The sequence below is a fragment of the Aeromonas sp. 5HA1 genome, from assembly GCF_029237245.1.
GTDB lineage: Bacteria > Pseudomonadota > Gammaproteobacteria > Enterobacterales > Aeromonadaceae > Aeromonas > Aeromonas salmonicida.
In genome coordinates this window covers 402,555-458,751 of the sequence record NZ_JAACFW010000001.1, presented here as the reverse complement: position 1 = coordinate 458,751, position 56,197 = coordinate 402,555, and the positions used below count along the sequence as shown (strand labels likewise).

At 59.7% G+C, this 56,197-nt stretch carries 50 protein-coding genes and 5 tRNA genes (2 of these 55 only partly in view); 31 read left to right on the top strand and 24 right to left on the bottom strand.

Annotated features, from left to right (window positions below):
• On the bottom strand, positions 1 to 2,073 hold the 5' portion of the coding sequence (locus tag GWQ27_RS02045) for a methyl-accepting chemotaxis protein (RefSeq protein ID WP_275906554.1). The gene continues 30 nt to the left of window position 1, outside the view; the window shows 2,073 of its 2,103 coding nt (coding positions 1-2,073); the start codon lies at positions 2,071 to 2,073; its stop codon lies off the left edge, out of view.
• Positions 2,074 to 2,347: 274 nt separating this feature from the next.
• On the opposite strand from GWQ27_RS02045, the gene gltX reads away from it, so the two are divergent.
• The 6 genes from gltX to GWQ27_RS02015 all read left to right on the top strand — a co-directional run bounded on the left by gltX (position 2,348) and on the right by GWQ27_RS02015 (position 4,602).
• The gene (gltX, locus tag GWQ27_RS02040; protein ID WP_125607077.1) at positions 2,348 to 3,763 is read left to right on the top strand and encodes a glutamate--tRNA ligase; all 1,416 of its coding nucleotides are present in this window, start codon (positions 2,348 to 2,350) and stop codon (positions 3,761 to 3,763) included.
• Between the two features lie 271 nt (positions 3,764 to 4,034).
• Positions 4,035 to 4,110 (top strand) — tRNA-Ala (locus GWQ27_RS02035).
• Positions 4,111 to 4,138: 28 nt separating this feature from the next.
• Positions 4,139 to 4,214, top strand: a tRNA-Ala gene (locus GWQ27_RS02030).
• Between the two features lie 64 nt (positions 4,215 to 4,278).
• Positions 4,279 to 4,354: transfer RNA gene (locus tag GWQ27_RS02025), tRNA-Ala, on the top strand.
• A 48-nt stretch (positions 4,355 to 4,402) separates the two neighbouring features.
• A tRNA-Ala gene (locus GWQ27_RS02020) sits at positions 4,403 to 4,478 on the top strand.
• 48 nt (positions 4,479 to 4,526) lie between these two features.
• A tRNA-Ala gene (locus GWQ27_RS02015) sits at positions 4,527 to 4,602 on the top strand.
• A 78-nt stretch (positions 4,603 to 4,680) separates the two neighbouring features.
• Here GWQ27_RS02015 and GWQ27_RS02010 read toward each other — a convergent pair.
• Positions 4,681 to 5,430 (bottom strand): polyphosphate--glucose phosphotransferase, encoded by a 750-nt coding sequence (locus GWQ27_RS02010; protein ID WP_005311650.1) that lies wholly within the window; start codon positions 5,428 to 5,430, stop codon positions 4,681 to 4,683.
• Between the two features lie 92 nt (positions 5,431 to 5,522).
• Positions 5,523 to 6,677 carry a tRNA epoxyqueuosine(34) reductase QueG gene (gene queG, locus GWQ27_RS02005; protein ID WP_275906553.1) on the bottom strand — a complete coding sequence of 385 codons (1,155 nt, stop codon included), beginning with the start codon at positions 6,675 to 6,677 and terminating at the stop codon, positions 5,523 to 5,525.
• Between the two features lie 191 nt (positions 6,678 to 6,868).
• Here queG and GWQ27_RS02000 point away from each other — a divergent pair, with 191 nt between their 5' ends.
• The 10 genes from GWQ27_RS02000 to GWQ27_RS01955 all read left to right on the top strand — a co-directional run bounded on the left by GWQ27_RS02000 (position 6,869) and on the right by GWQ27_RS01955 (position 17,656).
• Entirely contained in the window at positions 6,869 to 8,380 is a 1,512-nt protein-coding gene (locus GWQ27_RS02000; protein WP_275906552.1) for an NAD(P)H-hydrate dehydratase, read from the top strand.
• 8 nt (positions 8,381 to 8,388) lie between these two features.
• Positions 8,389 to 8,862, top strand: coding sequence for a tRNA (adenosine(37)-N6)-threonylcarbamoyltransferase complex ATPase subunit type 1 TsaE (tsaE, locus tag GWQ27_RS01995; protein ID WP_005311656.1), 474 nt, complete (start codon positions 8,389 to 8,391; stop codon positions 8,860 to 8,862).
• Positions 8,853 to 10,577: an N-acetylmuramoyl-L-alanine amidase gene (locus tag GWQ27_RS01990; RefSeq protein WP_219593450.1), complete on the top strand. Its 1,725-nt coding sequence runs from the start codon at positions 8,853 to 8,855 to the stop codon at positions 10,575 to 10,577. Before tsaE ends, GWQ27_RS01990 begins: the two co-directional genes overlap by 10 nt.
• A 72-nt stretch (positions 10,578 to 10,649) precedes the next feature.
• The gene (gene mutL / locus GWQ27_RS01985) at positions 10,650 to 12,533 is read left to right on the top strand and encodes a DNA mismatch repair endonuclease MutL (RefSeq protein ID WP_275906551.1); all 1,884 of its coding nucleotides are present in this window, start codon (positions 10,650 to 10,652) and stop codon (positions 12,531 to 12,533) included.
• A 98-nt stretch (positions 12,534 to 12,631) separates the two neighbouring features.
• Positions 12,632 to 13,549: a tRNA (adenosine(37)-N6)-dimethylallyltransferase MiaA gene (miaA, locus tag GWQ27_RS01980; protein ID WP_080697378.1), complete on the top strand. Its 918-nt coding sequence runs from the start codon at positions 12,632 to 12,634 to the stop codon at positions 13,547 to 13,549.
• Between the two features lie 70 nt (positions 13,550 to 13,619).
• Positions 13,620 to 13,883: an RNA chaperone Hfq gene (hfq, locus tag GWQ27_RS01975; protein WP_005311664.1), complete on the top strand. Its 264-nt coding sequence runs from the start codon at positions 13,620 to 13,622 to the stop codon at positions 13,881 to 13,883.
• Positions 13,884 to 13,946: 63 nt separating this feature from the next.
• Positions 13,947 to 15,233 carry a ribosome rescue GTPase HflX gene (gene hflX / locus GWQ27_RS01970; RefSeq protein WP_111589258.1) on the top strand — a complete coding sequence of 429 codons (1,287 nt, stop codon included), beginning with the start codon at positions 13,947 to 13,949 and terminating at the stop codon, positions 15,231 to 15,233.
• Between the two features lie 92 nt (positions 15,234 to 15,325).
• Positions 15,326 to 16,477 (top strand): FtsH protease activity modulator HflK, encoded by a 1,152-nt coding sequence (hflK, locus tag GWQ27_RS01965; RefSeq protein ID WP_021138372.1) that lies wholly within the window; start codon positions 15,326 to 15,328, stop codon positions 16,475 to 16,477.
• A gap of 3 nt (positions 16,478 to 16,480) precedes the next feature.
• Positions 16,481 to 17,365: a protease modulator HflC gene (gene hflC, locus GWQ27_RS01960; RefSeq protein WP_021138371.1), complete on the top strand. Its 885-nt coding sequence runs from the start codon at positions 16,481 to 16,483 to the stop codon at positions 17,363 to 17,365.
• A gap of 102 nt (positions 17,366 to 17,467) precedes the next feature.
• On the top strand, positions 17,468 to 17,656 hold the full coding sequence (locus tag GWQ27_RS01955; protein WP_005311672.1) for a DUF2065 family protein: 189 nt from the start codon (positions 17,468 to 17,470) through the stop codon (positions 17,654 to 17,656).
• Between the two features lie 92 nt (positions 17,657 to 17,748).
• On the opposite strand, the gene ispB is transcribed toward GWQ27_RS01955, so the two are convergent.
• The gene (gene ispB, locus GWQ27_RS01950; protein ID WP_005311674.1) at positions 17,749 to 18,720 is read right to left on the bottom strand and encodes an octaprenyl diphosphate synthase; all 972 of its coding nucleotides are present in this window, start codon (positions 18,718 to 18,720) and stop codon (positions 17,749 to 17,751) included.
• Positions 18,721 to 18,962: 242 nt separating this feature from the next.
• Between ispB and rplU the strand changes: the two genes are divergently transcribed.
• From rplU to GWQ27_RS01925, 5 genes are all read left to right on the top strand, one after another.
• A complete protein-coding gene (gene rplU / locus GWQ27_RS01945) occupies positions 18,963 to 19,274 on the top strand; it encodes a 50S ribosomal protein L21 (RefSeq protein WP_005304210.1) in 312 nt (103 codons plus the stop codon).
• A gap of 17 nt (positions 19,275 to 19,291) precedes the next feature.
• Positions 19,292 to 19,549, top strand: coding sequence for a 50S ribosomal protein L27 (gene rpmA, locus GWQ27_RS01940; RefSeq protein ID WP_005311678.1), 258 nt, complete (start codon positions 19,292 to 19,294; stop codon positions 19,547 to 19,549).
• 192 nt (positions 19,550 to 19,741) lie between these two features.
• Positions 19,742 to 20,944, top strand: a complete 1,203-nt coding sequence (gene cgtA / locus GWQ27_RS01935; RefSeq protein WP_005311680.1) for an Obg family GTPase CgtA — start codon at positions 19,742 to 19,744, stop codon at positions 20,942 to 20,944.
• A 408-nt stretch (positions 20,945 to 21,352) separates the two neighbouring features.
• Entirely contained in the window at positions 21,353 to 22,723 is a 1,371-nt protein-coding gene (locus tag GWQ27_RS01930; protein ID WP_275906550.1) for a YjiH family protein, read from the top strand.
• A gap of 173 nt (positions 22,724 to 22,896) precedes the next feature.
• Positions 22,897 to 24,591, top strand: a complete 1,695-nt coding sequence (locus tag GWQ27_RS01925) for an AMP-binding protein (RefSeq protein WP_275906549.1) — start codon at positions 22,897 to 22,899, stop codon at positions 24,589 to 24,591.
• A gap of 63 nt (positions 24,592 to 24,654) precedes the next feature.
• Here GWQ27_RS01925 and GWQ27_RS01920 read toward each other — a convergent pair whose 3' ends face one another.
• The 3 genes from GWQ27_RS01920 to GWQ27_RS01910 all read right to left on the bottom strand — a co-directional run bounded on the left by GWQ27_RS01920 (position 24,655) and on the right by GWQ27_RS01910 (position 28,610).
• Positions 24,655 to 25,005, bottom strand: coding sequence for a hypothetical protein (locus tag GWQ27_RS01920; RefSeq protein ID WP_059113530.1), 351 nt, complete (start codon positions 25,003 to 25,005; stop codon positions 24,655 to 24,657).
• 132 nt (positions 25,006 to 25,137) lie between these two features.
• Complete coding sequence (locus tag GWQ27_RS01915) at positions 25,138 to 28,026, bottom strand: HD domain-containing phosphohydrolase (RefSeq protein ID WP_275906548.1); 2,889 nt, start codon at positions 28,024 to 28,026, stop codon at positions 25,138 to 25,140.
• A 143-nt stretch (positions 28,027 to 28,169) separates the two neighbouring features.
• Positions 28,170 to 28,610, bottom strand: a complete 441-nt coding sequence (locus GWQ27_RS01910) for a DUF1842 domain-containing protein (protein WP_275906547.1) — start codon at positions 28,608 to 28,610, stop codon at positions 28,170 to 28,172.
• 311 nt (positions 28,611 to 28,921) lie between these two features.
• Between GWQ27_RS01910 and GWQ27_RS01905 the strand changes: the two genes are divergently transcribed.
• The 3 genes from GWQ27_RS01905 to GWQ27_RS01895 all read left to right on the top strand — a co-directional run bounded on the left by GWQ27_RS01905 (position 28,922) and on the right by GWQ27_RS01895 (position 30,964).
• Positions 28,922 to 29,911: a luciferase-like monooxygenase gene (locus GWQ27_RS01905; protein ID WP_275906546.1), complete on the top strand. Its 990-nt coding sequence runs from the start codon at positions 28,922 to 28,924 to the stop codon at positions 29,909 to 29,911.
• Positions 29,912 to 29,914: 3 nt separating this feature from the next.
• Positions 29,915 to 30,340: a VOC family protein gene (locus GWQ27_RS01900; RefSeq protein WP_275906545.1), complete on the top strand. Its 426-nt coding sequence runs from the start codon at positions 29,915 to 29,917 to the stop codon at positions 30,338 to 30,340.
• Between the two features lie 123 nt (positions 30,341 to 30,463).
• Entirely contained in the window at positions 30,464 to 30,964 is a 501-nt protein-coding gene (locus GWQ27_RS01895; RefSeq protein WP_021138360.1) for a 2TM domain-containing protein, read from the top strand.
• A 188-nt stretch (positions 30,965 to 31,152) separates the two neighbouring features.
• On the opposite strand, the gene GWQ27_RS01890 is transcribed toward GWQ27_RS01895, so the two are convergent.
• Genes GWQ27_RS01890 through lptD form a run of 6 tightly spaced genes read right to left on the bottom strand, consistent with a single transcriptional unit; the run spans position 31,153 to position 37,921 of the window.
• Positions 31,153 to 31,974, bottom strand: a complete 822-nt coding sequence (locus GWQ27_RS01890; RefSeq protein WP_099991687.1) for a symmetrical bis(5'-nucleosyl)-tetraphosphatase — start codon at positions 31,972 to 31,974, stop codon at positions 31,153 to 31,155.
• 6 nt (positions 31,975 to 31,980) lie between these two features.
• The gene (gene apaG, locus GWQ27_RS01885) at positions 31,981 to 32,343 is read right to left on the bottom strand and encodes a Co2+/Mg2+ efflux protein ApaG (RefSeq protein WP_275906544.1); all 363 of its coding nucleotides are present in this window, start codon (positions 32,341 to 32,343) and stop codon (positions 31,981 to 31,983) included.
• Positions 32,344 to 32,347: 4 nt separating this feature from the next.
• Complete coding sequence (gene rsmA, locus GWQ27_RS01880; RefSeq protein ID WP_011899041.1) at positions 32,348 to 33,175, bottom strand: 16S rRNA (adenine(1518)-N(6)/adenine(1519)-N(6))-dimethyltransferase RsmA; 828 nt, start codon at positions 33,173 to 33,175, stop codon at positions 32,348 to 32,350.
• Positions 33,165 to 34,160, bottom strand: coding sequence for a 4-hydroxythreonine-4-phosphate dehydrogenase PdxA (pdxA, locus tag GWQ27_RS01875; RefSeq protein WP_275906543.1), 996 nt, complete (start codon positions 34,158 to 34,160; stop codon positions 33,165 to 33,167). The genes rsmA and pdxA overlap by 11 nt, the downstream gene beginning before the upstream one ends.
• On the bottom strand, positions 34,160 to 35,458 hold the full coding sequence (gene surA, locus GWQ27_RS01870; RefSeq protein WP_058393609.1) for a peptidylprolyl isomerase SurA: 1,299 nt from the start codon (positions 35,456 to 35,458) through the stop codon (positions 34,160 to 34,162). Before surA ends, pdxA begins: the two co-directional genes overlap by 1 nt.
• A gap of 30 nt (positions 35,459 to 35,488) precedes the next feature.
• Positions 35,489 to 37,921 carry an LPS assembly protein LptD gene (gene lptD, locus GWQ27_RS01865; RefSeq protein ID WP_275906542.1) on the bottom strand — a complete coding sequence of 811 codons (2,433 nt, stop codon included), beginning with the start codon at positions 37,919 to 37,921 and terminating at the stop codon, positions 35,489 to 35,491.
• Between the two features lie 174 nt (positions 37,922 to 38,095).
• On the opposite strand from lptD, the gene GWQ27_RS01860 reads away from it, so the two are divergent.
• The 3 genes from GWQ27_RS01860 to djlA are packed head-to-tail and all read left to right on the top strand — an operon-like array spanning position 38,096 to position 40,630.
• Positions 38,096 to 39,109 carry a phosphotransferase gene (locus tag GWQ27_RS01860; RefSeq protein ID WP_005311710.1) on the top strand — a complete coding sequence of 338 codons (1,014 nt, stop codon included), beginning with the start codon at positions 38,096 to 38,098 and terminating at the stop codon, positions 39,107 to 39,109.
• Positions 39,106 to 39,774 (top strand): N-acetylmuramate alpha-1-phosphate uridylyltransferase MurU, encoded by a 669-nt coding sequence (gene murU / locus GWQ27_RS01855; protein ID WP_275906541.1) that lies wholly within the window; start codon positions 39,106 to 39,108, stop codon positions 39,772 to 39,774. The genes GWQ27_RS01860 and murU overlap by 4 nt, the downstream gene beginning before the upstream one ends.
• Before the next feature lie 19 nt (positions 39,775 to 39,793).
• A complete protein-coding gene (gene djlA / locus GWQ27_RS01850; protein WP_058393605.1) occupies positions 39,794 to 40,630 on the top strand; it encodes a co-chaperone DjlA in 837 nt (278 codons plus the stop codon).
• Between the two features lie 68 nt (positions 40,631 to 40,698).
• Here djlA and GWQ27_RS01845 read toward each other — a convergent pair whose 3' ends face one another.
• The 5 genes from GWQ27_RS01845 to GWQ27_RS01825 form a co-directional block, all read right to left on the bottom strand.
• Complete coding sequence (locus GWQ27_RS01845; RefSeq protein ID WP_021138351.1) at positions 40,699 to 42,042, bottom strand: NCS2 family permease; 1,344 nt, start codon at positions 42,040 to 42,042, stop codon at positions 40,699 to 40,701.
• A 268-nt stretch (positions 42,043 to 42,310) separates the two neighbouring features.
• On the bottom strand, positions 42,311 to 42,646 hold the full coding sequence (locus GWQ27_RS01840) for a hypothetical protein (RefSeq protein WP_059168486.1): 336 nt from the start codon (positions 42,644 to 42,646) through the stop codon (positions 42,311 to 42,313).
• Between the two features lie 93 nt (positions 42,647 to 42,739).
• The gene (ettA, locus tag GWQ27_RS01835; RefSeq protein WP_017412471.1) at positions 42,740 to 44,407 is read right to left on the bottom strand and encodes an energy-dependent translational throttle protein EttA; all 1,668 of its coding nucleotides are present in this window, start codon (positions 44,405 to 44,407) and stop codon (positions 42,740 to 42,742) included.
• Between the two features lie 392 nt (positions 44,408 to 44,799).
• Complete coding sequence (locus tag GWQ27_RS01830; protein WP_111589247.1) at positions 44,800 to 45,657, bottom strand: lytic transglycosylase domain-containing protein; 858 nt, start codon at positions 45,655 to 45,657, stop codon at positions 44,800 to 44,802.
• Positions 45,658 to 45,933: 276 nt separating this feature from the next.
• On the bottom strand, positions 45,934 to 46,944 hold the full coding sequence (locus GWQ27_RS01825) for an NAD-dependent epimerase (RefSeq protein ID WP_275906540.1): 1,011 nt from the start codon (positions 46,942 to 46,944) through the stop codon (positions 45,934 to 45,936).
• A gap of 332 nt (positions 46,945 to 47,276) precedes the next feature.
• Between GWQ27_RS01825 and GWQ27_RS01820 the strand changes: the two genes are divergently transcribed.
• Entirely contained in the window at positions 47,277 to 47,903 is a 627-nt protein-coding gene (locus GWQ27_RS01820) for a YitT family protein (protein WP_219598437.1), read from the top strand.
• A gap of 154 nt (positions 47,904 to 48,057) precedes the next feature.
• On the opposite strand, the gene GWQ27_RS01815 is transcribed toward GWQ27_RS01820, so the two are convergent.
• The 3 genes from GWQ27_RS01815 to GWQ27_RS01805 are packed head-to-tail and all read right to left on the bottom strand — an operon-like array spanning position 48,058 to position 50,728.
• Positions 48,058 to 48,846: a heme ABC transporter ATP-binding protein gene (locus tag GWQ27_RS01815; protein WP_275906539.1), complete on the bottom strand. Its 789-nt coding sequence runs from the start codon at positions 48,844 to 48,846 to the stop codon at positions 48,058 to 48,060.
• Between the two features lie 14 nt (positions 48,847 to 48,860).
• The gene (locus GWQ27_RS01810) at positions 48,861 to 49,892 is read right to left on the bottom strand and encodes an iron ABC transporter permease (protein WP_275906538.1); all 1,032 of its coding nucleotides are present in this window, start codon (positions 49,890 to 49,892) and stop codon (positions 48,861 to 48,863) included.
• Positions 49,889 to 50,728 carry an ABC transporter substrate-binding protein gene (locus GWQ27_RS01805; protein WP_265453137.1) on the bottom strand — a complete coding sequence of 280 codons (840 nt, stop codon included), beginning with the start codon at positions 50,726 to 50,728 and terminating at the stop codon, positions 49,889 to 49,891. The genes GWQ27_RS01810 and GWQ27_RS01805 overlap by 4 nt, the downstream gene beginning before the upstream one ends.
• A gap of 168 nt (positions 50,729 to 50,896) precedes the next feature.
• On the opposite strand from GWQ27_RS01805, the gene hutX reads away from it, so the two are divergent.
• Positions 50,897 to 51,409 (top strand): heme utilization cystosolic carrier protein HutX, encoded by a 513-nt coding sequence (hutX, locus tag GWQ27_RS01800; protein ID WP_021138344.1) that lies wholly within the window; start codon positions 50,897 to 50,899, stop codon positions 51,407 to 51,409.
• The gene (gene hutZ / locus GWQ27_RS01795; RefSeq protein WP_005311733.1) at positions 51,406 to 51,963 is read left to right on the top strand and encodes a heme utilization protein HutZ; all 558 of its coding nucleotides are present in this window, start codon (positions 51,406 to 51,408) and stop codon (positions 51,961 to 51,963) included. Before hutX ends, hutZ begins: the two co-directional genes overlap by 4 nt.
• Before the next feature lie 71 nt (positions 51,964 to 52,034).
• Here the strand turns inward: hutZ and GWQ27_RS01790 are convergent, their stop codons facing one another.
• Genes GWQ27_RS01790 through GWQ27_RS01780 form a run of 3 tightly spaced genes read right to left on the bottom strand, consistent with a single transcriptional unit; the run spans position 52,035 to position 54,034 of the window.
• A complete protein-coding gene (locus GWQ27_RS01790; protein ID WP_005311736.1) occupies positions 52,035 to 52,439 on the bottom strand; it encodes a hypothetical protein in 405 nt (134 codons plus the stop codon).
• Positions 52,440 to 52,478: 39 nt separating this feature from the next.
• Positions 52,479 to 53,030 (bottom strand): cysteine hydrolase family protein, encoded by a 552-nt coding sequence (locus GWQ27_RS01785; RefSeq protein WP_265453136.1) that lies wholly within the window; start codon positions 53,028 to 53,030, stop codon positions 52,479 to 52,481.
• A gap of 20 nt (positions 53,031 to 53,050) precedes the next feature.
• Entirely contained in the window at positions 53,051 to 54,034 is a 984-nt protein-coding gene (locus GWQ27_RS01780) for a ChaN family lipoprotein (RefSeq protein WP_265453135.1), read from the bottom strand.
• A gap of 187 nt (positions 54,035 to 54,221) precedes the next feature.
• On the opposite strand from GWQ27_RS01780, the gene GWQ27_RS01775 reads away from it, so the two are divergent.
• Positions 54,222 to 56,197, top strand: the 5' portion of a protein-coding gene (locus GWQ27_RS01775) for a TonB-dependent hemoglobin/transferrin/lactoferrin family receptor (RefSeq protein WP_275906537.1). The gene runs 118 nt beyond the window's last position; 1,976 of the gene's 2,094 nt are visible here — the first part of the coding sequence; it begins with the start codon at positions 54,222 to 54,224; the stop codon falls past the right edge of the window.

Here is a 56,197-nt window from a genome sequence, read left to right as displayed (position 1 = left end):
CTGCAAACGCTCGGCTGCCTGACGCAATGCCTGGCTGGCTTTGGCCGTTTCGGTTGCATCCTGAGCGATGTCGTTGGCCAGTGCGTTGGTTTTTGACAGATTGCCGGACACCGTCTCGGAGACGGAGCTCTGCTCCTCGGCGGCGGAGGCGATCTGATAGGTCATGTCGTTGATGGTAGAGATGGCCTGATAGATGCTGGCGAGCGCCTCTTCCGCCAGATCCGCCTCGCCCACCGCCTGATGGGTCAGCTGCTGGCTCTGATTGATGGCGCTGACTGCATTGGCCGAGCTGAGACGGATTTTCTCGAGCAGCTCCTGGGTGTTCTGCACCGCCTGCTGGGTGTTGCCCGCCAGCTTGCGCACCTCGTCGGCCACCACCGCAAAACCTCGGCCCTGTTCGCCGGCCCGTGCTGCCTCTATGGCGGCGTTGAGCGCCAGCAGGTTGGTCTGATCGGCAATGCCCTGGATCACAGTGAGTATGTTGGTGATCTGCTCGCTGTCGTGAGCCAGCCCCTCGACCACTTCGGCGCCTTTGCCTGCTTCGGCCGCCACCTTGTGCATTGACTGGATCACCTGCTGGAAGCGTACCTTGCCCTGATCCGCCGCGCCCTGGGCCTGCTTGGCCGAGTCGGCGGTGTTGTTGGCGTGGGTGGCCACTTCCTGGCTGACATAGGACATCTCCTGCACCGCAGTCAGCATCTGCTCCATCTCCGCCTGGTGATGCTGCAAGTTGGTGTCGGTCTGGCCTGCAATGCGGTCGGTATCACCGGCGTGGCGGTTCACTTCGCTGGCGGTTTTCAGCACATCCCCCAGCAGCACCTGCAACTTGTCGATGAAGCGGTTGATGCCCTTGGCGAGATCCCCCAGCTCGTCGACGGAGCGGGTGGTGAGGCGCTTGGTGAGATCCCCCTCGCCATCGGCAATGTCATCTACCAAGCTGACCATCTGGCGGATGGGGCCCGTGATACTGCGCGCTATCATCAGCATGGTGGCCAGTGCCAGCACCAGTACGACAAGGGCACCCACCAGTTGCTGGGTCATGGCAGCCCGACTCATGTCGCTTAGCTGGCTTTCCAGCTGATCGGCGCCCGCCAGTACCACCTTGTAGGGCAGGGTGACTATGATGGCCCAGTTGCGGCTCATGCCTGGTACCATGATGGGCACAGAGATACGAAACGACTCGTCCAGCTCCTGACGCTGCACTTCCGGTTTCAGATATTGCTGCCACTGGTTGCCTAGCAGCTTGTCGGCCCGGCTGCCAAGCAGGCTGGCGTCACCGCTGGTGCCCGTGATGACGCCGGCGGCGCTGACGATCAGGGTCTCGCCCTTGCCGTCATAGATGTTGTTGTTGAGGGACTGGGCCTGACGGCTGATGGAGTCCACCGCCAGATCCAGCGCGGCGATCCCCTTGAACTTGCCTGCCACCATGATGGGGGTGGTGATGGTGCTCACCAGCACCTGCTGGCCGTTGATATCCACCTTGAAGGGGTCGATGAGGCAGGAGCGTCCCTCCCGTTTTGGGCAGGAGTAGTAGTCGTTGGCCGGGTTGCCGAATTCATCCGGATCGGTCTTTTCGATGGACAGCAGCAGGTCTGTGCCTATCTGGTCCTTGTCACGATAGAAGTAGGGCACGAAGCGGCCTTGGCTGTCGCTACCCAGCGCGCTTTGACCGGCGAAGGCGGCGTCCTGGCCGTCGAAGCCGTTCGGCTCGAAGCCAGCGAAGGCGCCATATAATTGTGGTTCGAGCGCGAGCTGCGCCTTGAGTAGATCCGTGGCCTGCTGGCGATCCAGCGGTAGCTTGCCCTCTTGTTGCAAGGCGAGGGCACTGGCCATCTGCTGGGTATAGGAGAGCCCCTTTTGCAGCAACTGTGTGATGGTGGCGGCCTCGGCCCGTGCGTTGGCACTCACCTTTTGCCAGGCTTCTTGCTGCAGGGCGGCGCGACTGGAGCTGATGGTCAGCTGTTGGGTCTGTTGACCGGAATACTGGTTGAGCAGGATCAGTATGACCAGGGCTGCGGTCATGGCGATCCCGGCCATCACCAGAATTCGATTCTGGATAGAACGGAACTGCATCGTCTCTTCCTTGTGTCGTGAGAAGTAGTGTGAGAGTTGTTTGGATATCGGCCGGAGGAGGCAGCTCTCCAACACTTCCCATAGCAAATCGGAAATGCCGCTTCGGTTTTGCGATCCCCCTCAAATATCAGGCTGCAGGCGGCCGGGCAGCAAATTTAACCCCCTACTTTAGCCCGCAACGGCCTCATGGTTTTCCCATCCGGGATTCTGAGTGCTAAAATGCGACGGTTTTTTCTAACGAATTGGCCCAAGGCCCTCTACACAAGGCTTAAAGATGAAAGTCAAAACCCGTTTTGCTCCCAGCCCGACCGGCTTTTTGCATGTCGGCGGTGCCCGTACCGCACTCTATTCCTGGTTGTTTGCAAAGAGCCAGGGCGGTGAGTTCGTGCTGCGTATTGAGGATACCGACCTGGAACGTTCCACTCAGGAGGCGATCGACGCCATCATTGAGGGCATGGAATGGCTGGAGCTGAACTGGGATGAGGGCCCCTACTACCAGACCAAGCGTTTCGACCGCTACAACGGCATCATCGACGAGATGCTGACCGATGGCCGTGCCTACAAGTGCTACTGCTCCCGTGAGCGCCTGGACGCGCTGCGCGAAGGTCAGATGGCCAACGGCGAGAAGCCCCGCTATGACGGCAAGTGCCGTGATGCGGCCCACGATCACCCGGCCGATGCGCCGCACGTTATTCGCTTCCGCAACCCGACCGAAGGTTCAGTCGTATTCGATGACCACGTCCGTGGCCGCATCGAGTTCGCCAACACCGAGCTCGACGATCTCATCATCCGCCGTACCGATGGCGCCCCGACCTACAACTTCTGCGTGGTGGTCGATGACTGGGACATGGAGATCACCCACGTGGTGCGTGGCGAAGACCACATCAACAACACCCCGCGCCAGATCAACATCTACAAGGCGCTGAACGCGCCCGTGCCGGAGTTTGCCCACGTCTCCATGATCCTGGGCGACGACGGTGCCAAGCTCTCCAAGCGCCACGGCGCCGTCTCCGTGATGCAGTACCGCGACGACGGCTACCTGCCGGAAGCGCTGCTGAACTATCTGGTGCGTCTGGGCTGGTCCCACGGCGATCAGGAGATCTTCACGCTGGACGAGATGATCAAGCTGTTCAGCCTGGATGCCATCTCCAAGTCCGCCTCCGCATTCAACACCGACAAGCTGTTGTGGCTGAACAACCACTACATGCGCAGCCTGGATCCGGCCTATGTGGCCAAGCATCTGGCCTGGCACATGGAAAACCAGAAGATTGACACCAGCAAGGGCCCATCACTGCCAGAAGTTGTCACTCTGCTGGCCGAGCGCTGCAACACTCTGGTAGAGATGGCCGCCCAGAGCCGCTATCTGTTCGAAGAGTACGAAGCGATCGACGAAGCGGCTGCCAAGAAGCACCTGCGCGGCGTCGCTGCCGAGCCGCTGACCCTGGCCAAGGCCAAGCTGGCTGCGCTGGACACCTGGACCACCGAAGCGCTGCACGAGCTGATTGAAGCCACTGCCGCCGAGCTGGGTCAGGGCATGGGCAAGGTCGGCATGCCGCTGCGCGTGGCCGTGACCGGTCTGGGTCAGTCCCCGGGTATCGACGCCGTGATGGCACTGGTGGGCAAGGAGCGGGTGCTGGCTCGCATCGACCGCGCTTTGGCGTATATCGAAGCGCGCATGGCCGCCGAGTAAGTCGCCTGCTGCCGCGACTGGTGGCAGCCGGATACATTGCCTTCCACTGACAATAAAGGGCTCCCGCGAGGAGCCCTTTGTTTTTGTCAGCTAACCAGATTTGTGACATAAAACAGCGAGATAGCGGCAGTGTTGTCGGTAAAAACAGCTAACTGATTGAATTTTGACTAAACGCGCCAGTCGGCGTTATTTTTGGGTTGACAGCAAAGCGGGTGATGCCTATCATGCGCCTCCGTTGCCGGAGATAACTTCGTCAGCGCCGAGGTGGGTTGGGGTTATAGCTCAGCTGGGAGAGCGCTTGCATGGCATGCAAGAGGTCCGCGGTTCGATCCCGCGTAGCTCCACCAAATTCTCCTCGAACAATCTGGAATCAAAGGGGTTATAGCTCAGCTGGGAGAGCGCTTGCATGGCATGCAAGAGGTCCGCGGTTCGATCCCGCGTAGCTCCACCAGATTCCAAATTGGCAATGCAGTACCCAGGGCAGTGCGGTGTGTATCACCCAGGCCGACCTTTGTGGGGTTATAGCTCAGCTGGGAGAGCGCTTGCATGGCATGCAAGAGGTCCGCGGTTCGATCCCGCGTAGCTCCACCACTATTTACGGCAAATGGCCGCCAGAACCATTTGTTGAGTACGAAATTTGGGGTTATAGCTCAGCTGGGAGAGCGCTTGCATGGCATGCAAGAGGTCCGCGGTTCGATCCCGCGTAGCTCCACCACTATTTACGACAAATGGCCGCCAGAACCATTTGTTGAGTCCGAAATTTGGGGTTATAGCTCAGCTGGGAGAGCGCTTGCATGGCATGCAAGAGGTCCGCGGTTCGATCCCGCGTAGCTCCACCACATTCTTGTGACAAGAAGCCAAAAGGCCACCGTTATCGCGGTGGCCTTTTTGTGTTGGCCCAAAGTGGGAATGCCGCCTTACTGCTGTTCGGCGCTGCGTTCGGCCGCATGAAGGGCAGCCCCTATGATGCCAGCCTGATTGAGACTGGCGGCTGCCACCAGCGGCGCCCGGGTCTCGATACGATCGATGAATTTGTCGAGCTTGGCTGAGCTGCCGCCCCCCAGGATAAAGAGGTCGGGGGAGAACAGAAACTCCAGTCTGGCCAAATACTTGTTGAAGCGTTTTCCCCAGCGGCTCCAGGAGAGATCCTCCCGCTTGCGCACCGCATCCGAGCAGTAGTGCTCGGCTACCATGCCTTCCAGCATCAGGTGACCCAGCTCGGTGTTGGGCAGCAGCTGGCCGTTGACGAACACGGCTGTACCTATGCCAGTACCGACAGTGATGAGGATGATGATCCCCTTGCGATCCTTGCCGGCACCAAAGCGCATCTCGGCCAGACCCGCCGCATCGGCATCGTTGAGCACATGGCAGGGCAGGCCGGTCACATCCGAAAACAGGTGTGCTGCATCGGTCTCGATCCAGCTCTTGTCGATGTTGGCTGCGCTCTTGGCAATGCCGTTGTGGATGGTGGCGGGAAAGCCGCAACCCACAGGGCCCTTCCATTGGAAGTGTTCTACCAGTGCCTTGAGGGTATGTGCCACGGCAGCCGGGGTAGCCGGTTGCGGTGTTGCCAGACGGTGGCGTTCGCCAATCAGCTCGCCTGTTTCGGTATCGACCAGGCATCCCTTGATCCCTGAGCCACCGATATCCACTCCCAACATCTGCATCAGATTGTTCCTTTTATAGTGCTTATGGTGCCGACGGTTAACCGCCGACAGAGCATGAAAAAATGGTGTGCATCCGGCAAGGGGCAGATCGCTTATGCGTGATCCGGCAGACCTTTTTCGATGCAACGGATCAGCAAGCGTGTCTTTTTGTTGTCATCCTGCTGGCGTTTGGCCAGGGTCGTCAGTGCCCACTCTATGTGTTCGGCCACCATGGGCTCGGCGCTGGTGAGCGCCAGTTGCAGGGCGGCGATCACCTCTGGTGTAGCCGGGCCGTTGCCAAGCGCCACCGCCAGGTTGCGGCGCCAGCGTTGATAGCCGATGCGCCGGATCGGGCTCCCCTCAGTGTGCTTGAGAAATTCGCTCTCGGCCCAGCGCCACAGCTCCAGCAGGGGCGGGCGGTGCAGGTTGGGGCGCGCTTTGAAGTCGGGTTCCGGGCTTGCATCTGCATAGCGATTCCAGGGGCAGATGAGCTGGCAGTCGTCACAACCATAGATGCGATTGCCCATGAGCGGCCTGAACTCTTCCGGGATGGGACCGTCGTTCTCTATGGTGAGGTAGGAGATGCAGCGGCGCCCATCCACCACATAGGGCGCGACTATGGCACCGGTCGGGCAAATATTGATGCAGGCCACGCACTTGCCGCACTGCTCTTTTTCCACCGGGGCATCGATGGGCAGGGGCAGGGCGAGCAGCAGCTCCCCCAGAAAAAAGAAAGAACCGGCCGATTCGTTGAGCAGTAGCGAATGCTTGCCGACCCAGCCCAGTCCCGCCTTGGCGGCCAGCGGCCGCTCCAGTATGGGTGCCGAGTCGACGAAGGGGCGCCACTCTCCCATTGTGTCCTGGGTGGTTTGAAACAGCGCCTGACAACGCTGTTCGATCCGCTCCCCCAGTTGCTTGAGGCGGTTGCGCAGCACCTTGTGGTAGTCGCGGCCGAGAGCGTAGCGGCTGATGTACCCGAGGGTCGGATCGCGCAGGGTGACGGCAAAACCCGCCTCGAAGGGGAGGTAGTTCATGCGCACCGACACTACCCGCAGTGTGCCCGGCAGCAGCTCATGGGGGCGGGCCCGCATCATGCCGTGTCGGGCCATGTAGTCCATGCTGCCGTGATGGCCTGCATCCAGCCAGGCCTGCAGCCTGGGCTCCTCGAGGGTAAGATCCGTGTCCGTGATACCGGCCTGGTCAAATCCTAGCTCGCCTGCCCATAGCTTGATATCGTGAGCCAACTGCTGAAAATCAGGCGTAGTCATGCGGCATCGAGCCCCACAGGCTTGATGTCCAGAGTCAATCGACGGTGAAAATCAGGTATGGTCATGCTGCATCTGGTCCGAAAGGCTTGATGTCCTGGGTCAACCGGCAGTGAAAAGTCAGATGTGGTCATGTCGCATCGCGTGCCCGAAGCGTCTCAGCCAGGGCTAATGGATGAAAGTCAGGAGCCGTCATGGTAAAGGTCATCGGGGATGCTATCAGCGGGAAAGAGGTGCGCAGTTTACCACAATCACTGTGGCGGACTGAACAGATCCGCGCGCTGGAGCAGCGCTGGGCCGAGCGAGAAGGGCAGGAACGCTACGCCCTGATGGAGCGTGCCGGTGCGGCGCTGCGTACCTATGCCACCCATCATTGGCCGCAGAGCCGCCGCTGGTGGATCTTTGTCGGCCCGGGCAACAACGGCGGAGATGGCTATGTGCTGGCGCGTCTCGCCAGACAGATAGGCCTTGAACCCAGGGTGATCGCCGCCAGGGCGCCTGCCGAGCTGAAAGGGGATGCCAGGCGAGCCGCCGATGACTGGCTGGCGCTGGGGGAGACTGTGCTGATGGCAGGCGCCAGCGAGCTGGACTCACTGCCGCCGCCGGACCTGGTGATAGATGCACTGCTTGGCACGGGTGTCCATACCCACCTATCGCCGCTTCTGACAAAGATCGTCGCAACAATCAATCGCTTGGGCGCGCCTGTGTTGGCGGTGGATCTGCCCTCCGGCCTCAATGCCGATACCGGCTGCGCCATGGGGGCGCTGGTGCGTGCCACTCGCACCCTCACCTTCATCGGCATCAAGCAGGGCATGCTTACCAGCGATGGTGTGGATGGGGTGGGCCAACTCGACTGCGATCCCCTCGGGGTTATGCCAGAGGAGACGCTGCAAGCGGCGGCGGAGCGGATCGATTATCCCGGCCTCAAACACCTGCTTACCCCGCGCCAGCGCTCGGCTCACAAGGGCTCCCACGGCAAGGTGCTGCTGGCAGGGGGCAATGTGGGCATGCAGGGAGCCATAGTACTGGCGGGTCTTGCCTGCCTGCGGGCGGGAGCGGGTCTGGTACGGGTGTGCCAGCATCCGAGTCATGGGCCCGTCAGCCTCTATCAAGCCGAGTTGATGAACTCAGTGGTTGATACGAATGAGTACTGGGCTTCGGTGCGGCTGGTGGGACCGGGACTCGGTCAGGACGAATGGGGTCGGCGCCATTTTGAATTATTGGTCAATGACAGCTTGCCGCTGGTATTGGACGCCGATGGATTGAATTGGCTGGCGCTATGTCCCCGTCATCAGGATAATTGGGTGCTCACGCCTCACCCGGGTGAGGCGGCACGCCTGCTGGGCTGCTCCATTGCCGACATTGCAGCGGATCGCTTTGCCGCTGTGCGGCGCCTGCAGCAACGCTTTGGCGGCGTAGTGCTGCTCAAGGGCGCGGGGTCGCTCATTGATGACGGCAAGCAAATCGCGCTCTGTAATGAGGGCAATCCCGGCATGGCCAGTGGCGGCATGGGCGATCTCTTGTCTGGTATAATCGCCGCCCTGTTGGCTCAGGGCTGGTCTGCCGTCGAGGCAACCAGGCTGGCAGCCGTGATCCACGGGGAAGCGGCCGATCTGGCCGCCGCAGACGGAGAGAGAGGTATGCTGGCATCAGACCTGCTGCCCTTTATCCGTCGACTGGTTAATCCCGACTCCATAACAAGTTAAAGAAGAACATGGCAAAACAGTTGATGATGACACTGCCGGATGAGGCAGCAACAGTGGCACTGGGTGGCCGTCTGGCACATGCCTGCCTGCAGGCTACCACGGTATTCTTGCACGGCTCCCTAGGGGCCGGAAAAACCACCCTGACCCGTGGCTGGGTGCAAGGGCTGGGGCATCAGGGCAAGGTCAAGAGCCCGACCTATACCCTGGTTGAACCCTATGAACTGGCCGATTGGCAGGTTTATCACTTCGATCTCTATCGTCTGGCTGATCCGGAAGAGCTGGAGTTCATGGGGATCCGGGACTACTTTGCTGCCAATACCCTCTGCCTGGTGGAGTGGCCGGAGAAGGGGGAAGGCTGGCTGCCGGCGCCCGATCTGGACATTACCCTGACTTATGTAAACGAGCAGCGTGAGGCTCTGATAGAAGCCCGCACTGCTATTGGCGAAGCCATTCTGGAACGGTTGTCATCTACGTGCGCTTGATCCTTGTTATTGCCCTCTCTCTGATGGCCTTACCCTCCTGGGCGAATCAGCTCAAGAGTGTGCGGGTATGGCCATCGCCGGATAACACCCGGGTGGTGCTCGACATGAGCAGTGCTCCCAATTACAACTACTTCACCCTGACCGGCCCGGATCGACTGGTGATCGACCTCAAAGGGGCGAACAACGTCGCCAATCTGGCCAGTATCGGGAACAACAGCGAGCTGGTGCGCAAGATCCGCGAGAGCTCGCCGTTGGAGAAGGGTGGACTGCGGCTGGTGCTGGATCTCAGTTCCACCATCAAACCCGTGGTATTTCCGCTGGCGCCGGCAGGCCCCTATGGCCACCGGTTGGTGATAGACCTGCCTTATGAAGAGAAACGCTCTGCCGCCGCCGTGCAAGCCACTCCTGTGGGGGGCAAGGGCAAGGGGGTGGTGATCGCCATCGATCCGGGCCACGGCGGGGAAGATCCGGGCTCCATCGGCCCCCGTCGCACCTATGAGAAGCGAGTTACCCTGGCGGTATCCCAGAAGCTGGCGGCACTCATTGACAGGGAACCCGGCATGCGCGCCGTGCTGACTCGCCGCGGGGACTACTTCGTGGATCTGAACAAGCGCTCCGAAATTGCCCGCAAGGCCAAGGCGGATCTGCTGGTCTCCGTCCACGCGGACAGCTTCCACAACTCGACGCCGCGCGGCGCTTCTGTCTGGGTGCTGTCTACCAACCGTGCCAACCGCGAGATGGGCAGCTGGCTGGAGAAGCAGGAGAAACAGGGGGAACTGCTGGGCGGGGTAGGCAAGGTATTGGCCGAATCCGACCCGAATCCCTATCTGGCACAGACCTTCCTCGATCTCTCCATGGACAAGTCCCGTGCCGAGGGCTATGACGTCAGCCGCCAGATCCTGCGCTCCATGGGCAAGGTGGCCAGATTGCACAAAAAGGCGCCGGAGCATGCCAGTCTGGCCGTGCTGAAAGCCCCGGACATTCCCTCCGTGCTGGTAGAGACAGGTTTTATCTCCAACCATGCGGAAGAGAAGCTGCTGGCTACTCCTGCCTATCAAGACAAGCTGGCCCGTGCCATCTTCGAGGGGATCCGCAATTACTACCGCGCTCATCCGACCAAGGGCGCCATGCTGACTGGCAAGGGACAGGCCAGTCGGCCGGCAGCTACCACTCGCCCTGCGCCTGTGGCCCAGCAGTCGGTGAGCCAGCCCAGGCAAGTACAGTCGCAGCCGGTCGTGACCAACAAGATGCCAGCCACTGCCCGCGACGGTGGTGCTGCGACCAGCTCCGGAGCCGGGGTGATCAAGCCTTACTCGGCGGCAGCGCAAGAGACAGGTGCGCCGGTCAGTAATGTGGGCGACTATGACAAATCGCGGATGCTCCGCCATGTGGTCAAACGGGGCGAGAGCCTCTCCCGCCTTGCCGAGAGGCATGGAGTGAGTCAGTCCACATTGGTTGAAATCAACCAGCTGCGCAGCCGGGATATTCAGATTGGCCAGACAATCTATATCCCCCTGCAGGGACAGAGCCGCAGTGCCGCCCCCGTTCGCAGTGACGACAAGTCGCAGATGATCCGCCATGTGGTCAAGCGGGGCGAGAGTCTCTCCCGCCTTGCCGAGAAGAATGGGGTGAGTCAGGCGCGGCTGGTGGAGATAAACAAGCTCAAGTCGCGGGATATCCAGGTAGGGCAGGTGCTCTACATTCCCCAAAACTGACGCGCGGGAGCTGGCGATGCCGCACCCCGTGTTGGCGTATACCATCGCAAGATTGAAATTCAGGAGTAAGTGATGCCGATCCGTATATTACCCCCTATCCTGGCCAACCAGATTGCAGCCGGAGAGGTGGTGGAGCGGCCCTCTTCTGTGGTGAAAGAGCTGGTGGAAAACAGCCTGGACGCGGGCGCCGACCGGGTCGAGATCGACATCGACAAGGGCGGTGCCAAGCTGATCCGCATCCGTGACAACGGCTGCGGCGTCGCCAAAGACGAGCTGGTGCTGGCACTGTCGCGCCACGCCACCTCTAAGGTGGCGACCCTGGATGATCTGGAAGGGATCTGCAGCCTGGGCTTTCGCGGCGAGGCGCTTGCTTCCATCAGCTCTGTCTCTCGTCTCACATTTACCTCCCGCACCCAGGAGCAGTCCGAAGCCTGGCAGGCACAGGCGGAAGGGCGAGAGATGGACGTCACCGTCAAACCGGCGGCCCACCCGGTGGGCACCACAGTGGAAGTGGTGGATCTCTTCTTCAATACCCCGGCGCGGCGCAAGTTCATGCGCAGTGAAAAGACCGAATTTGCCCATATCGATGAGCTGGTACGCCGCATTGCGCTTTCCCGTTTCGATGTCACCCTGATCCTGCGTCACAACGGCAAGGTAATGCGCCAGTACAAGGCCGCCAATACGGTGCCGGAGCAGGAGCGCCGGCTCGCCGCCGTTTGTGGCACCCCCTTCATGCACCATGCGCTGGCGGTAGAGAGCGAACATAGCGACGTACGTCTGTGGGGGTGGCTGGCGCTGCCTGAGGGGGCCAGACCGCAGAACGATCTGCAATACACCTATGTCAACGGTCGCATGATGCGCGACAAGCTCATCAATCATGCCATCCGCCAGGCCTATGACGAGCTGCTGCCCACCGACCGCTTCGCCGCCTATGTGCTCTATATCGAGCTGGATCCCCACCAGGTGGATGTGAACGTCCATCCTGCCAAGCACGAGGTGCGCTTTCATCAGGCGCGGCTGATCCACGACTTTATCTTTCAGGCGCTGTTTACTGCGCTGCGCCGCGAAGGGGTCAGCGCCGCTCATCAGGAAGAGCCGCTGGCCGAAACCCTGGTCGAGCTGCCTGTCAGCGGGCAGATTGAATACCCAGGGCAGGCGCCTCGTCCCGAGTGGTATGGTGCCGAGCACAGCTATCGGGCTCCTGCCTCGACAAATGAAGTGCGAGAAGGGGGCGCGGCGCGTGCCGGCAACTACCAACCGCCGGAGCCACCCAGCCGGGAGGCGATGCGGGGCATGGGCGCACTGCTCACCGCCTTGCCCGGTGCCGGGCCCGCGTCCGCTGCATCCGCTACCGCTGCAATGGTGCCCAAGGCCGCAGCTCAGACAGCGCCTGGAGTCTGGCAGGCACTCACTCTGGTGGAGCAGGCCTATCTGTTGCTGGTGCGAGATGGCCAGCTGGCGCTGCTCTCCCTGGTGCGGGCCGAACGCCTGCTGCTGCGCAACTGGTTGCTGGAAGCCTGGGGCCAGGGGCTCGCTGCGCAACCCCTGTTGCTGCCAGTTTTGTTCAAGCTGCCGAAAAACCTGAGAGCGCTGGTTGAAGAGCAGGAACGTTTGCTCAAACGGATGGGGCTGGAGTTGAAAAGCGGGGGGCGTGACACCATGATCCTGACTCGGGTGCCAGCCTTGCTGCGCCAGACCGATCTGGTGCGGCTATTACCCGAATTGTTGCAAATTATCGAGAGCGGATCTGACAGTGATGCGAGCCAGCTGGCTGAAGTATTATGCCAATGGCTGGTTGAGCAGGGGATAAGCCACGAAAAAATATACGATTTTTCAACAGCCAATCGCTTGCTGACGGAACTTGTGGCCGATTTCAGTGACCAATTGGCAGATATTCGCATGGTGCGCCCCGTGTCGCTGACGACAGTACTGGAGGCGTTTGCAGATGGTGGCTGAGTTGCCGAGTGCTTGTTCCAACACACAGTCTGGCAATAAGCCCGTGATGTGCTCGCTGTCGCTGCTAAATCTGATCGAGGAATTTGAACGTGGCTGACTTGCCGAATGCAATTTTTTTGATGGGGCCAACGGCCTCCGGCAAGACGGATCTCGCCATCGCCCTGTGCCAAACCCTGCCTTGCGACATCATCAGCGTGGACTCTGCGCTTATCTATCGCGGCATGGATATAGGGACTGCCAAGCCAACGGCGCAAGAGTTGGCTCTGGCTCCCCACAAGTTGATCGATATTATCGATCCTGCCCTGAGCTATTCGGCCGCCGACTTTTGCCGCGATGCCCTGCGGGAGATGAACGATATTGTCGCCCGTGGCCGCATTCCGCTGCTGGTGGGGGGCACAATGCTCTATTTCAAGGCATTGCTGGAGGGACTTTCTCCGCTGCCATCCGCCGATCCGGCCATTCGCGCCGAGCTGGAAGAGGAGGCAGCACGCCTCGGCTGGCAGGCGCTGCACGATGAGCTGGTGCGGATCGATCCGGTCGCCGGCGCGCGCATTCATCCCAATGATCCGCAGCGTCTTAGCCGGGCCTTGGAGGTGTATCGCATCAGTGGCAAGACCCTGACCGAGCTGACCCAGGTGCAGGGGGAAGGGTTGCCATATCGGGTGCACCAGTTTGCCATTGCCCCGAGTGATCGCGCCCTGTTGCACAAGCGCATCGAACAGCGCTTTGACAAGATGTTGCAAAGCGGCTTCGAGCAAGAGGTGCGTGCGCTTTATGAACGAGGCGATCTCACCCCCGACCTGCCAGCTATTCGCTGCGTTGGCTACCGCCAAATGTGGGACTACCTGGCAGGGGAAGTGGAGTATGATGAGATGCGCTATCGCGGTATTGTTGCCACCCGCCAGTTGGCCAAGCGTCAAATGACCTGGTTGCGCGGTTGGCCTGAAGTCACCTGGCTGGAATCTGGTGAGTCTGGCAATCTGGCAAGGGTCGTTGCCCGTGCCGGAGTGGCTTGACACTCCTGTATAATCAGGTTGTTATATTGATATCCGGTGTTTAAAAACAACAAACTATAAGGAAAAGAAGATGGCTAAGGGGCAATCTCTCCAAGACCCGTTTTTGAATGCGCTGCGCCGTGAGCGGATTCCTGTTTCTATTTATTTGGTGAACGGCATCAAACTGCAGGGTCAGATCGAATCGTTTGACCAGTTTGTCATTTTGCTGAAGAACACCGTGAGCCAGATGGTCTACAAGCACGCCATTTCCACCGTGGTGCCGGCCCGCGCCGTCAACCATCACCAGCACGTCCCTGGCGCAGCTGGCGAAGAACAGGGTGAAGCTGAAGCGTGATATCTCGAGGCGAGACGACTCGCCAATTCAGATTCGTCATGATTCCTGTCAAGGAGCAAGCGCTTGTTTGACCGTTATGAAGCCGGCGAACAGGCCGTTCTGGTGCACGTCAACTTCAGTGATGAGGGTGAGCGGGAGGATCTGGAAGAGCTCAAGATGTTGGTGAGCTCGGCTGGCGTCAATGCATTGGGGGTGGTGACCACCAACCGCAGTGCACCCAGCGCCAAACTCTTTGTCGGCAGCGGCAAGGCTGAAGAGATCGCGTCCCAGGTGCAGATGTTGGGCGCAGACGTGGTGATCTTCAACCATGCCCTGACCCCTGCCCAGGAACGCAATCTGGAACGCCTGTTCCAGTGTCGTGTCGTGGACAGAACCGGCCTGATCCTGGATATCTTTGCCCAGCGCGCCCGAACCCACGAAGGCAAGTTGCAAGTCGAACTTGCCCAGTTACGCCATCTTTCTACTCGCCTGGTGCGAGGCTGGACCCACCTTGAACGTCAGAAGGGCGGGATCGGTCTGCGCGGCCCGGGTGAAACCCAGCTGGAAACCGACCGTCGCCTGTTGCGTGAGCGCATCAAGGCGATTTTGCGTCGGCTCGACAAAGTGGCCAAACAGCGGGAACAGGGCCGTCGTGCCCGTAACCGCAATGAGGTGCCGACCGTATCACTGGTTGGTTACACCAACGCCGGAAAGTCCACTTTGTTCAACCAACTTACAGCTGCCAGCGTGTATGCTGCCGACCAATTGTTCGCAACACTGGATCCCACCTTGCGTAAATTGGTGATCCGGGATGTGGGTGATGTGATTTTGGCGGATACAGTTGGATTTATTCGACACTTGCCCCATGATCTGGTCGCGGCCTTCAAAGCGACGCTGCAGGAGACCCGCGAAGCGGACTTGTTGCTGCACGTGGTGGACTGTGCCGACGAACAGATGCAAGAAAATATCGAGTCGGTACAGCAAGTGTTGGCCGAAATTGAGGCCGATGACCGACCCCAGTTGATGATCTGTAACAAGATAGACAAGCTGGCGGATCGTCCGGCAGGTCTGGAGCGGGATGATGAGGGGCGCCCGGTGCGGCTCTGGTTGTCTGCCCAGAGCGGTGAAGGTTGTGAATACCTGTTTACGGCCCTGACCGAGTTGCTGGCCGGATCCATGGTGCATCACACCTTGCAGTTGCCCCCTTCGGCCGCCAGATTGCGAAGTGCGCTCTATCGTCTCAAAGGCATTGAGCAGGAAGGTTTCAGCGAGGAGGGGGATTTTGTGTTGCAAGTTCGGCTGCAATTGGCCGACTGGAACCGCCTCGTGAAACAGGAAGGCGAGAATTTACAACGCTTTATCAGGCATTGAGTCGTGGATGAAGATGAATGCTTACAGGCTTCATCAACGATTGATGATCAGATAGAGGTGATATCCATCCGCTTGTATTAATGGAGATGCTGATGGCTTGGAATGAGCCTGGAAACAACGGCAAAGACCGTGACCCTTGGGGGAACAACGGCAAGAATCAGGGACCCCCTGATCTGGACGAAATGTTGCGCAAGGTAAGCCGCCGTTTTGGTGGTTTGCTGGGTGGTGGCAAGTCAGGTGGCGAGATGGGCCGTTTCGGTCTCTCTATCGCCTTGGTGATCGCTGTGGTGGTGTGGGTCGTCAGCGGCTTCTACACCATTCGCGAAGCTGAACGAGGGGTTATTCTGCGTTTTGGCGAGTACTCTCACAACGTAGAGCCCGGCTTGCGCTGGAAGCCGACCTTCATCGATCGGGTGATCCCGGTGGATGTGGAGTCAGTGCGTTCTCTGCCTGCTTCAGGCTTTATGCTGACTCAGGATGAAAACGTGGTGCGGGTCGAGATGGACGTGCAGTACCGAGTCGTCGATCCCGAACAGTATCTGTTCAGCGTGACCAATGCTGAAGAGAGTCTGGGCCAGGCTACCGACAGTTCACTGCGCTATGTCGTCGGCCATACCCGTATGGATGATATTTTGACCACAGGGCGTGAGCAAGTTCGTCGTGAAACCTGGGATGGCATCGAAAAGATAGTCACGCCTTATCAGATGGGTTTGCAGATTGTCGACGTCAACTTCTTGCCGGCTCGTCCGCCAGAAGAGGTTAAAGACGCCTTCGATGATGCCATCTCCGCCCAGGAAGATGAGCAGCGCTTCATTCGTGAAGCGGAAGCCTATGCCCGTGAAGTCGAGCCAAAAGCACGTGGTACTGTCAAGCGGCTGGAACAGGAAGCCGAAGGTTACAAGTCCCAGATTGTGCTGAAGGCTAAGGGTGAAGTTGCCCGTTTCAACGAGCTGTTGCCCCAGTACCAGGCCGCGCCTGACTTGACTCGTGAGCGTATCTACCTGGAAACCATGGAAGAGCTCTATCAACAGGCCAACAAGGTGCTGGTCGACATGCCTGATGGTAACAACAGCATGATCTATCTGCCTCTCGACAAGCTGTCTGGTCAAGCCAATGCCGTCTCGCCTGCGCGATCTGCCAGTGCAGTGACTGCCGCCGATGCGGCACCGGTCACCAATGACGGTGCAAACTCCACTCCGACTCCGCTGCGTAGCGGTGATCGCTTCAGCTCAGGGAGAAACTAATAGATGAAAAAAATAGCTATTGGTGTCATCGCTGTGGCTGCCATGGTCTGCTTCTCCTCCATCTTTGTTGTTGATGAAGGGCAGAAAGGGATAGTGGTGCAGTTTGGCAAGGTGAAGCGGGTTGAATCCGGTGAAGCTCGGCTCTATGAGCCGGGCCTGCACTTCAAGGTGCCCTTCATCGATCAGGTTCGCAAGATGGATGCTCGCATCCAGACTATCGACAGCCAGGCTGACCGTTTCGTGACCTCCGAGAAGAAAGATCTCATCATCGACTCCTACGTGAAGTGGAAGATCGAGGATTTCTCCCGGTACTACCTGGCAACGGGTGGTGGCAACAAGATCCAGGCTGAAGACCTGCTCAAGCGCAAGATCAACAACGGTCTGCGTTCCGAGATCGGTAACCGCACCATCAAGGACATCGTCTCCGGTGAGCGCAGTACCGTGATGGAAGATGCCCTGATGAAGATGGCGCGCTCCTCCGAGCTCGGCATCAGAGTGGTAGACGTGCGGATCAAGCAGATCAACCTGCCGGTCGAGGTCTCCAACTCCATCTATCAGCGGATGCGTGCCGAACGTAATGCGGTAGCCCGTGAGCATCGCTCCCAGGGTCGCGAGCAGGCTGAAATCCTGCGAGCTGACATCGACCGCAAAGTGACCGTCATGATCGCCGATGCCGAGAGTAATGCGCGTCAGCTGCGTGGTGAAGGTGATGCCGAAGCCGCCAAAATCTATGCCGACAGCTACAAGAAAGACCCCGAGTTTTTCAGCTTCGTGCGTAGCATGGAGGCCTATCGCAAGAGTTTTGCCGGTGGTAACGACCTGATGGTGCTCAAACCAGACAGCGAGTTCTTCCGCTACCTCAAATCTCCTCACGGCGCCAAGCAGTAAGAGACAAGCATAAGACCAAAGGGCCTGATGATTCAGGCCCTTTTGCTTTATGGCATGAGACCAACCGCCGATACGGGCGGCTTTTTTGTGCAAGGAGAGGGGATGCTGACATCCATTTTAATGGGATTGGGGCTGCTATTGCTGTTTGAAGGACTTGGCCCCTTGCTGATGCCTAAAGCCTGGCAACAAATGTTGCGGCTGCTGAGCGAACAGCCACCGGAACAACTGCGCCGTATCGGTGGATCTCTGGTGGTGGCGGGCGCCGTCATCCTCTGGATGCTCGGTCACTGAATCATGTGGCTGGCTCTGAGTTCCATTGCAACGCAGACAATAAAAAAGAGGCCCGAGGCCTCTTTTTTATTCAGCAAGCAGGAGTCGTTGACTCAGGCGCTGCGTTGTACCGCCATCTGGGCCAGGGTTTCCAGCGCCTGCTTGTGCTGGGAGTCCGGCAGGATGGCGAGAGCGGCAATGGCCTTGTCAGCCTCTTCGCGGGCTCGCATGCGTGAGTATTCCAGCGCACCGGTGCGGTCGAGAATCCCGAGAATCTGGTCGAGATGCTCCATGCCGTTGCGGTGCTCGATGGCATCACGTACCAACTGGCGCTCTTCGGGTGAGCCCACTTCCATGGCCCGCAGCAGCGGCAGGGTCGGTTTGCCTTCGGCCAGATCGTCACCGACGTTCTTGCCCATCTCATCGCTTTGGGAGCAGTAGTCCATGACGTCATCGATGATCTGGAATGCTGTGCCCAGATACTTGCCGTAGTCGGTCATGGCCTGCTCGACGGGCTCGGGCTGATGGGTCAGCACGGCCGCGAGGCGAGTGGCGGCCTCGAACAGTTTGGCGGTCTTGCAGTAGATGACCGTCATGTAGCTCTGTTCCGTGGTGTCCGGATCGTTGCAGTTCATCAGCTGCAACACTTCCCCCTCTGCGATGGTGTTGGTGGCATCCGACAGGATCTCCATCACTCGCAGGTTGGAAAGCTCGCTCATCATCTGGAAGGAGCGGCTGTAGAGGTAGTCGCCGACCAGCACGCTGGCAGCATTGCCAAACAGCGCATTGGCGGTCTCCCGGCCACGGCGCAGGTCGGATTCGTCGACCACGTCGTCGTGCAGCAGGGTAGAGGTATGAATGAATTCGATGATGGCGGCGAGTTTGAGATGATCCTGACCTTCGTATCCCAGTGCGCGGGCGGCCATCACTGTCAGCATGGGGCGCATCCGTTTCCCGCCTGCACTGACAATATAGAAACCCAGCTGGTTGATCAGGCTGACATCGGACTGAAGTCTCGCCAGGATCAGTTCATTCACCGCCGTCATGTCGGCAGCACAGAGCGCACGGATAGTCTGTTGGTCCATAAGTCTCGTAACGTGACGGCAGCAATAACTGCGGTTTTAGTAATGGCGGGGATTCTACACGATTTCACAATGGGTTACAGTTAAGCGTTTATTCACGGCGGCAGATATGCGCACAAAATAAACTTTTTGCTAAATTGGCCTTGCCTGAGCAAATCGATTTGCGTAGAATGCCGGCCCATTGTTATAGGTTTTTGCGCGTGTCTGGCCTTGACCAAAAGACACGCCTTTACGGAGTTAATCAAATGTACGCGGTATTCCAAAGCGGCGGAAAACAACACCGTGTGGCCGAAGGTCAAATCGTTCGTCTGGAAAAGCTGAACGTTGAGACTGGCGCTACTATCGACTTCAATGAAGTTCTGATGGTTGCTGCAGGCGACACTTTTAAAGTAGGTGCTCCTTTCGTTGAAGGTGGCAAGGTTGTAGCTGAAGTTGTGGCTCACGGCCGTGGCGAGAAAGTGACTATCGTCAAGTTCCGTCGTCGTAAGCACCATCGTAAGCAAGCGGGCCACCGTCAGTGGTTCACTGAAGTCAAAATCACTGGCATCAGCGCTTAATTAGAGGAGTCCGATAAATGGCACACAAAAAAGCTGGCGGTTCATCCCGCAACGGTCGCGATTCTGAAGCTAAACGCCTTGGCGTTAAGCGTTTCGGCGGCGAAACAGTTCTGGCAGGCAGCATCATCGTTCGTCAACGTGGTACCAAGTTCCACGCTGGCACCAACGTTGGTCTGGGCACGGATCACACCCTGTACGCGAAAGCGACTGGCAAGATCCTGTTCGAAGTTAAAGGTCCGCTGAATCGTAAGTACGTTAGCATCGTTGCTGAGTAATTACGGACCGCAAGGATCCGAAGCCCCGCCAACAGGCGGGGCTTTTGTTTTTCTGACGCAGTTTACGAAAAAACGGAACGTAGATGTGCCTGGTGTTGCGCGGGGCATTCATCGCTAAGATGCGTATCGCCCGCAGGGGCCTGTACCACTATAATTGCGTATCGGTTTTTCGAATTAAGGTGACGGTTACCTATGAAGTTTGTTGATGAAGTCCAGATTCGAGTCGATGCCGGTGACGGTGGTAACGGTTGTGTGAGCTTTCGCCGTGAAAAGTACATCCCGAACGGCGGCCCGGATGGTGGTGACGGTGGTGACGGTGGCGATGTCTATCTGATTGCCGACGAAAACCTGAATACCCTGATCGACTACCGTTTCGAGCGTTTCCATGCGGCCGAGCGCGGTGAGAATGGCCAGAGCGCCAACTGTACCGGCCGTCGCGGCAAGGACAGGATACTGCGTGTGCCGGTCGGTACTCGTGCCAGCGATGAAGACACAGGCGAACTGCTGGGTGATCTGACCCACCACGGCCAGAAGCTGCTGGTTGCCAAAGGTGGCTTCCACGGTCTGGGCAACACCCGTTTCAAGAGCTCCGTCAACCGGGCGCCGCGCCAGAAGAGCAGCGGTACGCCGGGTGAAGTGCGTACTCTGAAGCTGGAACTGCTGCTGCTGGCCGATGTCGGCATGCTGGGTCTGCCCAATGCTGGCAAGTCCACCTTTATCCGTGCCGTGTCCGCCGCCCGTCCCAAGGTAGCCGATTACCCCTTCACTACTCTGGTGCCGAACCTGGGTGTGGTGCGTGGCGAGAACTCCCGCTCCTTCGTGATAGCCGACATTCCGGGTCTGATCGAAGGTGCCGCCGAAGGTGCTGGCCTGGGTATCCGCTTCCTCAAGCATCTCGAGCGCTGCCGGGTCTTGATCCACCTGGTCGATATCTGCCCGGTCGATGACTCGGATCCTGCCGAGAACGCCGTGACAATCGTCAAGGAGCTGGAAAAATACAGCCCTGAGCTGGCTGGCAAGCCGCGCTGGTTGGTGTTCAACAAGATGGATCTGATCCTGGAAGAAGAGGCGGTCGAAGTGATGGAGCGCGTCAAGACGGCGCTGGCCTACGAAGGTCCTGTCTACCAGATCTCCGCCATCAGCAAGGAAGGCACCAAGAAGGTGTGCTACGACATCCTGGATCTGCTGGATACCATGCCTCGTCAACTGGCGGAAGATGCCAGGGACGCCATCGAGAAGGTGGAGTTCAAGTGGGATGACTACCACAAGAACCAGCTGGCCCAAGCCGAAGCCGAAGCGCTGGCCGCCTCCATGGCCTTCGATGAAGGGCTCGATGAGGAAGACTGGGATGATGACGAAGATGATGGCGTTGAAGTCATCTATGTTCGTGACTGATCACTCTGTCCTGACTGATCGGTGCAGTACCTCTGCCCACCGATGAGAAAAACCGGAGCCTGGCAACAGGCTCCGGTTTTTTATGGGGCGCATCTGGATCGATCGGATCACCACATAGATATATTTATTATGTCACTTATTGCCTGCCAACCGCAACGGATTATACTGCGCACCTGAATGTAACCTTGATGAAACAATATGCTAACCATTCGTAATGAATTGATATGCGTATCTGTTTGAGGTCGTTCTTATGGAAGGTTCGCCTGCAAAAATATTTATGCTTGAAATGATCCATTAATGGCTTGTTTGTGCATTTTTTTGGAGTATTCTTGCGCCCGTTTTGTCGGGCGAGAGCATGAATATGCAAGTTGACCTGGCTAAGGAAAAGTAACATTAAGGCTGTAGACCATGCTGGAAAAGACTCTGCAAGCGCCTGCGCTCAATACTCGTCGCAACGTGCTGATGTTCCTGGTCCCGTCACTCATCGGGATCCTGCTGTTCATGACCCCCGTCATCTATGACGAGAACGTCACCATTCCGGTTGCCGTGCTGGCGAAGCTGGTGCAAACGGTATTTGCCGATTATCTGGTGGCCATGGTCAGTGCCATCATTACCACCACCATGCTGATGACGCTGATCGCCTGGCTGTTCAAGCCAGCAATCCTGGTGCGTCGCCCATTCCTCAACAGCCTGTTCAACGTCTCCCCTTTCTGGGCCTGTGTGCGGGTACTGGGTGGCGTGTTCGTGCTGCTGACCTTCTTCAATGCGGGGCCCGAGGTGCTGCGTTCCGGTGCTACCGGCGGTCTGGTACTGCACGATTTGCTGCCTGTGCTGTTCTCGGTGTTCATCTTCGCCGGTCTGTTGTTGCCCCTGCTGCTGGATTTCGGTCTGCTGGAGTTTGTCGGTACCATGATGACCCGCATCATGCGTCCCGTGTTTCGTCTGCCGGGCCGCTCCGCCGTGGATTGCTTCGCCTCCTGGCTGGGGGATGGCAGCGTTGGCATCTTGCTGACCAGCAAACAGTACGAGGGCAAGTTCTATACCCAGCGTGAGGCCGCCGTCATCGGCACCACCTTCTCAGCTGTCTCCATCACCTTCTGCCTGGTGGTGATCTCCCAGGTGAAGCTGGAGCATATGTTCGTGCCCTTCTACCTGACAGTCTGTCTGGCGGGTGTGGTCGCCGCCATAGTGGTGCCGCGCCTGCCGCCGCTCTCCTGGAAGAAGGATGTTTATGCCGATGGCACGCCCCTGTGCCGCAAGCAGGAGTCAGTACCCCATCAGCACAGCGTGATGAGCTATGGCTACGAGCGTGCACTGACCAAGGCTGAGAGTGTCACCGATCTTGGTGCAGTCGCGCGGGAAGGGGTGAAGAATGCACTGGACATGGTGTTTGGCGTGTTGCCGGTGGTGATGGCGATCGGCACCTGTGCCCTGATGCTGGCCGAGCACACCCCCATCTTCAACTGGCTGGGTGCGCCATTTGTTCCCTTGCTGGAGCTGCTGCAACTGCCGGAGGCCGAGGCCGCCTCCAGGACCATCATGGTCGGTTTTGCCGACATGTTCATCCCGGCCGTGCTGGCCTCGACCATAGAGAGCGACATCACCCGCTTCGTGATTGCCGCCATGTCGGTCACCCAGCTCATCTATATGTCGGAAGTGGGCGCCCTGCTGCTGGGCAGCAAGATCCCGGTCAAGCTGTGGGAGCTGTTTGTCATCTTCCTGCTGCGCACCCTGGTGACCCTGCCGGTCATTGCCGGTGTGGCGCATCTGCTGTTCTAAGGCAAGAGTCTGGGATTTAAAACGGTCAACTTGGGTTGGCTGTTTTTTATGGTGAGTATTAGACCAAAGTGAGTCTTTTTAATGGGTGGTTTTTACATTAAGGTAACAAGCTGAAAAAAGCGTGCCAGCCGAGCAGTAGGCAATACCCATCGAATGTGGCCAGGAGTCACCCCATGACCTCACTGCTCAGCTACCGGACCGGTCCTTGCGACCAGCCCTTGCTTCACCAGACCATTGGCGAATATCTGCAAGAGATAGCCGAACGTTTCCCCGACCGCCCCGCCGTTGTAGTGCGTCACCAGCAGATCCGCTGGAGCTACCGTGAATACCTCATCCAGATAGACAGGCTGGCACTGGGCTTGCTGGCGCTCGGTATCCAGCCGGGGGACAGGGTCGGCATCTGGTCGCCAAACAACATAGAGTGGTGCCTGGTGCAGTTCGCCACGGCCCGCATCGGCGCCATCATGGTCTGCATCAACCCAGCCTATCGCAACTACGAGCTGGAGTTTGCCATCAACAATGTGGGGTGCCGCGCCCTCATCTGTGCCAGTGCCTTCAAGGGGAGTGACTACCTCTCCATGCTCAATGAGCTGGCCCCCGAGCTGGCAAGCTCGCCGCCGGGGCAGCTTGCCAGCGCCCGCTTGCCGAGCCTGGAGATGGTGATCCGGCTCGGGGAGACGCAAACGCCGGGTATGCTGAACTTCAGCGCCGTGCAGGCCCTGGGGGATGCGCAGGATCCGGCCTGGCTTGCCCGGGTGGCGGCTACCCTCAAACCGGATGATGCCATCAACATCCAGTTCACCTCGGGTACCACGGGCAGCCCCAAGGGCGCGACCCTGAGCCATGGCAACATTCTCAACAATGGCCGGCAGGTGGCGCGGGGCATGGCGTTCAGCGAGCAGGACAGACTCTGCATACCCGTGCCGCTCTACCATTGCTTTGGCATGGTGCTTGGCAATCTGGTGTGCATCAGCGTGGGGGCCTGCGTCCTGTTCCCATCGGAAGCGTTCGATCCTGTGGCGACCCTGCAGACGGTGAGCGAGGAGCGTTGCACCGCCTTGCATGGCGTGCCGACCATGTTCATCGCCGAGCTGGAGTTGCCCGGTTTTGGCGAGTTTGATCTCTCCTCCCTGCGTACCGGCATTATGGCAGGAGCTATCTGCCCCGAGCCCTTGATGCGCAAGGTGCAGACTCTGATGCACATGACAGAGGTGACCATCGCCTATGGTCAGACCGAGTGCAGCCCCATCAATCACATGACCGCCATTGATGCGCCGCTGGACAAGCGCGTCACCACGGTGGGGCGCGCCCTTGACCACACCGAGATCAAGCTGATTGACCCGAGCGGTGAATTGGTGCCCATTGGCGAGCGGGGTGAGATCTGCTGCCGCAGCAAGGGGGTCATGCAGGGTTACTGGCAGGATCCGGTCAAGACAGCGGAAACCATAGATGATGAAGGCTGGTTGCACTCGGGTGATATCGGCATCATGGATGAAGAGGGTTATGTGCAGATAGTGGGGCGCAGCAAGGAGCTGATCATCCGCGGTGGCGAGAACATCTATCCCCGCGAGATAGAGGATCGGCTCTACGATCATCCTGCGGTGCAGGATGCCGCCGTGTTTGGTGTCGACAGCGAGCGTTACGGGGAGGAGGTGTGTGCCTGGGTCAAGCTGAGGCCGGATCAGATGGTCAGCGAGGAGGAGATTAAGCACTTCCTCTCGGCCCGCATCGCCTACTTCAAGGTGCCAAGATACATACGTTTCGTGGAGGAGTACCCCATGACGGTGACCGGCAAGCTGCAGAAGTTCAAGATGCGGGAGGCCATGACCCGCGAGCTGGCCCGCCAGCATGCCGAGGCGACGCGTTGAGGTGGTGTTACCGCGATGAGAAAAGGGCCTGCGGGCCCTTTGTTCGTTGTTGCCAGCAGGCTGCTAGCGCGGCGTGATGCTCACATCCGTGGGGCACTGAATGGTCAACGAATGGACCGTATTGGCGATGCGGTGGGGTGTGCCCGCCTTGTATATTTTCTTCTCTTCGTCATAGCTGCCCGTTGTGTACTGGGTGGAGTAGAGCGTCTGCTGACGACGATCCGTCTCCTTGTAGCCCTGGGGGCAGGTCTGGTTTGCCTGCTGGAAGCAGGCCGTCATGCTGCTGCACTCGATATAGAAACCCCGCTGGCTGGCATCGGCCAGATGGACAGGGGTAACGGTGGGCGGGGGTGGCGACAACAGGGAGCAGCCGGACAGCGCCAGCGCGCCCAGCATGATGAGATGTTTTGACATAAATAACCTGAACCATGTGGTGTGATAAAGAGTGAGGGGGAGTCTTTTGCTCCCCCTTCGCTGTAGGACACAGTTATAACCAAGCGGGCCAGCCCAAACCAGCATACAAATGTAAGAAAATATGAACCCTGTCTATGCCTGTGTGGCCAGCAGAGCCTCTTCATTCACCTGGTCCAGCTGTTCCGGCGCTAGGAAACGCTCGGCATAGTCGCGCCAGATACCACTGCTGACGAACAGGGCAAACAGCGCCGGGTCTATGTGCTGCTCACGCACCATGTTCTGCATGATGGCCAGGGATTGAGCCACCGTCTTGCCCGACTTGTAGGGGCGATCGCTGGCGGTCAGCGCCTCGAAGATGTCGGCGATGGCCATGATGCGGGCCGGGATGCTCATCTGTTGCCCCAGCAACTGGCGGGGGTAACCCTTGCCGTCCATGCGCTCATGATGTCCACCGGCGATCTCGGGCACATTGCGCAAATGGCGCGGGAAGGGGAGCCGCTCCAGCATGCGGATGGTTTGGATGATGTGCTCGTTGATCTTGTAGCGCTCCTCTTCTGTGAGGGTGCCGCGGCCGATGGCCAGGTTGTAACGTTCTCCCCGGTTGTAGAGATAGGTCGGCACCCTGACCTTGAAGCCCCAGGGATTGCGCTCATCCAGGCTGTCGTGGACGGGGCGGGGTATGAGGTGGACTGTCTTGTCAGCCAGCAGTGGCTCGACACAGGGCAAATGGGGGGCCGGTTGGTTCTGGTGCTGCTTGAGTTCCTCCCGGCTGATGCCGAGCCTGTCGTCCAGGGTGCGCAACCAGGTGCGGTTGGCGATGGCATCGAGCCGTGTCAGCTTCTCCGGTGCCATCCATTCCCCGCCCAGGTTGCACTCGGCGACGAAGGCGAACTCCTGATCCAGGGTGCTCCAGAGTGGTACCACCTCCGCTCTTGCCGCTTCCCGTTCTGACGCCGGCAGACGGGCCGCCAGCACCTCGATATAGGCGTCGCGTTTGAGCACTTCGAAGCGGGTACGGATCTCGTGGATCCGATCGTAGATAGTCTCCAGCTTGGTGGCCTTGTCGACCACAAACTCCGGCGTGGTGACCTTGCCGCAGTCGTGCAGCCAGCTCGCGATGTGAATGGCCTCCCACTCCTCTTCATTGAGCCGAAAGTCGGCGAAGGGGCCCTGCTGTTGGGCACAGGCCGCTTCGGTCAGCATCCGGGTCAGCTCGGGTACCCGCTGGCAGTGGCCACCCGTGTAGGGACTCTTGGCATCGATGGCCCCTGCCATCAGCTCGATGAAGGATTCCAGCAGCTGTTTCTGCTCCTCCAGCAGGCGCTGGTTCTCGATGGCGGAAGCAGACGTGCCTGCCAGCGCCTCGATCAGGCTGATGCGCGAGGCCAGTTCGCGGGCAGAGCAGCCGGGCAGGATCAACAGCAGGCAGCCGATCAGCTCCTGTCTATGATTGCACAGTGGCTCGGCGACCAGCTGGCAAGGGCCGGGGAAAGGACCCCAGCTCGCCAGATGTTGCTGCCAGCCCCGTTCGTCGACGGCCAGGGTGAGCCGCTCGCCATGAGCCAGCTTGCCGAGCAGCGCCTCCTGCCAGGGAGCCTGGTCGGCAGGCAAAGGCTGTTGCCGCCAGAGCGCCTGGACGGCCACCATGCTCTGCTCTTGCGCCAGGTATAGGCAGCCCCCTTCGGCCTGCACGGCGGCTATGGTCTCGTGCAGTATGCGGCTGAGCAGGGAGTCGAAGCGGTGTTCCGCCGCCAGTGCCCGGCCCATGTTCATGAAGTTGCCCAGGGTCAGTCGCATGCCGGACATGGTACGGGCCAGATCGTCGATCTCGCGGATCGCCGATTCCGGCACCCGGCTCTCGCCGAAGTCGAAGTGCTGGATCCGCTCCGCCTCTTGAGTCAGGGCCAGCAGGGGGGTCGCGGTGCGGCGGGAGACCAGCCAGATCACCGGCAACAGCAGCAGCAAGCCTGCCAGTGCCCAGCCGAGGTTGATCAGCGCTTCGTTGCGAGCCTGCTGGTAGAGCAGGTCGGCCGAGACCAGCAAGGCGATATAAAAGGGGGATCCCTCGCCGAGGGGAGAGAGATTGACCAGCCAGTCACTCTGATCGGCGGCGGTCAGATTCAGCTCCACCGGGCTGCTCAGCAAGGCGGGTTGGCTGGTGACCTGTTGCTGCAGCTGGGTCAGCACGGGATGAGACAGCGCCGACAGCAGGGGCAGCTGGCTCAGTTGCTCGAAGCTGGGAAGCTGTTTGGGATCCGTGGCAAGCAGGGTGGCGTATTCGTCGAACAGAACCACCTGACTCTGCTCTGGCAACCGCAGTTCACCGATCAGGGCCGACAGTCCCTCGACGCTGGTATCCAGCCCGATCACTGCCCTTCTGTTGTCGCTTTCCACCGCCAGCGTCATGCCTGGCTCCTTGGTGGTAAAGAAGAGATAGGGGTGGGTGGTGGCGATGCCTGAACGCCAGCGTGCCTGCTTGTACCAGTCGCGGCTGCGGGGATCAAACTGGTATTGAGGCATGGCCCGGCGCTCGAGCAGGGTCAGCCGCTGGTCGAAGTAGAGAAACTCCCCCTTGCCCTGGTGCAAGCTCTGCACCAGCAAGGTGCTGGCCGCCGGGACCCTGTCCAGTTGGGCTCGTGCCCGCTCGGTCAACTTGCGCACCAGGAAGAAATCACCATCCGCGTAGCCGGCATAGACGGCGCCATAACTGGGGCTGTTGGCCAGCACCTCTGCCAGTTGTGGCAGGTAGCCGAGCCGGGCATCCAGACTGTTCATGGCCGCCAGCTGACCGCTGCGCAGCAGACTGAGGGACATGCGGGCCGGCCGCTCGTTCAATTGAAGGGCGAGGGCGAGCTGCTCCCGGTATTGCAGGAAATTTTGCCGCTCATGCTCCAGTCCCTGTTGTGCCGCTTGCTGGAATTGCAACGCGATAAGGGCGCTGCCCAGCAGGGTAAACAGCAGGATGAAGAGGGTGGCGATATGCACATAGAAGGGTTTACGACCTGGCCTGGCACTTGTCATGGACACATCCTTGTCACACGGGCGATTGCAGAGACGATCTACTATCAGTGTGCCAACAGGATGACAGAAAACACAATAACCCGTTCAGATATATCAGGATATGGCATAAACGTGACGGCCCCATCGGGGCCGTCTTGAGGGGGTCAAGCCAGTACTGCGGCGGGCACCAGGGTGATGCGGGCGTCTTTCACCTCGTGCCACACCTGATGATTGTCCTGATATTTGTAGTTGGCCGTGCCTGATTTCCAATCTTCCCCGAGTACCATGCGCAGCTCGAAGTTGGGCTGGATCACCGGCCCTATCCCGCCGCTCTGGGGCCATTTGATAATGGGGTAGCCCTGCGCAGTCACCAGGATATGGCACTGCTTGGGCATGACGCACATATAGGTGTATTGGCCTTTAAGTTCGGAGGCCATGTCGAGCGGTGGATTGGTTGCCTGGGTCAGATGGGCGACGCCATTGATTGTCTCCCCTGGCGTATAGACTGCCAGGTTCAGGTGCAGCAGTTGCGCCCCCGGCATGGCTTTGCCGATCTCGAAAGAGGCGAGGAAGAGGCCGGTTTTGGTGTCTGTGATTGCATTCATGCCTGTATTCTCCTGCAAGAAGAGGGTGGGTGTAGCTCACAACCAGACAACGAGCCACAGCATGCTAGCGCTTGCGGTCAGAGCAGGTAACTGTGGATATTGTCACTTGACGCTCAGCCCAGGCTGGCATAGCGCCATCTGCACCCCTGGCAAGGCAGGAGGCTCAGGGAACTCAGGCGGTGCGGTGATTTCGATTATCGGTTGCCAACAAAGAGCCGGGGTCAATTCGTTGGCCTGGCGCGTGATTCGTTCAGGTATCCCGTGCTACATTGCCTCCCTTGTTACTGGTCTGTAAATCAATGGAGTGACCCATGTCTGCCATCCCCTATTCAGTGCTCGATCTGGTCCCCGTGCCCGAAGGCTCCCACCCGGCCGAGTCGTTTCGCCGTTCGCTGGACCTGGCCCAGCATGCCGAGCGCTGGGGGTATCAGCGTTACTGGCTGGCGGAGCATCACAACATGCCGGGCATCGCCAGTGCTGCCACCGCTGTGCTGATCGGTCATCTGGCGGGGGGCACCAAGACCCTGCGACTGGGCGCCGGCGGCATCATGCTGCCGAACCATGCACCGCTGGTGATTGCCGAGCAGTTTGGCACCTTGGCTTCGCTTTACCCTGATCGCATCGATCTTGGGCTGGGTCGTGCCCCCGGCACGGATCAGCGCACCATGCAGGCACTGCGACGTCAGCGCAGCGGCGACGTGGATGAGTTTCCGGCGGATGTGCGCGAGTTGATGAGTTATTTCGGTGACGAGGCAGGGGCGGTACAGGCCGTGCCGGGTCAGGGGCTGCATCTGCCCATCTGGCTGCTGGGTTCCAGCCTTTACAGTGCCCAGCTTGCCGCTTCTATGGGGCTGCCATTTGGTTTTGCCTCTCACTTTTCTCCCGGCCTGTTGTTGCAGGCGCTGGAGATCTACCGCGCCCAGTACCGCCCCTCGGTGCGCTGGCCCAAGCCCTATGCGGTGGTCTGCATCAACATGATCGTCGCCGACAGCGAGCGGGAGGCCCGTTTCCAGTTCACCACTGTGCAGCAACAGTTCCTGCGTCTCTACCGGGGTGACGCTGGCAAGCTGCCCGCACCTGTGGCCGAGCTGGGGGAAGAGTGGTCGCCCCGTGAGCTGATGGCGATGGAGCAGACTCTGGCCCGCTCACTGGTGGGAGATCGCGATCAGGTGCGTCACGGCCTCAAGGCGCTGCTGGCCGAGACGGGTGCCGATGAGCTGATGTTCAACGGCCCCATCGTCGATCAGGGGGCGCGGCTGCGCTCGTTCGAGATCGCGGCCGAGCTGATGCAGAGCCTGTGATCCATGGATGAGGTCTACTGGAACCCCATGGTGCCCGAGCTGTCGGTGACCAGCCTGGCAACTTCCTTGCCTTTCTATACCGGGCTATTGGGGTTTGCTGTGCGCTATCAGCGCGACTATCCCCCCTTCGCCTATCTGGAACAGCAACAGGTAGAGTTGATGCTGGAACAGATCCATCCGGCAGGATGGCTGACCGGTGTGCTGGAGCCTCCGCTGGGACGCGGTATAAATTTGCAGATGGAGCTGACCGACATCCAGCCCCTGCTCGCTCGGCTGGCGCTGGCCGGGGTGGCGCTCTATCGACCACTGCGTGAATCCTGGTATCCGGTGGGAAATATGAGCTCGGGTCAGCGGGAGTTTCTGGTACAGGACCCCGACGGTTATCTGTTGCGGTTCGTCCAGCATCTGGGCGAACGACCGGTTTCCTGATCCAGACTTACATCTAATTGATTGATTTTAAACAATAGTCAGGTTGGTGTCGGCCATCTGTCGTGTCACCTTTCTCCGCGCTGGCCCTATGCTGGCCCTGTCTACCACCACAAGGAGCTCATGATGATCGTCAGGAAATTGAGATTGCAACGGGGTTGGTCACAGGATCAGTTGGCGACCCTGACTGGCTTGAGTGTTCGCACCATACAGCGGATCGAACAGGGTCAGCAGCCCGGACTGGAATCTCTCAAGGCCCTGGCCTCCGTCTTTGAACTTGATGTGGCTCAACTGGATGGGACACAACAACAGGAGCGCGAGATGAGAGGGAATGAAACTATGGGTCAGGACAGGGTGCAGGTGTCGGCAGAGGAGCGGGCCGCCATGGGGTATGTGGAGGGGCTCAAAGGCTTCTACTACCACATTTTCAGCTATGTGCTGGTGATCTGCGGGCTGTTTGTCATCAACTACCTCAGCAACCCGGACTATATCTGGGCCTGGTGGCCGGCGCTGGGGTGGGGTCTGGGGTTGATCTCCCATGCCATCAATCTGTTCCAGCCCTTCAAGCTGTTTGGGCCCGAGTGGGAGAGACGCCAGATCGAGAAACGACTGGGGCGCAAGCTGTAACTCATTGGTGCGAATGGAACAAAGCCCGGCAACTTGCCGGGCTTTGTTCTTGTGTAACGCGACAGAGTGGGGTTCTCACCACTCTTTCCCCTTCCTTGGCGTGAGTGGGGCAAGGGGTCGCTATCAGGGCATCGTCTTCGTAACACCACAGAGTGGGGCTCTCGTCGCTCAGGCGCAGCCCTTAACCATCACTTGGCGTGAGTGGGGCAGGGCGTCGCTATCAGGGCATCGTCTTCATAACGCCACAGGGTGAGGCTGTTGCCCCATACACAGCCGGTGTCGAGCGCCTTGATGTCGTTCCTGCCTGTGTTGCCCATCAGGGCCGCCCAGTGGCCGAACACCAGTATGGGGTCATCCATATGGTGCTCGCGCTGCTCGAACCAGGGGCGCAGGCCGGGAGTAGACTCTGTGGGGCCTTTCTTGCACTTGAACTCGAGTCGGCCATCGAAATAGCAGAAGCGCATCCGGGTGAAGGTGTTGATGATGTAGCGGTAACGTTCGATCCCTGCCAGATCTTCACTCCAGCCATCGGGCAGATCGCCATACATGTTGTGCAACAACCAGCTGTACTGATCGCCGCGCAGCTGACTCTCCACTTCGCGGGCACAGTTGCGTGCCGTTCGAGCGTCCCAGGCGGGGGAGATACCGGCATGCACCATCATGATGGGCAGATCCGGGTGCTCCGCCAGCAGGGGGCGATGGCGCAACCACGTCAGCAGCTCGTCCCGATCCGGCGCTTCCATCAGGGCTTGCAGCTTGTCTTTCTTCTTGAGCGGTGCAACGCCATCGGCGACCGCCAGCAGGTGAAGGTCGTGGTTGCCGAGCACTGTGACGGCCCGCTGGCCCAGCGACTTGACGTAGCGCAGTGTCTTCAGGGAGTCCGGGCCGCGGGCGACTAGGTCGCCACAGAGCCAGAGCACGTCCTTGGCTGGATCGAACTTTGCGAGATCCAGCAGACGACGCAAGTCGTCATAACAGCCCTGGATATCGCCAACAAAACAGTTCGCCATGAAACCTCAGTTAATAATGTTTGGGACGGCCAGGGTAAAAGGCGCTATGGGCGCCTCGAACGGCTGCCCTGACTCATCTTGCAGGGTATAGCTCCCTTCCATCACCCCAAATGGGGTGTCGAGTGGCACGCCGCTCTGATAGCGAAAGGTCTCCCCTTCGGCAATCACGGGCAGCTCCCCGACCACGCCGGGGCCCTCGATTTCCAGCATCTTGCCGTTGGCATCCGTGATGAGCCAGCGCCGGTGCAGCAACTGCGCCGGCCCCGGCCCCAGATTCTCGATCTCGATCAGATAGTGGAACTGGTAAGGGTCCTGGGTATCCGCCACATAACGGGGATATGGGCGGATAACGATATGCGGGTATGCCACGGGATCAGGCCTGTTGTTGATCCGCCAGCCAGTTGGCGATCATGACGAACTGCTCCAGGGAGAGATTCTCCGGGCGCAGGTTGCCATCGATACCAAGCTCGGTCAGCTGAGCGTCGGTGATGAAGTTGGCGAAGCTGTTGCGGATGGTCTTGCGGCGCTGGCCAAAGCCTTCGGTACAGACGCGGCTCAGGCAGCGGATGTCTTTGGCGACTATGGTCGGGTTCTTGTGCGGTACCAGACGGACCACGGCTGAATCCACTTTCGGTGCCGGTTTGAAGGCGCCAGGGCCCACTTCCAGCACGGGGATCACCTGGCAGTAGTACTGCACCATGACGCTCAGGCGACCATAGGCCTTGCTGCCCGGGCCGGCAGACATCCGCAATACCACTTCTTTTTGCAGCATGAAGTGCATGTCTTCTACCCGGTCGGCGAAATCGCACAGGTGGAAGATGAGCGGCGTGGAGATGTTGTAGGGCAGGTTGCCGAAGATACGCAGCGGCCCCTTGCCTTCCCCCATCAGAGTGCCGAAGTCGAAGCGCATGGCATCGGCCTCGATCACGGTCAGCTTGTCCTTGAGGGTCGGGTGCTCGCGCAGGCGCGCGGCCAAGTCCCGGTCCAGCTCGACCACTGTCATCTTGTCCATCTGGGAGGCGACCGGTTCGGTCAGGGCGGCGAGGCCCGGGCCTATCTCCACCAGATTCTGACCCGGCTGCGGATTGATGGCGGCCACTATTTGATCGATCACATAGCGGTCATGCAAGAAGTTCTGACCGAAACGCTTACGGGCCGTGTGACCCATGTGCACCTTGTTGCTCTGCACCTTACTGCTCATATCTTTTTTTCTCTACCATCTTGATGGCGTGGTTAATCGCGGTGATCAGACTGCCCGGGTCCGCCAGGCTCTTGCCTGCCAGATCCAGCGCAGTGCCGTGATCCACCGAAGTGCGGATGAAAGGAAGTCCAAGGGTGATATTGACCGAACTGCCGAACCCCTTGTATTTGAGCACGGGCAGCCCCTGGTCGTGGTACATGGCGAGTACCGCATCCGCATCCTTGAGGTATTTGTCCTGGAACAGGGTATCGGCCGGCAGCGGGCCGACCAGATCAATCCCCTCTTGGCGCAAGCTGGCCAGGGCGGGTTCGATCACGTCAATCTCTTCACGGCCGAGATGACCCCCTTCCCCTGCATGGGGATTGAGGCCGCAGACGTAAATCCGGGGCTTGGCGATGCCAAACTTGGTTTTGAGATCCGCATCCAGAATGCGGATCACCTTGCCGAGGCGATCCTCCGTGATAGCCATGGCTACGTAGGCGAGCGGTATATGGGTGGTGGCCAGCGCCACCCGCAAGCCTTCGGTCGCCAGCAGCATCACCACGTCGGCGGTACCTGACTGCTGGGCGAAGAACTCGGTATGACCACTGAATGACACGCCCGCCTGATTGATGATCCCCTTGTGGACAGGCCCGGTTACCACGGCGACAAATTCACCGCTGAGGTTGCCGTCACAGGCGCGCTGCAGGGTGGCCAGCACATAGGCGCCGTTGCCCTCGTTCAGCTCACCCGGCACCACGGGGGCGCCGAGGCTGACTGGACAGATGCTCAGGGTACCCGCCCGCTGCGGCTGGGCAGGGGTTTCGGCATCATAGGGTTGCAGCTCGATGGGCAGCCCCAGCAGGGCGGCCCGTTCGAGTAGCAGGGCGGGATCGGCGATCACCACCAGCTGGTGGGGCCAATCCTGCTGGGCTATCTGCAACACCAGATCCGGGCCTATTCCGGCGGGCTCACCCGGGGTAATGGCGAGACGACGACAGCTCATCAGCTGCCGGCGCCTTCGATCTGGATGTAGGCCTCGTCACGCAGCTCATCCAGCCACGCCTGGGACTCTTCGGTGAAGCGGCGGTTGAAGATGAGCTGATAGGCACGCTGCTCCTGGGCTTTGCTGGTGGCATCCTGGCTGCGACGCTCTTCCAGCTGCACTATGTGCCAGCCGTGGGTAGTACGGAAGGGGGCGCTCAGCTCACCCGGCTTGAGGCGGTTGACCATGTCGCGGAACTCCGGCACATAGACGTTGGGATCAGACCAGCCCAGCTCGCCGCCCTGCACCGCAGAGCCCGGATCTTCGGAGTATTTTTCCGCCAGACTGGCGAAGGTCGCCTTGCCGCTCTTGATGTCGTGCAGTATGCCATCCAGCATGCCCTTGGCTTTCTCTTCGCTGAGGATGATGGAAGGCTTGATCAGTATGTGGCGTGCTTTCACCTCGGTCTGCAGCACCTGCTGCTGACCCTTGGCATCGAACACCTTGACGATGTGCAGACCGGCGCCAGAGCGCAGCGGGCCCACTATGTCACCCTTGGCAGCACCTTGCACCGCTTCGGCCATCAGGGTCGGCATCTCTTGCGGGCTCATCCAGCCCCAGTCGCCCCCTTCCAGTGCCTTGGGACCATTACTCTCGGCAATGGCCAGCTTGCGGAAGTCGGCGCCCTGTTTCAGGGCAGCCAGGATGCGCTCTATCTTGCTCTTGGCGGCGTTGAGCTGCTCGGCGCTCGGGTTGTCCGGCAGGGCAATCTGGATATGGCCGACATGGTACTGCTGTTGCTGCTGGCCCTGCTTGGCGAGGATATCCACCACCTGCTTGACCTCCTGATCGGAGATGTTGATGCGACGGCGCACCTGGTTGCGGCGCACCTCGTTCATCAGGATCTCGCGGCGCACCTCTTCCCGATACTGGGCATAGGTCAGGCCTTCGCGGGCCAGTTGGGCTCGCAGCTGATCCAGGGTCATCTTGTTGTCGGCGGCTATGCTCTGGATGGCTTGCTCCAGCTGGGTGTCGCTGATCTTGAGGCCCTGGCGATCCGCCAGTTGCAGTTGCAGGCTCTCCTGGATCAGCCGATCCAGCGCCTGCTTGCGCAGGGTGGCATCATCGGGCAGGGACTGGCCGCTCTCCTGGGCAGAGCTTTTGACTTTCTGTACCAGGGCTTCCTGCTGGCTGGCCAGCACCACGTCCTTGTTGACCACGGCAAGCACCTTGTCCATCAGCTCGGGGGCGGCGAAGGCACCCTGACTCATGGCTCCGAACAGGCCTGCAGTCAGCAGGGAAATCAACGTCTTCTTCATATCCATCTCTCAAGGCGTTTGCCAGACCGGTTATTGGTCTCGCAGGTTAAACGGACGAATGTAAGGCAGTGCTTCGGTATCCAGGGAGGTGCCCTTGGAGCCGGTACCCACGCTACCCAATCCTTTCATTTCAAACTGAATGCCCAGGCTGCGCTCCGAAGTCGGACGCATGGTCACGTTATCCGGTGTATTGACCCACTCCAGGTTGAAGTTGATGCTCCAGCAGCAGGAGTCATATTTCAGACCCACCTTGCGATCCACCTTCACTCCCTGATCAAGGTCGTGATAGTAGCCACCGTAGAGGTGCCACTGATCATTGAGCGGTGTGGTCAACAGCATACCGACCTGATTGAGGTCGGCGACCTGATTGGTGTTCGACAGGTCGTAGTTGGCATTGCGCACGAAGCGGTAGTTCAGCTGGCTGATCAGCTTCTCGCGGCGATACTCGAGGGCGCTGTTGGCAGAGCTGATCTCGCTCTGATCCATATCATATTGCGCCCCGGCATGGGCAAACCACTGCTCGTTGATCTTGGCATCCCCCTCAAACGAGAGCGGGGAGCGGGTGTTGGTCGCCAGTGACTCGCTGGGGTAGAGCTTGACCCTGGGGGCAACAAAGTCGAAAGCTTGGGCAACGGCCAGTCGAATTCGTTCATCACCAGCCTGATCATAAACCCGGGTGGTAACACCGAGTGAGACCCTGTTGGAGTCGCTGATGCGGTCCAGACCGGCATAACGGCGGTCGCTGAACAGGCTGTAGTAGTCCTGACGCATGGTGGTGGAGTCATAGACACCTATGTTGTCCTGATCCTTGTAGGGCACATAGAGGTACTGGAACTCGGGCTCCAGGGTTTGATTGGCGTCGCCACCAAACCAGTCCTGGTTGCGTTCGAAGGTCATGCCGCCCTTGAGGCGAAAAGAGGGCAGGGTCCGGGTGATGATGCCCTCATCCAGAGTGACACCGCTCGCACCTTCAGGAGTGAACCGCTTGGTGAAGGTGGAACTCATGTTGTCCGGCACTTCCTGATCGTAACGGGTGTACATCAGCTTGTACTGGCTGTCGAGGTAGTAGCCCGCCTCGTCGATGAGCGGCATGGTCAGGGTCGGCGCCGTGTAGACACGGGTGCCGGTATAGGCATCCCCCAGGTTTTGCGCTGAGGCCTGGGTGTTGTTGTAACCGAACCGGGTGACTTCGGTATTCCAGGCCAGATCGTACCAGTTGCCCTGATGGTAGTAGTTGTGGTTGATCCGTGGCATCAGCTCGTGAGGCTGCTGGGCACTTGCCAGCAGTATCTGGTAGGTCCGCACCTCTGTGTTGAGGTTCCAGTTTTGCTGGAAGTAGCCAGCCATCAGGGATTGCTGCAACTGGTTCTCGACCTGGGTGCCCACCTTGGGGGAGAAGTCGTTGAAGTAGTTGTAATCCCGATCCCGGACCTTGGTGTAGTCGACCGACACCCGCATGGCATTGTCGGCAAACCGCGAGGTGTGGCGCGCATTGAGCAGATAGCGATGCCCGTCAGACAGCTTTTCGTTCAGGCTGGGGGTTTCATCGTACTGTTTGTCGTCTGCCAGATTTTCGAAATAGAGGCTGCCGACATGGGCCGGATCCGGCATGTAGCGGAACTCGACCTGCTCCATCAGGCCCCGTCTGTCCATGAAACGGGAAGTGATGGTGGCATCGTAGTTGGGCGCTATGTTCCAGTAGAACGGCTGGGTGATGTCCATGCCGTTCTTGGAGCTCTGGGTATAACCCGGGTAGAGCAGACCGGTTTTGCGCTCATCCTTGATGGGGAAGTTGATATACGGGAAATAGAATACCGGATAGTCATAGAGCCAGAGGCTGGCGTTCCAGGCTTCCCCGAACACCTCTGTCTGATCGATGTCGATGCTGCCCGCTTTCAGGGTCCATACTTCCTGGCCAGGTGGGCAGGTGGTGTACTGAGCCCCTTCCAGAGTGATGTTCTGGTTGTTGTTGGTCATGGTGACTCGGTCGGCAGAGCCGCGTACCGGTGAGCCATGAACCTGGTATTTGCCCTCTTCCAGCTCGGAATTCTTGGTATCCAGGTTGGATTTCAGGGTCTTGTCACTGGTGACAGTGATCTGGCCATCGTTGTAATAGATGTTGCCGATGGCGATGACATCCCGGCTCTTCTGATCGAGCTCGGCATAATCCGAGTCAAATTTGCGCACACCCTGGCGAACTTTGACATCGCCTTGATAGACGGCGGTACCGCCCTGCTTGGCCTCTAGCCGATCGGCATCCACTTCGACTGGTTGGGCGTTGGCATCCTTTCCGGGGGCCAGTTTCTCTACCTTGGGTACATAGTCATAGCAGAGCCCGTCCAGGATCCCGGTGGCGGGCGGAGGCGTCAGCGGAGCCGCCTGCACTATGGCCGGGGTCAGGGCTGGGATAAGGCTGATGGTCAGGGCGATGGGATATGAGTACCCCAGTGTCCATTTTGTCATGTGAAAGACTCGCGCAATCCGTGGTAGATACGGCTGATTCAAGACATGCATTTTACGACAGGATTCATCGAGTTGACATTGCATGTCATTGCTTTATGTTAGCCGGCAATGATAAAGCATTATTGCGGCCAGGGCTAACAGCCAAGTGCTGCTTTCCAATTCGGTCCCCGACTTATGTACGATCGCGATTCCCTGCTATTGCAATGGGCTCGCCGGATTTCCGGTGATGCCAACCTTGAGTTGACCCTGATTTCCGGTGACGCCAGTTTTCGCCGCTACTACCGTGGCGGTGGCCTAGTGTGGGTGGATGCCAATCCAAAAACCGAAAAAAATCATGAGTTTGTCCGTAACGCCTCTGCTCTGCATGCCATGGGGCTGCTGGCGCCCGAGGTAAAGGGGGTGGACTATGATGATGGCCTGCTGGCTGTGACAGATCTGGGGGATACCCAGCTTATCAGCTGTCTGGATGCACAAAATGTGCTGGCCTGGTATGGCAAAGCCATAGCCTTGCTACCCAGACTGGGGGCGGTAGCACTGGCGCTGGAGCCCTTCGACGCAGCCTTCATGGCCCGTGAAAACAGTATTTTCCCCGAGTGGTTGCTGGGCCATCATCTGCAACTGGCCCTGAGCGAGTCAGAACAACAGCTGCTGGATGATATGTTTGCCTGCCTCACCGCCAGCAATCTGGCTCAGCCCCAGGGGGTGATGCACCGTGACTTTCACAGCCGCAACCTGATGGTCTGTGGCGGTGATACTCCAAACGGCAGCGAATTGGCAATCATCGATTTTCAAGACATGGTGATCGGCCCCCTCAGCTATGACCTCGTCTCCCTGCTGAAAGACTGTTACGTGCGCTGGCCCGACGATGTGATCGAGCAGGGCATGCGCCATGGCTTCGATACGCTGCAGCAGGCGGGTCTGCTTGGCGGGCTCGACTATGCCAGTTTCCGTCGTCATGCCGACTTGACCGGCATGCAGCGTCACCTGAAGGCGGCGGGTCTCTTCACCCGCCTCTATCACAGGGATGGCAAGTCCGGTTACCTCAAGGACATTCCCCGCACCCTGGGCTATGTGGTTGATGTGTGCCAGCAACATGGCGCCAGCTATCCGGAGCTGGCCCGCTTCGGTGCCTGGTTGCAGCAAGTGGTGCTGCCCGGGCTGGCCCGAGTGGCCGGAGCCCCGGTATGAAGGCGATGATCCTGGCCGCCGGTCGTGGCGAGCGGATGCGCCCGCTCACGGACACCTTGCCCAAGCCGCTGCTGGCGGCAGGGGGCAAGCCGCTCATAGTGCACCATATAGAAAAGCTCAAGGCTGCCGGAGTGACTGAACTGGTGATCAACCACGCCTGGCTCGGCCACAAGCTGGTGGAAGCGCTCGGTGACGGCAGTGCGTTCGGGGTCAGCATTCACTGGTCGGCAGAGGCGAGTGCGCTGGAAACAGCCGGTGGCATAGTGCAGGCGCTGCCCCTGCTTGGCGCCGATCCGTTTCTGGTGATCAACGGCGATACCTGGCTCAGTCTGGACTATCGCACCCTGGTCAATCAGCCGCTGGGTACGGATCTGGCCCATCTCTGGCTGGTACCCAACCCGCCCCAGCATCCTCATGGGGATTTCTCGCTTCACGCAGGTCGGGTGCTGGATGCGCCAGCCTTCACCTTCAGTGGTGTCGGGCTCTATGACCCCGCCGCCTTTGCCGGTTTGCCGTCGGGGGCGCGCAAGCTGGCCCCCCTGCTGCGCGACTGGATGGCGCAAGGCCGGGTCGGTGGCGCCATGCTGGCCGGCGAGTGGCGCGACATTGGCACCACTGAGCGGCTGCGCGAGCTGGATGATCAGCTGCAACGACGCACTCATTAACATCACGAGGTCTTGAACCATGCGTATTTGGGGTAAGGTGCTGGGCGCCTTCTTCGGTTTTCTGCTCGGCAACATCTTTGGTGCCCTGCTTGGCCTCTGGATCGGCCATCGTTTCGATCGGGGCATGGGTATTCGGGGCGCGTTTCAACGTGGCCCCAGCCAGCAACAACAAGCGGTATTTTTCCATGCCACTTTCGCCGTCATGGGTCATATCGCCAAGGCGAATGGCCAGGTTACAGAGCAGGAGATCCGGGTTGCCTCCAACCTGATGGATCGGATGCGACTGGTGGGAGATCAGCGAGCGCGCGCCCAGGAGTCGTTCCGTCTGGGCAAGGAGGCCGAGTTCCCGTTGCGGGAAACCTTGGCCGAGTTCCGTCGTGCCAGCCTGGGGCAGCGGGACATACTGCGTTTCTTCCTGGAGGTGCAACTGCAGGCAGCATTTGCCGATGGCAAGGTCGAGGCCGACGAGCGCGCCATTTTGCATACCATCGCCGATGAGCTGGGCTTCAGCCGCATCGAGCTGGCCCGCATCCTGGCGATGGCCGAAGCGCAGATGAACTTCTTCAACCGGGCGCATGGCGGCCAGTATCAGGGCGGTGAGCACGGCGGGCAGCAGTATCGGCAGGAGGCGCCGTCAGCGGATCGCCTCAAGGATGCCTACCAGTTGCTCGGGGTGAGCGAGAGCGACAGCGATCAGGACATCAAGCGAGCCTACCGCAAGGAGATGAGCAAGCATCACCCCGACAAGTTGGCCGCCAAGGGGCTGCCACCTGAGATGATGGAGATGGCGAAGGAGAAGACCCAGGAGATACAGCAGGCCTGGGAGTGGATCCGCGAGGCCCGTGGCATCCGTTGAGTGCCGCTATCTGCCAGCCATAAAAAATGCCCGTCGATGACGGGCATTTTTGTTTGTGAAAGTCAGGTTTAGTGGCTGTCGACCCAGACGAACTTGAGCACGAACAGCAGGGCGACCACCAAGACGCAGGGGTTGATCTCGCGCCAGCGGCCTGTGCCCGCCTTCATCACGCAGTAGGAGATAAAGCCGATGGCGATCCCCTCCGTGATGGAGAAACTGAACGGCATCATGACAGCTGTCATGAAGGCGGGCACAGCTTCGGTCAGGTCTTCCCACTTCACCCGGGTCAGCTCGGAGCACATCAGCACACCCACATAGATGAGGGCACCGGCGGCGGCATAGGCAGGTACCATGGCCGCGACGGGGGAGAAGAAGATCGCCAGCAGGAACAGCAGGCCGACCACGATGGCGGTCAGGCCGGTGCGGCCACCGACGGCGACGCCGGAGCTGCTCTCGATAAAGGCGGTGACAGAGGAGGTGCCCATGAAGGCGCCGCCGACCGAGCTCACGCTATCCACCAGAAGCGCCTGCTTCATGCGCGGGAAGTGCCCCTTGTCGTCCGCCAGCTTGGCGCGGTTGGTGACGCCTATCAGGGTACCGGAAGAGTCGAACAGGTTGACCAGCATGAAGGAGAAGATGATCCCCGCCAGGCTGATGTCGAGCGACCCCATCAAATCCAGCTGGCCAAACACCGGCGCTATGCTCGGTGGCATGGAGACGAAGCCCTTGAAGGTCACATCACCAAACAGCCAGCCCAGGGTGGTGGTCACCACTATGGCGATCAACACGGCGGAGTGAACGCCGCGGGCTGAGAAGATGCAGATCAGGAAGAAACCGAGCAGCCCCAGCAGGCAGGGCAGGGAGGTGAGATCGCCCACCGTCACCATGGTGGCCGGGCTCGCCACTACGATACCTGCGTTGTGCAGGCCGAGCAGGGCGATGAGCAGACCGATACCGGCTGTGATGCCGACCCGCAGGGTGAGCGGGATATTGGCGATCAGCCAGTAACGAACCCGCAGCAGGGTGAGGATCAGCAGACCCATGGCACCCCAGAAAATGGTGCCCATGCCGACTTGCCAGGAGTAGCCCATGCCGGCCACCACCACGAAGGCGAAGAAGGCGTTCAGTCCCATGGCCGGGGCCAGGGCGATGGGCAGATTGGCCAACAGGCCCATCAGTATGCTGCCGATACCGGCGATGAGGCAGGTAGTGACGAACACGGCCTGGGTGTCCATGCCCGCCGCAGAGAGGATCTGCGGGTTGACGAACACGATATAGACCATGGTCAGGAAGGTGGTGATCCCGGCGATGACCTCGGTGCGGGCGGTAGTGCCATGGCCTTGCAGGGCAAACAGGCGCTCAAGCAATCCTTGCCCGGCGGCCTGATTGGCAGCTTGGTGTTGTTGGTTCATGTTGGATTCCAATAGGTGACGTGAAATAAGCAGCAGGAGAGTCGGCACCCCATCCATGCGTGGGCAAGGGGGCTGTTTTTCTGGTGGCTAAGTGACCAGACTCGTCCTGATACCGTGACAGCGCGCACATTTTCACACAGGCGGCGGCGTTTACAAACCCCGGATCTGCGAAGCGGATCAATGAATAGAGCAAAAATTCAAACGTTTTCTTTTTGAGCAATAAAAAAGGTCCTCGATAGAGAACCTTTTATGGCTGACAGAGGCCGCGTCAGAGGGTCTTGAAGTAACGCTCCACCAGCTGGGCCAGCACGGAGTCGAGTCTGTCCTGTACTTCCCCCAGCTCTCTACCGACACGACGCAGGAACAGACTGGCCTGCTCCTCGGTCAACTTGCGTCCCTCGATGAAGAACTCCTGCTCCGGCAACTGCTTGTCATAGCGCGGGATCAGCACCCAGCTCACCAGCTCGGGATAGATGGCGGCGAAGATCTTGGCGGCGGCGACACAGAAGGTCTCGATGTGTTCTTTGCCATCCGGCCCGAGGCAGCCGGGTTCGACCCGGATCTGGATGGTGAGTTTCTTCTCTGTGGGGGGCTGGGTCGTCATTTCGATACATCCATGCAAAGGCATCCGTCTTGGATTGTATGCCAAAAGGCAATAGAAAGGGGAGCCGAAGCTCCCCTTGTGACGCCGTCACCCTTATTTGGTGATGCGTTTGTATTTTGCGCGATGGGGCTGGATCGCCTCGGCGCCGTAGGTCTTCTTCTTCCACTCTTCGTATTCGGTAAAGTTGCCTTCGAAGAAGGCAATATTACCCTCGTCCTGGTAGTCCAGGATGTGAGTGGCGATGCGGTCGAGGAACCAGCGATCGTGGGAGATGACCATGGCACAACCCGGGAACTCCAGCAGGGCGTTCTCGAGGGCGCGCAGGGTTTCGATGTCCAGATCGTTGGTCGGTTCATCCAGCAGCAGTACGTTGCCACCGGTCTGCAGCAGCTTGGCCAGATGCAGACGGCCACGTTCACCACCGGAGAGCTCGCCGACCCGCTTCTGCTGATCGGCGCCCTTGAAGTTGAAACGGCCGATATAGGCGCGGCTCGGGAACTCGTAGTTGCCGATACGCAGGATATCCTGACCGTCGGCGACCTCTTCGAACACCGTCTTCTTGTCATCCATGCTGTCGCGGAACTGATCCACAGAGGCCAGCACCACGGTTTCGCCCAGGGTGATGGTGCCGGAATCCGGCTGCTCCTGACCCGACATCATGCGGAACAGGGTCGACTTACCGGCACCGTTCGGGCCGATAATGCCAACGATGGCCCCTTTCGGAATGGCAAACGACAGATCGTCGATCAGCACCCGATCACCGTAGGATTTGCGCAGGTTCGCCACTTCCAGCACCTTGTCGCCGAGTCGGGGTCCGGGCGGAATGAACAGCTCGTTGGTCTCGTTGCGCTTCTGGTAGTCGTTGGTGTTGAGTTCTTCGAAGCGAGCCATACGGGCCTTGGACTTGGCCTGACGGCCTTTCGGATTCTGACGAACCCACTCCAGCTCTTTCTCGATGGACTTGCGACGAGCCGCTTCGGAGCTGGCCTCCTGGGCCAGGCGGGCATCTTTCTGCTCCAGCCAGGAGGAGTAGTTGCCTTCCCACGGGATACCTTCGCCGCGGTCCAGCTCCAGGATCCAGCCTGCCACGTTGTCGAGGAAGTAGCGGTCGTGGGTGATGGCCACGACTGTGCCTTCATAGTCGTGCAGGAAGCGTTCCAGCCAAGCCACGGATTCCGCATCCAAGTGGTTGGTCGGCTCGTCCAGCAGCAGCATGTCCGGCTTTTCCAGCAGCAGACGGCACAGCGCCACACGGCGGCGCTCACCACCGGAGAGGTGCTGGATTTTGGCGTCCCAGGCCGGCAGACGCAGGGCATCGGCCGCGCGCTCCAGCTGGTTTTCCATGTTGTGGCCACCCTGGGCCTGGATGATGGCTTCCAGCTCGCCCTGTTCGCGGGCCAGCTTGTCAAAATCTGCATCCGGATCGGCGTAGGCCGCATAGACCTCGTCCAAGCGAGCCATGGCGCGTTTGACGTCGCCGACGGCCTCTTCCACCGCTTCGCGGACTGTCTGCTCCGGATCCAGCTTCGGCTCCTGGGGCAGGTAGCCGATCTTGATGCCGGGCTGCGGACGGGCTTCCCCTTCGATCTCGGTATCTATGCCGGCCATGATGCGCAGCAGGGTTGACTTACCGGCACCGTTCAGGCCCAGTACGCCTATCTTGGCGCCCGGGAAGAAGCTCAAGGAGATGTTCTTGAGGATATGACGCTTGGGCGGCACTACCTTGCCGACCCGGTTCATGGTGTAAATAAATTGAGCCATTGGCTAATTCTCTTCCTATTCAGCAGGTTAATGTCTTGGCACTAACAGACTGATGTCGTGGTGGGGCCAGGTCGACACGCCGTCAACCCGGTTCCAAAAAACGCTCCGATTGTAAACCAATGGGGGAAGGGGGGCAAAGGCAGGGCCCGGCTTGTAGCCCTCTTTGCCGCAGCCGTCACATCCGGCTGTGCGCTGGGGGCTCGCCTGGCATAATGAGGACTCTTTTTTGTGCCAAAGCCGCCATATTTGGTTGTTCGTCGCCGACCAGTCTTGCCGGCCAATATTTTCGCTGGCCGCGAGCGAGACATTGGGTTGTACCTGGCTCTGATAGCCGGTCGCTGGTTGGGAAGGGGCCGACGTCTATTTCCAGATCGGGCATGAACGGGTGAGGACTACTTCCCCTTGTGACCGGCGAAGTAGAGCACTCGCCGCACATATTGTTGGGTCTCCTGATAGGGGGGAATGCCGCCGTACTGTTCCACCGCTCTCTCTCCGGCGTTGTAGGCTGCCGACATCAGTATCCAGTTGCCATCAAACCGGCGATCCAGCCACTTGAGATAGGTCACGCCCCCCTTGATGTTCTGTGCCGGATCGAAGGGGCGAGTCACGCCGAAGCGCTGCTGGGTTTCCGGTATGAGTTGCATCAGCCCCTGGGCATTCTTGGGGGAGACGGCGCGGCTGTTGAGGTTGGATTCGGCAATGGCGATGGCCAGCACCAGCCGCTCATCGAGGCTGTGGTGCTTGGCGGCGTGGCGCAACATGGCGGCCAGTTTCTGTTTGGTTGGTGACTGGCGGGCCAGATAGGCATCCAGATTGAAAGGGGTATTGGGGATCTCGGCAAAGTAACTGCCTGCTCCCCCGCCGACGCCGGCGCCACACTGATCCCCCATGATGGCGTTGCCGATGCGGGCATTGTAGTAGCGGGCGGCTTGCTGATTGCCAAGGCGCATTGCCATGGCGAGGTAGGCGTTGGCCATCTTGGGGTTGCGCACCGAGCCCGGGCCGGTGGCAAGCAGGCGACCGATGCGAAAATAGCCTTCCGGGTTACCCGTCGTGGCAGCGGCACAATAGAAGTGGATGGCTTGGGTCAAATTGCCCTGGCTCTGCGCCACCTGACCCTTTTTCAGGGCAGTGAGCGCCTTGGGGGCTTGTCTGAAATCCCTGCTTTGCGCTGCAGCCTGCACAGTACCGGCCAGCAACAGCGATAAAAAAAGCAGCAAAAACAGCCTGTTTTCGCTGAGGCTTGCCATGGATTCTCTCCTGTTGGGGTACAGAAGATATAGGGGAACATGGCCCGATCTGCCATTAATCCAGTGGATCCTGTTGTTATGACGCCACCTGCCCAGAGATCAAAATGGTATGGAACCAATGGCAAATACAGGCCCGTGTGGGATGCCGGTGGGCATTGGAAGGGACAGTCCCATCACAAGGGGTAGCAAAAACGACTTGCGATGGGGGAAGCCTGTGATGACTCATGTTCCACGTCGCGCTATTAAGTCAGGATTGTACATTCATGTCACCGGGGCTCACCCTGGCCGGTAATAGTCGAGATACCAGCGCACGAACTCGGCGACTCCCTGCCTGAGCGGGGTGGCGGGGCGGGTGCTCGTGAGGGTGTGAAGGGGCTCGCTGTCGGCCCAGGTGGCGTGCATGTCGCCGGCCTGCATGGGTAGCATCCGCTTGATGGCGGGCTTGTCCAGCGCCTGTTCCAGCGCCTCGATAAAATCGAGCAGCCGCACCGGCTGGCCGTTGCCTATGTTGAGGATGCGATAGGGGGCAGCGCTCTCGGCCTGGCTGTCCTGACTGGCGTGCCAGTGCGGATTGGCGCGGGGCGGCAGCTCGGCGATGGCGAGTATGCCGTCGACTATGTCGTCTATGTAGGTAAAGTCGCGGCTGAGATCCCCGTGGTTGTACACATCGATGGGCTCGCCCGCCAGGATGGCGCGGGTGAACTTGGCGATGGCCATGTCGGGGCGACCCCAGGGGCCATAGACGGTGAAAAAGCGCAGGCCTGTGGTAGGCAGACCATAGATCGCAGAGTAGGAGTGGGCCATCAGTTCGCCACTCTTCTTGGTGGCGGCATATAGAGAGACGGGGTGATCTACCCGCTGTTCGGCACAGAAGGGCATCAGATCGCTCAGGCCATAGACAGAACTGGAGGAGGCGTAGATCAGATGGTTTATGCCGTGCTGGCGGCACCCTTCCAGTACAGTCAGCATGCCGATGAGATTGCTGTCGGCATAGGCGAACGGATTTTCCAGTGAGTGACGAACCCCCGCCTGGGCGCCCAGGTGAATCACCCGCTCGAACTGGCCGCTGGTGAACAGGTTTGCCATGGCATCCCGATCTGCCAGCTCCCGCTGTTCGAAGTGGAAGTGGGGGAAGGGGAGCAGCCGGGCCAGTCGCGCCTGCTTCAGGCTTACCTCGTAGTAGTCGTTCAGATTATCCAGCCCCACCACCTGATGGCCTGCCTCGCATAGCCGTTTGGCCACGTGAAAGCCGATAAAGCCGGCGGCGCCTGTCACCAGATACTTCATGAGTGTTGTCCTGTGCTGATCATTGGGGGTCTCTGGTCCTGAACGGGGACTGGAAGATGGCTGTGGGCTTTGTACCAGAGCGCGCACGCCGGCGCCACGTCGTTCCGGTGACATGGCGGGTGATGGCGGAGCTCGTCAGGCGCGGCATGCTGCATCTTGGTGCACGGCCTGTCAATGGAGAATGACAGGCACCAAAACGGGGCGTTTCCCGGGGCTATTGTGATCATGGTCGCAAAAAATAGACTGGACCCCATAACGAAGCCCTGCGGACAGGGCTCGCGTCCGCTACGGCGGCAAAAACACTCTTTTCACTTCGCTATTGGATACAGGTTATGGACAACACCCCGGGCTCTGCGGACCCGCACGCTTCTGTGCACCCGTTTTATGAAGATGTACTCGCCCTGCTGACGGCAGCCGGTTTCGTTTCTCTCGGTATCTTCCTGTTTCATCAGGTTGGCCTGCTCACCGGCGGTACCGCCGGGCTGGCGCTCTTGCTGCAACAGGTGACGGGCCTGAGCTTCGGCCTGCTGTTCTTCGGTATCAATCTGCCGTTCTACGCCCTGGCCTGGCTGAGGATGGGGCCGCGCTTCACCCTCAACACCTTCGTCTCGGTGGCGGCTGTCTCCTTCATGACGGATCACCTCAACGCCGTGCTGCAGATAGGCAAGATTGAGCCCGTCTATGCTGCCCTGATCGGTGGCACCCTGATTGGCATGGGGCTGCTCATCATGTTCCGCCACAAATCCAGCCTGGGTGGCTTCAACATATTGGCGCTGTTTATTCAGGACCGCTTTGGCATCCGCGCCGGCAAGCTGCAAATGGGGCTGGACTGCACCATAGTCGTTGCCTCCTGCTTCGTGGTGCAGCCCTGGATCCTGGCCCTCTCGGTAGTGGCGGCCATCATCTGTAACCTGGTGTTGACACTCAATCACAAGCCGGGCCGCTATCAGATAGCGTGAGAACCCGATATTGCACTCATCCGATATCCGTATCGGGTGTTGACGTTCAACGACACAAGCCGGGCCGTTATCAGATAGCGTGAGCCAGAACTTCTCTCACAATCAAAAAGAGCGCCTGATGGCGCTCTTTTGCTATCCAGGATCCCGACCCCTCTCACACCACCATGGGCAGGCCTGTCTCAGGGTGATGGATCACCTGAGCGGGATAATCATAGAGGCGGTCGATCAAGGCCGGGGTCAGTACCTCGGCCGGGGTGCCATCAGCCAGCAGCCTGCCCTGATCCAGCATCACCAGTCGATCGGCGTAGCGCGCCGCCAGATTGAGGTCGTGCAGCACCACCAGTACGGCCGTGTTGCGGGCAGCCAGGGCACGAGCCATGGTGAGCAGCTGGTGCTGATATTTGAGGTCGAGCGCCGAGGTGGGTTCGTCCAGCAACAACAGGCGCGCCTGCTGGGGATCGTCCGGTGCTTGCCAGATCTGGGCCAGCACTCTGGCAAACTGCACCCGCTGTCGCTCCCCCCCGGATAGGCCGGGATAGAGACGTCTGGCCAGGTGATCGACCCCGGAGTGGGTCATGGCGGCCCGCACTATCTCGTCCCGTCGGCTGCCGGGCTCAGTGTGGGGCAGGCGCCCCATGGCGACCACCTCTTCGCACAGAAACGGAAAGTTGAGAGACGAGCTCTGCGGCAGCACGCCGACGCGGTGGGCCAGCTCTCTGCTGGCCCAGGCTTGCCGCTCCCGGTCAAACAGATTGATTTCCCCTTCGTACTCCAGCTCGCCGGTCAGGCATTTGAGCAGTGAGCTCTTGCCTGCGCCGTTTGGGCCCAGCAGGGCGGTGAGCGTGCCGCCTTGCAGTGTGAGGTCGAGTCTGTCCAGGATGGGGCGGCAACCACGGGTGAGGCTGAGCTGGTGGCAGCGCAGCAGAGGGGATGATATTGACAAGATGAGACCTCCGGTTAAAGCGTCCGGCGGCCCTTGACCAGCAGCCAGATAAAGAAGGGAGCGCCCAGCAGGGCAGTAATGATGCCCACCGGCAACTCGGCTGGCGCCATCAGGGTGCGAGCCAGCATGTCGGCGCCCAGCAGCAGGGCAGCGCCGAGCAAAGCTGAAAGCGGCAACAGTCTGACATGGTTGGGCCCGGCCAGCAGTCGCACCAGATGGGGCACCACCAGACCGACGAAGCCGATCATGCCCGCCACGGCGACGGCGACACCGACCCCAGCGGCGGTGAGCAAGATAAGGCGCCGCTTGAGGGATTGCACATTCACTCCCAGATGACGGGCTTCCCCTTCCCCCAGCAACAGGGCGTTGAGGGGATTGGCATCGCACATGAACAGCAGCAGCAGGGCGATCAGGGTAGCCAGTGCCAGCGCCACATCCACCGGTTTGCCTGCCGCCAGTGTGCCCATCTGCCACAGGCTCAGGTTGCGCAGCATCTGGTCGTCGGCCAGATAGGTGAGCAGGCCGATCACTGCGCCGGAAAGTGCCGTGATGGCGACCCCGGCCAGCAACATGACGGTGACGGAGGTGCCACCTTCCCGGGTGCCGAGCAAATATACCAGCGTGGTGGTGAGCGCCCCGCCGAGAAAGGCGAGCAACGGCAGCAGGCCTATGCCGAGCAGACTCTGCCACTGCTGGCCGAGAGGGGCCAGCAGCACTATGGCCAGCGCGGCACCGAGGGCGGCCCCGCCGGAGACGCCTATAATGCCGGGATCGGCCAGCGGATTGCGAAACAGCCCCTGCATGACGGCGCCACAGAGGCCGAGAATGCCGCCCACTGCGATGCAGAGCAGGGTACGGGGCAGGCGGATCTCCTGCACTATCAGCAGCTTGTGGGCTTCAATGCCACTTTCTTGGCCGGCAAACAGAGCGCGCAGACTCTCGCCGAGGGAGAGCGCCATGGGGCCGGTCGCCAGGGATCCGACCAGCAGCAGTGCCAGCGCGGCGCTGGTGAGGCAAAGCAACCAGGGTAGTGGCAGACGCATCATGAGCCCAGCTTGATCCACTTGGCGATCTGGTTCGCCTGTTGCAGCGAGGTGAGACTGAGACCCCCTTGCAGGGCGTGGCCGTCGATGGCGTGGATGGCTCGATTCTTACCTGCCGGCGTCGCTGCGAGCGCGGGCACCTGTGCCAGCACAGTTTCCGGATCCTGATATTGCTGCCAGTCGCGACCGCTTACCAGCACCAGGTCCGGCTGCAGCTTGATCAGGGCTTCGGCAGAGACGGGTTTGTAGTCGCTCAGCTGGTCTACCGGATTGATGCCGCCCGCCAGGGTGAGCAGGGCGCTGGCGGTGGTATTGCCGCCGGCTATGCTGGTGGGTTGCCCCTTGTGCAGCAGCAGGAAGGCGACCTTGAGCGGCCTGTTCTGTTTAGCCTGCGCGGCCAGCTGATCGGTCTGGGTCTGGATCTCGGCCTTGAGTGTCGCCCCGGCGGCCGGGTCATTGAGCAACTTGGCCAGGGTATCGATACGCTGGTTGAGGTTGGCCAGGGTCGGTGCCGTATCCAGCACACTAACCGCTACGCCTGCACGGCGCAGTTGATCCAGCGCCGGTGCCGGGCCCATCTCGTCGCTGCCGATCAGGTGGGTTGGCGCCAGACTGAGGATCCCCTCGGCGGAGAGGGCACGGTGATAACCGACCCTGGGCAGATTTTTCGGTTCAACGCTGCTGATGTCGGTGGCGATAAGGCTCTGTTCACCGCCCAGCGCCAGAATGAGCTCTGTGGTGGCAGGACCTATGCTGACGATACGTTCCTGCGCGCTTGCTGGCAGGGAAAGAGCTGAGCAGCTCAGCAGGGTGAGTGCGAGGGCAAAACGACGGCCCATGCTAACCTCCGAAGGGTGAATGAAGTTGGGTTTGCGCCGAGAATATCAAGTCGGTGAAAAAAATGCACTGAGAATGAAAGCGATTATCAATTGCATTGGTTTGGGCGCTTTATTACAGTATTCGCCATGACAGAAGAGGGATGCAGAACGCATCCCCAGGGAGAACCGATGAGCATTGCACAACGCATTCATGAGCTGCTGGAGCAAGATCCCAGCGCCCATCCTTCCAGCATTGCCACTCAGCTGGCGGTCAGCGAGTGGGAGGTGGTGCGCCACCTGCCTGACGAGCTGGTGACCCTGGTCCCCGCCGAGCAGGCTGAAGCTCTGCTGGCGGATCTGGCCGACTGGGGTCAGGTGACCACTATCGTCGAATCCGATGGTTCCATTTTCGAGGTGAAGGCACCCTTCCCCAGAGGCAAGAATGCCCGTGGCTACTACAACCTGATGGGGCGTGACGGCGAGATGCACGGCCATCTCAAGCTCGACAACGTGGTCGGCATTGCCCTGGTCAGCAAGCTGTTTATGGGTAAAGAAGGCCACTCTTTCCAGTTCTTCGGCCACAGCGGCCGCTGTATTTTCAAGGTCTATCTGGGACGTGATGAGCAGCGCAAGCTGTTGCCTGCCCAGGTGGAGCGTTTCATGGCCTTGCGCCACCAGTACCAAGAGGAAGTAAAAGCATGAGTGAACGTCAGGAGCGTCTGCAGAATCGTCTGCAACCGGAGATCCGCGAGTTTCGCGACGGTTGCCGCACCCTGCAACTGGCGACGGTGGACAGCGAAGGCAACCCCAATGCCAGCTATGCCCCCTTCGTGCTGCAGGAAGATGGCTACTATGTGCTCATCTCTGAAATCGCCCGTCACGCCCGCAACCTGCAACAGGTACCCAAGGTATCGCTGATGCTGATCGAGGACGAGACAGGTGCCCGTGAGCTGTTCGCCCGCAAGCGTCTCACCTTTGATGCACTGGCCGAAGTAGTGGCTCGTGACGACGTGCGCTGGAGTCAGGCGATTGCCGCGCTGGAAGGGCGTTTTGGCGAGATAGTCAAAGGGCTGTCCAATCTCAAGGATTTCGTGTTGTTTCGCCTCAAACCCGAGCAGGGTTTGTTCGTCAAAGGCTTCGGCCAGGCATTTCGCGTCTCAGGTGACGAGCTGGTGGATTTCGTGCATCTGGTGGAAGGGCATAAACGGGTCGACAACGGTGCCGAGCTGACCAGCCCGGCCGATGCGCCAGTCTGACGACAGGCCTTTGCAATAAAAAAACGGGCAGCCCAGGCTGCCCGTTTTTTATTGCGTGTCACACCAGAGAGCTAGTCCTGCCAGGAAGCCTTGTTGGGGAAGGCATCGCGATCGGCCTGGCTGGCCGTCTCGTTGCACTCGCCCCGGATCTTCCAGGAAGTCTGGCTGAGGATGATATAGCCATTGTGGCAATACTTCCGTTCGGCCAGGGTCTGGGTCAACTGTGCATCCTGCAGAGCTTCACGCCGTTCCAGCAGACTCTTGCTGCGACTCAGGCGATTGCCGTCGTTCTCCTCCAGCCGGGTAGGCAGGGTGTCGAACGGTGCGGCTTCAAACGTGAAACGCTTGCTCCCCTCTTCGTTGATCTGGGTTCTAAACAGGGGGGCCGGGCCATCCGGCTGACGCCCCGGCAAACCGGAGCAGGCAGAAATTGCCGGTAACAACAGCATGAATGCAACGGCAGACAGTAGACGCACAAAAGACTCCAATCCGGTGATCACTTCAAGGCTGGCAGATTAACACGCCAGCTCGGGCTGGGTGGCTTCGAGCAATTCATCCGTCGTGAGCAGGGTCACGGTTCTGCCCTTTGGCAGGCTCAGGTGCTCCCACATCCAGTGGTGATGCTCGATGATTTTTTCTGCACTCAGGTGAGGACGATCCGCCGTGGTGTGGGCATCCGTCACCGCGAATACGTCAAATCCCCGGGCGGCGGCGCTGCGCAGCGTGGTGTCGACACAAAAATCGGTGGCACAGCCGCAGATCAGCAGGCGATCCACTGCCTGTTCCGCCAGCAGAAAGCCGAGCTCTGTATCGAGGAAGCTGTCGCAGGCGGTCTTGCTCACCCTGCTGTCGCTGCGCGCCGGGAGCAAATCGGCGTGGAGCTGCCAGGCTGCACTGCCGGGTTCCAGTTCAGAACCCGGTGCGTCGTGCTGCACATAGATGACACGGCCCTGATTGGCCCGCACGCTGTCTGCCAGACGATTGATATTGGCAATGACCTGCGCGTCCTGATGGCGGGGATGAGCAAACAGCCCTTGTTGCATGTCGATGACCAGTAACACATCCATATGGAATCCTTAGGCGATTTTCAGGGTTGCAGCCATTGGCTGCAGTCACGGCTTCGGGATTGATGCAGTGCGCCCATATCTTGCTTCATTTCATCTGCATTTAGCCAGCGTTCTGGCAGAGGTGTGATCCGGACCCGTATATCGGCAACTTGCCCGGCGGGGATCTGTGCATTCGTTTGCGATAGAGTCTCTGGCACCACCAGCGCAACTTTGAGCGAAGGGTTGCGATTGGCGATGCGGCTGGCGAGCCCCAGGCCCCCCTCGACGTGGAAGTTGCCGGCGATGTGCATGATGCGCCGGCCGGGATGCTGCTTGAGATAATCGACCATGCTTTCGGCCATGGTGTCATCCCAGCTGGTCTGGGCGGCGAAGCGGCGGGCATTGCCGTCGGCATCACCGTGGTGGAGCGAGGCCATGAATTTCTGGCGATAGCCATCGTCGGTGAGCGTCAGCTCGCGGGCAAGCTGGCTGCGGCGGTTGGCGGGGAGCTTGTCGAGCCACTGTGGCCCCTCCTGACCGACACAGCTCACCAGCGGCTTGGGAGCGTTGGCTGCGATGACCGGCAGATGGTGCTGTTTGGCAAACTCCACCAGCGGGCGATAGTCGCTCTGGTAGTTGGGCCAGGCGTTGCCATCGCGAATGAGGGCCGCCTCACCTATGCGCCCGGCCAGATAGGCATCCACCACGGCTTGATCGGCACGGCTGAACTGCTCCATGGAGAGCACAAGGGCACGACCATCGGCCCGGGATGCTTCTTCCAGCCCCGCCAGCAGACGGGCCTGCAGCAGGTGTACGGCAGTATGGGTATGCAGCTCGCCCACCAGCACTATGTCGGCGTCCGCCACCCGATCCACCGCCTGTGTCAGCGTCAGCTCACCTTGGCCTGCATCTGACTGGCCTGCGCTGAGCTGATAGTGGTAGAGGGTGCCGGCATCGTCACTTGGCGGTGTGGCGCAGGCGGCCAGCAGCAGGGGAAGGGTGAGCAGGGGCAGTAGTCGGGTCATAGTATCTCACAACGAAGAAGAGCCGAGGCCATACGATGACAGCATGGCGAGCTGGAAAACAGAGGGGAATAGTGTAGAACCTAACTATGACAAAAGAAAATGAGAATGATTCCTTTTATTGTTGATCTTTGTTGCGAGCTAAGTAATATGCCAGCTGTTTGATAACAGTTCTCAATAAGGATTCACAGTGGCGCACAACAACACCCTCTCGCTGGTTGCCCTTGCCGTGGCGGCCGGCCTCGCTTCCCCGGTTTTTGCGGCGGACAAGAAAGCAGATGAAGTCATGGTCGTCAGCGGCTCACGGATGGAGCAAAAACTGGAAGATGTTTCCGGTCCCATCACTGTGATCACGGCCAGGCAGATTGAAGAGCAGGCGGTGAGCAACGTTGCCGACCTGTTCCGTTACGAGCCGGGCGTGACTGCGATAGGCGGTGCTGGTGATGCCCAGACCTTCGTCATCCGTGGCATGGGTGAAAACCGGGTCAAGATGGTGCGTGACGGTGTGCGCCAGAACGATGCCTACAAGAACGGCGGGGTCGGCCAGAGCTACTTCGACACCGACATGATCAAGCAGATAGAAGTGGTCAAGGGGCCTGCGTCGGCGGCCTACGGCTCCGATGCCCTGGGCGGCGTCATCGCCATCACCACCAAGGATGCCAGCGATTTCCTCCGGGGCCGCGACAGCTATCTGGACGTGACCAGCGGTTACGCCTCCAGCAGCCATCAAAACATGGCCGGTTTTACCGGGGCCCTGCGCAGCGGCGAGTTCGAAAACCTGCTGCGCTACACCTGGCGTGACGGCGGCGTGACCCAGAACTACGATGGCGACAAGAAGGAGTTCGACATCGTCAGCCAGGCCGTGCTGTTCAAGAGCCAGTGGAACCTGAGCGACGATCAATTCCTGAAACTGACCGTCGACTACTTCAACGAAGGGCAGGATCCGGATGCCGTCGATCTCACCAAGGCAGGCTCCGTCTTCAATCAGCCGATCACCGACAAGGACACGGACAACCTCTCCCTGATGCTGGATCACGGCATCGCCCTGAACGCGCCCTGGGTCGATCGCATCGACAGCAAGGTCTACTATGCCCGCACCAAGCAGACCCTGGATCAGTACGCCTCTTCCAAGTATCCGGTCAGACCGGGCAACCCCTATGTGACCAAGAACTCGCTGGACAGCAACGGCTTCGAGCAAGAGAGCCTGGGGGCCCAGGTGAAATTCAGCAAGGCACTGGCCAGTCAGCGCCTTGCCTGGGGCCTGGAGTATGAGCATACCGACAACGAGCGCACCCGTTTCAAGGCGCCGACCACGCCGGGTGACTTTGTTGGCTACAGCGAGCTGAGCTTCCCGTCCACTACCACGGAACACGGTGCCCTGTGGGCCTTCGACGAGCTGAAGTTTGGCGAGCGCTGGGTACTGACGCCGGGTGTTCGCTACGACTACTACCGTATGAACCCGGATCAGGATCCCGCCTACACGGGCGAAAACCTCAAGAAGTTCTCCGAAGGGGAGTTCTCACCCAAGCTGGGGCTGGTGTTCAAGGCACACGAGGCGGCCAATCTGTTCGCCCAGTACAGCCATGGCTACAAGACCCCCATGTATGACAACGCCTTCTCGACCCTGAACCACCAGGCGTATGGCTATCGCATCGAGCCGAATGCCAACCTCAAGCCCGAGAGCAGCGATGGCATCGATTTGGGGGTACGCGGCGATGCCGGCGGTTTCAGCTACGAAGTGGCGACTTTCTACAACAAGTTTGACGACTTCATCGAGCTGGCCCAGGTTGGCACCGAGGGTCGCACTGCGCTTTATCAGTACCAGAACCTGGACAAGGCGACCACCAAGGGGATCGAGGCCAAGGCTGACTACTGGTTGAATGACCTGGTCAACGTCTGGGGCAACCTGGCTTACATCGAAGGCAAGGATGGGGATGGCAACTACATCAACAGCCTGAGCCCGCTCAACGGCAGTGTGGGTGTGCGTCTGGAACAGGCGAACTGGAACATCAACACGGCGCTGCGCTTTGCCGATGACATGGACAAGGTGGGCAAGGATGCCAGAGGCAACGACAACATCAAGAGCGCTGGCTGGGGCGTGGTGGATCTCTACGCCCAGTTCAAGCCCATACAGGATGTGCAGCTCAACGTCGGTGTCTTCAACCT

What these genes read in the sequence shown, in the direction of transcription:
- gltX (WP_125607077.1), top strand. Translation starts at nt 2,348, where the DNA reads ATGAAAGTCAAAACCCGTTTTGCTCCCAGCCCGACCGGCTTTTTGCAT.
- GWQ27_RS02010 (WP_005311650.1), bottom strand. Translation starts at nt 5,430, where the DNA reads ATGCAGATGTTGGGAGTGGATATCGGTGGCTCAGGGATCAAGGGATGC.
- queG (WP_275906553.1), bottom strand. Translation starts at nt 6,677, where the DNA reads ATGACTACGCCTGATTTTCAGCAGTTGGCTCACGATATCAAGCTATGG.
- GWQ27_RS02000 (WP_275906552.1), top strand. Translation starts at nt 6,869, where the DNA reads ATGGTAAAGGTCATCGGGGATGCTATCAGCGGGAAAGAGGTGCGCAGT.
- tsaE (WP_005311656.1), top strand. Translation starts at nt 8,389, where the DNA reads ATGGCAAAACAGTTGATGATGACACTGCCGGATGAGGCAGCAACAGTG.
- mutL (WP_275906551.1), top strand. Translation starts at nt 10,650, where the DNA reads ATGCCGATCCGTATATTACCCCCTATCCTGGCCAACCAGATTGCAGCC.
- hfq (WP_005311664.1), top strand. Translation starts at nt 13,620, where the DNA reads ATGGCTAAGGGGCAATCTCTCCAAGACCCGTTTTTGAATGCGCTGCGC.
- hflK (WP_021138372.1), top strand. Translation starts at nt 15,326, where the DNA reads ATGGCTTGGAATGAGCCTGGAAACAACGGCAAAGACCGTGACCCTTGG.
- hflC (WP_021138371.1), top strand. Translation starts at nt 16,481, where the DNA reads ATGAAAAAAATAGCTATTGGTGTCATCGCTGTGGCTGCCATGGTCTGC.
- GWQ27_RS01955 (WP_005311672.1), top strand. Translation starts at nt 17,468, where the DNA reads ATGCTGACATCCATTTTAATGGGATTGGGGCTGCTATTGCTGTTTGAA.
- ispB (WP_005311674.1), bottom strand. Translation starts at nt 18,720, where the DNA reads ATGGACCAACAGACTATCCGTGCGCTCTGTGCTGCCGACATGACGGCG.
- rplU (WP_005304210.1), top strand. Translation starts at nt 18,963, where the DNA reads ATGTACGCGGTATTCCAAAGCGGCGGAAAACAACACCGTGTGGCCGAA.
- rpmA (WP_005311678.1), top strand. Translation starts at nt 19,292, where the DNA reads ATGGCACACAAAAAAGCTGGCGGTTCATCCCGCAACGGTCGCGATTCT.
- cgtA (WP_005311680.1), top strand. Translation starts at nt 19,742, where the DNA reads ATGAAGTTTGTTGATGAAGTCCAGATTCGAGTCGATGCCGGTGACGGT.
- GWQ27_RS01930 (WP_275906550.1), top strand. Translation starts at nt 21,353, where the DNA reads ATGCTGGAAAAGACTCTGCAAGCGCCTGCGCTCAATACTCGTCGCAAC.
- GWQ27_RS01925 (WP_275906549.1), top strand. Translation starts at nt 22,897, where the DNA reads ATGACCTCACTGCTCAGCTACCGGACCGGTCCTTGCGACCAGCCCTTG.
- GWQ27_RS01920 (WP_059113530.1), bottom strand. Translation starts at nt 25,005, where the DNA reads ATGTCAAAACATCTCATCATGCTGGGCGCGCTGGCGCTGTCCGGCTGC.
- GWQ27_RS01915 (WP_275906548.1), bottom strand. Translation starts at nt 28,026, where the DNA reads ATGACAAGTGCCAGGCCAGGTCGTAAACCCTTCTATGTGCATATCGCC.
- GWQ27_RS01910 (WP_275906547.1), bottom strand. Translation starts at nt 28,610, where the DNA reads ATGAATGCAATCACAGACACCAAAACCGGCCTCTTCCTCGCCTCTTTC.
- GWQ27_RS01905 (WP_275906546.1), top strand. Translation starts at nt 28,922, where the DNA reads ATGTCTGCCATCCCCTATTCAGTGCTCGATCTGGTCCCCGTGCCCGAA.
- GWQ27_RS01900 (WP_275906545.1), top strand. Translation starts at nt 29,915, where the DNA reads ATGGATGAGGTCTACTGGAACCCCATGGTGCCCGAGCTGTCGGTGACC.
- GWQ27_RS01895 (WP_021138360.1), top strand. Translation starts at nt 30,464, where the DNA reads ATGATCGTCAGGAAATTGAGATTGCAACGGGGTTGGTCACAGGATCAG.
- GWQ27_RS01890 (WP_099991687.1), bottom strand. Translation starts at nt 31,974, where the DNA reads ATGGCGAACTGTTTTGTTGGCGATATCCAGGGCTGTTATGACGACTTG.
- rsmA (WP_011899041.1), bottom strand. Translation starts at nt 33,175, where the DNA reads ATGAGCAGTAAGGTGCAGAGCAACAAGGTGCACATGGGTCACACGGCC.
- pdxA (WP_275906543.1), bottom strand. Translation starts at nt 34,160, where the DNA reads ATGAGCTGTCGTCGTCTCGCCATTACCCCGGGTGAGCCCGCCGGAATA.
- surA (WP_058393609.1), bottom strand. Translation starts at nt 35,458, where the DNA reads ATGAAGAAGACGTTGATTTCCCTGCTGACTGCAGGCCTGTTCGGAGCC.
- lptD (WP_275906542.1), bottom strand. Translation starts at nt 37,921, where the DNA reads ATGACAAAATGGACACTGGGGTACTCATATCCCATCGCCCTGACCATC.
- GWQ27_RS01860 (WP_005311710.1), top strand. Translation starts at nt 38,096, where the DNA reads ATGTACGATCGCGATTCCCTGCTATTGCAATGGGCTCGCCGGATTTCC.
- murU (WP_275906541.1), top strand. Translation starts at nt 39,106, where the DNA reads ATGAAGGCGATGATCCTGGCCGCCGGTCGTGGCGAGCGGATGCGCCCG.
- djlA (WP_058393605.1), top strand. Translation starts at nt 39,794, where the DNA reads ATGCGTATTTGGGGTAAGGTGCTGGGCGCCTTCTTCGGTTTTCTGCTC.
- GWQ27_RS01845 (WP_021138351.1), bottom strand. Translation starts at nt 42,042, where the DNA reads ATGAACCAACAACACCAAGCTGCCAATCAGGCCGCCGGGCAAGGATTG.
- GWQ27_RS01840 (WP_059168486.1), bottom strand. Translation starts at nt 42,646, where the DNA reads ATGACGACCCAGCCCCCCACAGAGAAGAAACTCACCATCCAGATCCGG.
- ettA (WP_017412471.1), bottom strand. Translation starts at nt 44,407, where the DNA reads ATGGCTCAATTTATTTACACCATGAACCGGGTCGGCAAGGTAGTGCCG.
- GWQ27_RS01830 (WP_111589247.1), bottom strand. Translation starts at nt 45,657, where the DNA reads ATGGCAAGCCTCAGCGAAAACAGGCTGTTTTTGCTGCTTTTTTTATCG.
- GWQ27_RS01825 (WP_275906540.1), bottom strand. Translation starts at nt 46,944, where the DNA reads ATGAAGTATCTGGTGACAGGCGCCGCCGGCTTTATCGGCTTTCACGTG.
- GWQ27_RS01820 (WP_219598437.1), top strand. Translation starts at nt 47,277, where the DNA reads ATGGACAACACCCCGGGCTCTGCGGACCCGCACGCTTCTGTGCACCCG.
- GWQ27_RS01810 (WP_275906538.1), bottom strand. Translation starts at nt 49,892, where the DNA reads ATGATGCGTCTGCCACTACCCTGGTTGCTTTGCCTCACCAGCGCCGCG.
- GWQ27_RS01805 (WP_265453137.1), bottom strand. Translation starts at nt 50,728, where the DNA reads ATGGGCCGTCGTTTTGCCCTCGCACTCACCCTGCTGAGCTGCTCAGCT.
- hutX (WP_021138344.1), top strand. Translation starts at nt 50,897, where the DNA reads ATGAGCATTGCACAACGCATTCATGAGCTGCTGGAGCAAGATCCCAGC.
- hutZ (WP_005311733.1), top strand. Translation starts at nt 51,406, where the DNA reads ATGAGTGAACGTCAGGAGCGTCTGCAGAATCGTCTGCAACCGGAGATC.
- GWQ27_RS01785 (WP_265453136.1), bottom strand. Translation starts at nt 53,030, where the DNA reads ATGGATGTGTTACTGGTCATCGACATGCAACAAGGGCTGTTTGCTCAT.
- GWQ27_RS01780 (WP_265453135.1), bottom strand. Translation starts at nt 54,034, where the DNA reads ATGACCCGACTACTGCCCCTGCTCACCCTTCCCCTGCTGCTGGCCGCC.